53 protein-coding genes and 2 pseudogenes (2 of these 55 cut by a window edge) are annotated in these 56,225 nt (G+C 63.3%); 32 read left to right on the forward strand and 23 right to left on the reverse strand.

Annotated features, from left to right (window positions below; translation table 11 throughout):
- From paaF to paaZ, 15 genes are all read left to right on the forward strand, one after another.
- Window positions 1–121, forward strand: partial view of a 2,3-dehydroadipyl-CoA hydratase PaaF gene (paaF, locus tag GIB19_RS09690; protein WP_027593250.1) — the final stretch only. 653 nt of this gene lie to the left of the window's left edge; 121 of the gene's 774 nt are visible here — the last part of the coding sequence; its start codon lies off the left edge, out of view; it ends in the stop codon at window positions 119–121.
- A gap of 35 nt (window positions 122–156) precedes the next feature.
- Window positions 157–948: a 2-(1,2-epoxy-1,2-dihydrophenyl)acetyl-CoA isomerase PaaG gene (gene paaG / locus GIB19_RS09695; RefSeq protein WP_274885332.1), complete on the forward strand. Its 792-nt coding sequence runs from the start codon at window positions 157–159 to the stop codon at window positions 946–948.
- Between the two features lie 2 nt (window positions 949–950).
- Complete coding sequence (gene paaH / locus GIB19_RS09700; RefSeq protein ID WP_099429338.1) at window positions 951–2,468, forward strand: 3-hydroxyacyl-CoA dehydrogenase PaaH; 1,518 nt, start codon at window positions 951–953, stop codon at window positions 2,466–2,468.
- The gene (gene paaI, locus GIB19_RS09705; protein ID WP_027593247.1) at window positions 2,461–2,901 is read left to right on the forward strand and encodes a hydroxyphenylacetyl-CoA thioesterase PaaI; all 441 of its coding nucleotides are present in this window, start codon (window positions 2,461–2,463) and stop codon (window positions 2,899–2,901) included. Before paaH ends, paaI begins: the two co-directional genes overlap by 8 nt.
- Complete coding sequence (gene pcaF / locus GIB19_RS09710; RefSeq protein ID WP_099429339.1) at window positions 2,894–4,114, forward strand: 3-oxoadipyl-CoA thiolase; 1,221 nt, start codon at window positions 2,894–2,896, stop codon at window positions 4,112–4,114. Before paaI ends, pcaF begins: the two co-directional genes overlap by 8 nt.
- A 111-nt stretch (window positions 4,115–4,225) precedes the next feature.
- Window positions 4,226–5,545, forward strand: coding sequence for a phenylacetate--CoA ligase PaaK (paaK, locus tag GIB19_RS09715; RefSeq protein ID WP_099429340.1), 1,320 nt, complete (start codon window positions 4,226–4,228; stop codon window positions 5,543–5,545).
- 235 nt (window positions 5,546–5,780) lie between these two features.
- On the forward strand, window positions 5,781–6,770 hold the full coding sequence (paaA, locus tag GIB19_RS09720; RefSeq protein ID WP_099429341.1) for a 1,2-phenylacetyl-CoA epoxidase subunit PaaA: 990 nt from the start codon (window positions 5,781–5,783) through the stop codon (window positions 6,768–6,770).
- A gap of 25 nt (window positions 6,771–6,795) precedes the next feature.
- A complete protein-coding gene (paaB, locus tag GIB19_RS09725) occupies window positions 6,796–7,077 on the forward strand; it encodes a 1,2-phenylacetyl-CoA epoxidase subunit PaaB (protein ID WP_004374528.1) in 282 nt (93 codons plus the stop codon).
- 8 nt (window positions 7,078–7,085) lie between these two features.
- Window positions 7,086–7,844, forward strand: a complete 759-nt coding sequence (gene paaC / locus GIB19_RS09730) for a 1,2-phenylacetyl-CoA epoxidase subunit PaaC (RefSeq protein ID WP_027593243.1) — start codon at window positions 7,086–7,088, stop codon at window positions 7,842–7,844.
- Complete coding sequence (gene paaD, locus GIB19_RS09735) at window positions 7,831–8,364, forward strand: 1,2-phenylacetyl-CoA epoxidase subunit PaaD (RefSeq protein WP_085272846.1); 534 nt, start codon at window positions 7,831–7,833, stop codon at window positions 8,362–8,364. The genes paaC and paaD overlap by 14 nt, the downstream gene beginning before the upstream one ends.
- A 15-nt stretch (window positions 8,365–8,379) precedes the next feature.
- The gene (gene paaE, locus GIB19_RS09740) at window positions 8,380–9,456 is read left to right on the forward strand and encodes a 1,2-phenylacetyl-CoA epoxidase subunit PaaE (RefSeq protein ID WP_099429342.1); all 1,077 of its coding nucleotides are present in this window, start codon (window positions 8,380–8,382) and stop codon (window positions 9,454–9,456) included.
- A gap of 86 nt (window positions 9,457–9,542) precedes the next feature.
- Window positions 9,543–9,851, forward strand: coding sequence for a DUF485 domain-containing protein (locus GIB19_RS09745; protein WP_027593240.1), 309 nt, complete (start codon window positions 9,543–9,545; stop codon window positions 9,849–9,851).
- Window positions 9,848–11,410, forward strand: a complete 1,563-nt coding sequence (locus GIB19_RS09750; protein WP_099429343.1) for a cation acetate symporter — start codon at window positions 9,848–9,850, stop codon at window positions 11,408–11,410. The genes GIB19_RS09745 and GIB19_RS09750 overlap by 4 nt, the downstream gene beginning before the upstream one ends.
- A 32-nt stretch (window positions 11,411–11,442) precedes the next feature.
- Window positions 11,443–12,675: an OprD family porin gene (locus tag GIB19_RS09755; RefSeq protein WP_274885339.1), complete on the forward strand. Its 1,233-nt coding sequence runs from the start codon at window positions 11,443–11,445 to the stop codon at window positions 12,673–12,675.
- Between the two features lie 38 nt (window positions 12,676–12,713).
- Window positions 12,714–14,768 carry a phenylacetic acid degradation bifunctional protein PaaZ gene (paaZ, locus tag GIB19_RS09760; protein WP_274885340.1) on the forward strand — a complete coding sequence of 685 codons (2,055 nt, stop codon included), beginning with the start codon at window positions 12,714–12,716 and terminating at the stop codon, window positions 14,766–14,768.
- A gap of 54 nt (window positions 14,769–14,822) precedes the next feature.
- Here the strand turns inward: paaZ and GIB19_RS09765 are convergent, their stop codons facing one another.
- The 3 genes and pseudogenes from GIB19_RS09765 to GIB19_RS09775 all read right to left on the reverse strand — a co-directional run bounded on the left by GIB19_RS09765 (window position 14,823) and on the right by GIB19_RS09775 (window position 16,083).
- Window positions 14,823–15,092 carry a DUF6555 family protein gene (locus tag GIB19_RS09765; protein ID WP_027593236.1) on the reverse strand — a complete coding sequence of 90 codons (270 nt, stop codon included), beginning with the start codon at window positions 15,090–15,092 and terminating at the stop codon, window positions 14,823–14,825.
- A gap of 90 nt (window positions 15,093–15,182) precedes the next feature.
- A pseudogene (locus GIB19_RS09770) lies at window positions 15,183–15,338 on the reverse strand (general stress protein); the annotation flags it as partial.
- Window positions 15,339–15,531: 193 nt separating this feature from the next.
- Window positions 15,532–16,083: an ATP-dependent Clp protease proteolytic subunit gene (locus GIB19_RS09775; protein ID WP_099429346.1), complete on the reverse strand. Its 552-nt coding sequence runs from the start codon at window positions 16,081–16,083 to the stop codon at window positions 15,532–15,534.
- Between the two features lie 215 nt (window positions 16,084–16,298).
- Here GIB19_RS09775 and GIB19_RS09780 point away from each other — a divergent pair, with 215 nt between their 5' ends.
- From GIB19_RS09780 to GIB19_RS09795, 4 genes are read left to right on the forward strand one after another with little or no spacing between them, the layout of a single operon-like run.
- A complete protein-coding gene (locus tag GIB19_RS09780) occupies window positions 16,299–17,216 on the forward strand; it encodes a DUF72 domain-containing protein (protein WP_274885342.1) in 918 nt (305 codons plus the stop codon).
- A complete protein-coding gene (locus GIB19_RS09785) occupies window positions 17,213–17,998 on the forward strand; it encodes an endonuclease/exonuclease/phosphatase family protein (protein WP_027593232.1) in 786 nt (261 codons plus the stop codon). The genes GIB19_RS09780 and GIB19_RS09785 overlap by 4 nt, the downstream gene beginning before the upstream one ends.
- Window positions 17,995–19,197 (forward strand): cardiolipin synthase ClsB, encoded by a 1,203-nt coding sequence (clsB, locus tag GIB19_RS09790; RefSeq protein WP_027593231.1) that lies wholly within the window; start codon window positions 17,995–17,997, stop codon window positions 19,195–19,197. Before GIB19_RS09785 ends, clsB begins: the two co-directional genes overlap by 4 nt.
- Window positions 19,197–20,144, forward strand: coding sequence for a lysylphosphatidylglycerol synthase domain-containing protein (locus GIB19_RS09795; protein WP_274885344.1), 948 nt, complete (start codon window positions 19,197–19,199; stop codon window positions 20,142–20,144). The genes clsB and GIB19_RS09795 overlap by 1 nt, the downstream gene beginning before the upstream one ends.
- Before the next feature lie 135 nt (window positions 20,145–20,279).
- On the opposite strand, the gene GIB19_RS09800 is transcribed toward GIB19_RS09795, so the two are convergent.
- A complete protein-coding gene (locus tag GIB19_RS09800; RefSeq protein WP_099429350.1) occupies window positions 20,280–20,741 on the reverse strand; it encodes a phosphotransferase system, HPr-related protein in 462 nt (153 codons plus the stop codon).
- Window positions 20,742–20,805: 64 nt separating this feature from the next.
- A complete protein-coding gene (locus GIB19_RS09805; protein ID WP_274885345.1) occupies window positions 20,806–21,507 on the reverse strand; it encodes a FadR/GntR family transcriptional regulator in 702 nt (233 codons plus the stop codon).
- 97 nt (window positions 21,508–21,604) lie between these two features.
- On the opposite strand from GIB19_RS09805, the gene GIB19_RS09810 reads away from it, so the two are divergent.
- Window positions 21,605–22,348, forward strand: a complete 744-nt coding sequence (locus GIB19_RS09810; protein WP_099429352.1) for a FadR/GntR family transcriptional regulator — start codon at window positions 21,605–21,607, stop codon at window positions 22,346–22,348.
- Here GIB19_RS09810 and GIB19_RS09815 read toward each other — a convergent pair.
- The 8 genes from GIB19_RS09815 to GIB19_RS09850 form a co-directional block, all read right to left on the reverse strand.
- Window positions 22,336–24,147, reverse strand: a complete 1,812-nt coding sequence (locus tag GIB19_RS09815; RefSeq protein ID WP_099429353.1) for a glycosyl hydrolase family 28 protein — start codon at window positions 24,145–24,147, stop codon at window positions 22,336–22,338. The two genes, GIB19_RS09810 and GIB19_RS09815, sit on opposite strands and share 13 nt — an antisense overlap.
- A gap of 142 nt (window positions 24,148–24,289) precedes the next feature.
- Window positions 24,290–25,063 (reverse strand): ABC transporter ATP-binding protein, encoded by a 774-nt coding sequence (locus tag GIB19_RS09820; RefSeq protein WP_027593225.1) that lies wholly within the window; start codon window positions 25,061–25,063, stop codon window positions 24,290–24,292.
- A gap of 10 nt (window positions 25,064–25,073) precedes the next feature.
- Window positions 25,074–25,913, reverse strand: a complete 840-nt coding sequence (locus GIB19_RS09825; RefSeq protein ID WP_099429354.1) for an ABC transporter ATP-binding protein — start codon at window positions 25,911–25,913, stop codon at window positions 25,074–25,076.
- A gap of 11 nt (window positions 25,914–25,924) precedes the next feature.
- Window positions 25,925–26,842: an ABC transporter permease gene (locus GIB19_RS09830; protein WP_274885346.1), complete on the reverse strand. Its 918-nt coding sequence runs from the start codon at window positions 26,840–26,842 to the stop codon at window positions 25,925–25,927.
- 62 nt (window positions 26,843–26,904) lie between these two features.
- A complete protein-coding gene (locus tag GIB19_RS09835; protein ID WP_099429355.1) occupies window positions 26,905–28,515 on the reverse strand; it encodes an ABC transporter substrate-binding protein in 1,611 nt (536 codons plus the stop codon).
- 54 nt (window positions 28,516–28,569) lie between these two features.
- Window positions 28,570–29,607 carry an ABC transporter permease gene (locus tag GIB19_RS09840; RefSeq protein ID WP_027593221.1) on the reverse strand — a complete coding sequence of 346 codons (1,038 nt, stop codon included), beginning with the start codon at window positions 29,605–29,607 and terminating at the stop codon, window positions 28,570–28,572.
- 66 nt (window positions 29,608–29,673) lie between these two features.
- A complete protein-coding gene (locus tag GIB19_RS09845; protein ID WP_274885347.1) occupies window positions 29,674–31,284 on the reverse strand; it encodes an ABC transporter substrate-binding protein in 1,611 nt (536 codons plus the stop codon).
- Window positions 31,285–31,353: 69 nt separating this feature from the next.
- On the reverse strand, window positions 31,354–32,508 hold the full coding sequence (locus GIB19_RS09850; protein ID WP_085272840.1) for a mandelate racemase family protein: 1,155 nt from the start codon (window positions 32,506–32,508) through the stop codon (window positions 31,354–31,356).
- A gap of 359 nt (window positions 32,509–32,867) precedes the next feature.
- On the opposite strand from GIB19_RS09850, the gene GIB19_RS09855 reads away from it, so the two are divergent.
- Together GIB19_RS09855 and GIB19_RS09860 are read left to right on the forward strand one after the other, a co-directional pair.
- Window positions 32,868–33,593: an oligogalacturonate-specific porin KdgM family protein gene (locus GIB19_RS09855; protein WP_099454123.1), complete on the forward strand. Its 726-nt coding sequence runs from the start codon at window positions 32,868–32,870 to the stop codon at window positions 33,591–33,593.
- An 83-nt stretch (window positions 33,594–33,676) separates the two neighbouring features.
- Window positions 33,677–34,507, forward strand: coding sequence for an NAD-dependent epimerase/dehydratase family protein (locus GIB19_RS09860; RefSeq protein WP_274885348.1), 831 nt, complete (start codon window positions 33,677–33,679; stop codon window positions 34,505–34,507).
- A gap of 53 nt (window positions 34,508–34,560) precedes the next feature.
- Here GIB19_RS09860 and GIB19_RS09865 read toward each other — a convergent pair whose 3' ends face one another.
- A complete protein-coding gene (locus GIB19_RS09865) occupies window positions 34,561–35,478 on the reverse strand; it encodes a LysR family transcriptional regulator (RefSeq protein WP_099429358.1) in 918 nt (305 codons plus the stop codon).
- Window positions 35,479–35,585: 107 nt separating this feature from the next.
- On the opposite strand from GIB19_RS09865, the gene araD1 reads away from it, so the two are divergent.
- The 9 genes from araD1 to GIB19_RS09910 all read left to right on the forward strand — a co-directional run bounded on the left by araD1 (window position 35,586) and on the right by GIB19_RS09910 (window position 46,836).
- Window positions 35,586–36,584 (forward strand): AraD1 family protein, encoded by a 999-nt coding sequence (araD1, locus tag GIB19_RS09870; protein WP_274885349.1) that lies wholly within the window; start codon window positions 35,586–35,588, stop codon window positions 36,582–36,584.
- A gap of 64 nt (window positions 36,585–36,648) precedes the next feature.
- Window positions 36,649–37,965 (forward strand): MFS transporter, encoded by a 1,317-nt coding sequence (locus GIB19_RS09875; protein WP_274885350.1) that lies wholly within the window; start codon window positions 36,649–36,651, stop codon window positions 37,963–37,965.
- A 27-nt stretch (window positions 37,966–37,992) separates the two neighbouring features.
- Window positions 37,993–39,546 carry a UxaA family hydrolase gene (locus tag GIB19_RS09880; RefSeq protein ID WP_274885351.1) on the forward strand — a complete coding sequence of 518 codons (1,554 nt, stop codon included), beginning with the start codon at window positions 37,993–37,995 and terminating at the stop codon, window positions 39,544–39,546.
- Between the two features lie 44 nt (window positions 39,547–39,590).
- Window positions 39,591–41,171, forward strand: coding sequence for an aldehyde dehydrogenase (NADP(+)) (locus GIB19_RS09885; RefSeq protein WP_274885352.1), 1,581 nt, complete (start codon window positions 39,591–39,593; stop codon window positions 41,169–41,171).
- A gap of 113 nt (window positions 41,172–41,284) precedes the next feature.
- Window positions 41,285–43,777, forward strand: coding sequence for a DNA ligase D (gene ligD, locus GIB19_RS09890; protein WP_274885353.1), 2,493 nt, complete (start codon window positions 41,285–41,287; stop codon window positions 43,775–43,777).
- Window positions 43,777–44,820, forward strand: a complete 1,044-nt coding sequence (locus tag GIB19_RS09895) for an acyl-CoA dehydrogenase family protein (RefSeq protein ID WP_027593210.1) — start codon at window positions 43,777–43,779, stop codon at window positions 44,818–44,820. The genes ligD and GIB19_RS09895 overlap by 1 nt, the downstream gene beginning before the upstream one ends.
- A complete protein-coding gene (locus GIB19_RS09900) occupies window positions 44,817–45,566 on the forward strand; it encodes a PIG-L deacetylase family protein (protein ID WP_265967546.1) in 750 nt (249 codons plus the stop codon). Before GIB19_RS09895 ends, GIB19_RS09900 begins: the two co-directional genes overlap by 4 nt.
- Before the next feature lie 11 nt (window positions 45,567–45,577).
- Window positions 45,578–46,177: a class I SAM-dependent methyltransferase gene (locus GIB19_RS09905; RefSeq protein ID WP_085272833.1), complete on the forward strand. Its 600-nt coding sequence runs from the start codon at window positions 45,578–45,580 to the stop codon at window positions 46,175–46,177.
- Window positions 46,174–46,836 carry a glycosyltransferase gene (locus GIB19_RS09910; protein ID WP_027593207.1) on the forward strand — a complete coding sequence of 221 codons (663 nt, stop codon included), beginning with the start codon at window positions 46,174–46,176 and terminating at the stop codon, window positions 46,834–46,836. The genes GIB19_RS09905 and GIB19_RS09910 overlap by 4 nt, the downstream gene beginning before the upstream one ends.
- A 56-nt stretch (window positions 46,837–46,892) precedes the next feature.
- Here the strand turns inward: GIB19_RS09910 and ku are convergent, their stop codons facing one another.
- The 9 genes and pseudogenes from ku to GIB19_RS09955 form a co-directional block, all read right to left on the reverse strand.
- Window positions 46,893–47,735 (reverse strand): non-homologous end joining protein Ku, encoded by an 843-nt coding sequence (ku, locus tag GIB19_RS09915; protein ID WP_274885354.1) that lies wholly within the window; start codon window positions 47,733–47,735, stop codon window positions 46,893–46,895.
- 111 nt (window positions 47,736–47,846) lie between these two features.
- The gene (locus GIB19_RS09920) at window positions 47,847–48,428 is read right to left on the reverse strand and encodes a phosphorylase family protein (protein ID WP_027593205.1); all 582 of its coding nucleotides are present in this window, start codon (window positions 48,426–48,428) and stop codon (window positions 47,847–47,849) included.
- 46 nt (window positions 48,429–48,474) lie between these two features.
- Window positions 48,475–49,626: a carboxylate-amine ligase gene (locus GIB19_RS09925; RefSeq protein ID WP_274885355.1), complete on the reverse strand. Its 1,152-nt coding sequence runs from the start codon at window positions 49,624–49,626 to the stop codon at window positions 48,475–48,477.
- Between the two features lie 6 nt (window positions 49,627–49,632).
- Complete coding sequence (locus GIB19_RS09930) at window positions 49,633–50,586, reverse strand: N5-glutamine methyltransferase family protein (RefSeq protein ID WP_274885356.1); 954 nt, start codon at window positions 50,584–50,586, stop codon at window positions 49,633–49,635.
- A complete protein-coding gene (locus GIB19_RS09935; RefSeq protein ID WP_274885357.1) occupies window positions 50,586–51,920 on the reverse strand; it encodes an iron-containing redox enzyme family protein in 1,335 nt (444 codons plus the stop codon). Before GIB19_RS09935 ends, GIB19_RS09930 begins: the two co-directional genes overlap by 1 nt.
- 67 nt (window positions 51,921–51,987) lie before the next feature.
- Window positions 51,988–52,107: pseudogene (locus GIB19_RS09940) on the reverse strand (general stress protein); the annotation flags it as partial.
- A gap of 223 nt (window positions 52,108–52,330) precedes the next feature.
- Window positions 52,331–53,614, reverse strand: a complete 1,284-nt coding sequence (locus GIB19_RS09945; protein WP_274885359.1) for an NTP/NDP exchange transporter — start codon at window positions 53,612–53,614, stop codon at window positions 52,331–52,333.
- Window positions 53,615–53,618: 4 nt separating this feature from the next.
- Entirely contained in the window at window positions 53,619–54,527 is a 909-nt protein-coding gene (locus tag GIB19_RS09950) for an aldo/keto reductase (RefSeq protein WP_274885360.1), read from the reverse strand.
- Window positions 54,528–54,616: 89 nt separating this feature from the next.
- Window positions 54,617–55,498 carry a Dyp-type peroxidase gene (locus tag GIB19_RS09955; protein WP_274885361.1) on the reverse strand — a complete coding sequence of 294 codons (882 nt, stop codon included), beginning with the start codon at window positions 55,496–55,498 and terminating at the stop codon, window positions 54,617–54,619.
- A 197-nt stretch (window positions 55,499–55,695) separates the two neighbouring features.
- On the opposite strand from GIB19_RS09955, the gene GIB19_RS09960 reads away from it, so the two are divergent.
- Window positions 55,696–56,225 carry the 5' portion of a bile acid:sodium symporter family protein gene (locus GIB19_RS09960; RefSeq protein WP_027593198.1) on the forward strand. The gene runs 370 nt beyond the window's last position, so only the first 530 of its 900 coding nucleotides appear in the window; it begins with the start codon at window positions 55,696–55,698; its stop codon lies off the right edge, out of view.

A 56,225-nucleotide genomic window follows, 5' to 3' on the forward strand; every position in this document is an offset into this window, starting at 1 on the left:
CCTTGCCAGTGGCCTGCGCTTCGAGCGCCACGCGTTCACCCTGCTCGCCGGCACCGCCGACCGCAATGAGGGTATTCGCGCCTTCCAGGAAAAACGCCAGGCCCGGTTCAAAGGCTGCTGAGCACCTCCCCATTCGACTGACCAAGCGAGTCTGCCATGACGTTCGAACACATCCTGTTTTCCATCGAGGACGGCGTTGCCCTCCTGTCGCTGAACCGCCCGGAGCAACTGAACAGTTTCAACACGCCCATGCACCTGGAAGTGCGCGAAGCCTTGAAGCAAGTACGCCAGAGCAAAGATGCACGGGTGTTGCTGTTGACTGGCAAAGGCCGCGGCTTCTGTGCAGGCCAGGACCTGTCTGATCGCAATGTCGCGCCAGGCGCCGACATGCCGGACCTGGGTGAGTCCATCGATAAGTTCTACAACCCACTGGTGCGCACCCTGCGCGATTTGCCGCTGCCGGTCATCTGCGCCGTCAACGGCGTGGCTGCGGGCGCCGGGGCCAATATTCCGCTGGCCTGTGACCTGGTACTGGCCGCCCGTTCGGCCAGCTTCATCCAGGCCTTCTGCAAGATCGGCCTGGTGCCAGATTCTGGCGGCACCTGGCTGCTACCACGGCTAGTCGGCATGGCGCGGGCCAAGGCGTTGGCGATGCTGGGCGAACGCCTTACGGCCGAACAGGCCCAGCAATGGGGGTTGATCCATCGCGTGGTCGACGATGCCGCGTTGCGCGACGAGGCCCTCACCCTCGCCCGCCACCTCGCCACGCAGCCCACTTACGGCCTGGCCCTGATCAAACGCAGCCTGAATGCCAGTTTCGATAACGGGTTCGACCAGCAACTGGAACTGGAGCGCGACCTGCAGCGCCTGGCTGGCCGCAGCGAGGACTACCGCGAAGGCGTAAGCGCTTTCATGAACAAGCGCACGCCTGCGTTCAAGGGGCGTTGAGCATGAGCGCACTCGACCGCAACACCCAAGTGGCCGTGATCGGTGCAGGCGCCATGGGCGCAGGTATCGCCCAAGTGGCGGCGCAAGCCGGCCACCCGGTCAAGCTCTACGACAACCGCCCCGGCGCCGCCGCCCAGGCAGTGGCGGGTATCGATCGTCAGCTCGCCCGCTTGGTAGAAAAAGGCAAGTTGCCTGCGGGCGAGCGGGAAGCGATCGTCGCCCGCCTGTGCCCAGCCGACACCCTCGACACCCTGGCCGATGCCCGCCTGGTGATCGAAGCCATCGTTGAAAAACTGTCAGTGAAGCAGGCCTTGTTGCACGAGCTTGAAGCGCTGTGCGCAGACGACTGCATCCTGGCCAGCAACACCTCGTCACTCTCGATCACCAGCCTGGCCGCTGGCTTGAAGCGCCCACAGCAAGTGGTGGGCATGCATTTCTTCAACCCGGCACCGTTGATGGCTCTGGTCGAGGTCGTTTCGGGGTTGGCTACCGACCCAGCCGTGGCTGCCTGCCTTTACGACACCGCCAAAGCCTGGGGCAAACAGCCGGTGCATGCCCGCTCGACGCCGGGCTTTATTGTCAACCGTGTAGCCCGGCCGTTCTACGCCGAGAGCCTGCGCCTGTTGCAGGAAGGTGCAGCCGATTGCGCCAGCCTGGATGCGCTATTGCGTGACGCCGGCGGCTTTCGCATGGGGGCCTTCGAGCTCACCGACCTGATCGGCCATGACGTCAACTATGCCGTCACCTGTTCGGTGTTCGAGGCGTTTTATGGCGATTTCCGCTTCCAGCCTTCGCTCGTGCAAAAGGAGTTGGTGGATGCCGGGCGCCTTGGCCGCAAAACTGGCCAAGGTTTCTATAGCTACGCCGAAGGCGCCGAGCGCCCGCAACCTACAGCGCTGCAAAGCACGGCGCAGGTTGAGTCCTGCGTTATCGAGGGGCATCTGGGCGCCATGCAGCCCTTGGTCGAGCGTTTGCGCGACAGCGGCGTCGCCGTGACCGAGCGCGCCGGCAGTGGCGTGATCCAGGTCGGTGATGCCACGTTGGCGCTTTCCGACGGCCGCCTGGCCACGCAGCGTGCCCGCGAAGAAGGCTTGCGCAACCTGGTGCTGGTCGATCTGGCCCTGGACTACAGCACGGCTTCCCGCATTGCGATCAGTTGGTCTGCCGACACCACCCGTGAGGCCCGCGACCAGGCCGTTGGCTTGTTAACCCGCGCCGGCCTGAAAGTGACCGCAGTCGCCGACCTGCCTGGCCTGGTCGTGCTGCGTACGGTGGCGATGCTGGCCAACGAAGCCGCCGATGCCGTGTTGCAAGGTGTTGGCTCGGCAGCCGATATCGACCTGGCCATGCGCGCCGGCGTGAACTACCCCTGCGGCCCGCTGGCCTGGGCCTCGCGCATCGGCATAAGCCAGACCTTGCGTGTACTCGACAACCTGCAGCGCAGCTACGGCGAAAGCCGCTATCGCCCTTCCCTGCTATTGCGCCGCTGCGAAGCCCAAGGAGGCAATCTGCATGACTGAAATCGAGCTGGCACAAGCCTGTGCCGATGCCATGTTTTCCCGCGATCACGCCACCCAAGGGCTGGGCATCAGCCTGCTCGAGGCCGGCCCTGGCCAGGCGCGCCTGCGCATGCCGGTGCGCGCCGACATGATCCAGGGCCATGGCACCTGCCACGGTGGCTTCCTGTTCGCCCTGGCGGATTCGGCCTTCGCCTTCGCCTGCAACAGTTACGACCAGGCCACCGTGGCCCTGGGTTGCAGCATCGACTACCTGGCGCCGGCACTGCGCGACGACGTGCTGACCGCCACGGCCAGCGAAGTCAGCCGCAAAGGCCGTACCGGCCTGTATGACGTTCGCATCGAGAACCAGCGCGGTGAGCTGGTGGCGATGTTCCATGGCAAATCCTACAAAGTACGCGGCACGGTGCTCGCGCAGGAGACACAAGATGACTGAACACACCCTGGCCGATGCGCTGATCATCGACGCCGTGCGCACGCCGATCGGCCGCTACGCCGGCACGTTGAGCGGCGTGCGCCCCGACGACCTGGCCGCCATCCCGCTCAAGGCCCTGATCGCCCGCCACCCGGAGTTGGATTGGGCAGCAGTGGACGACGTAATCCTCGGTTGCGCCAACCAAGCCGGTGAGGACAACCGCAACGTTGCCCGCATGGCCAGCCTGCTGGCGGGCCTGCCGATCGAGGTGCCGGGCACCACCCTCAACCGCTTGTGCGGCTCTGGCATGGACGCCATTGGCAACGCGGCCCGTGCCCTGCGCTGCGGTGAAGCCGGGCTGATGGTGGCCGGCGGCGTGGAGTCGATGTCGCGCGCGCCGTTCGTCATGGGCAAATCGGAGCAAGCCTTTGGCCGCGCCGCCGAACTGTTCGATACCACCATCGGCTGGCGCTTCGTCAACCCGTTGATGAAGGCCGAACATGGCACCGACTCGATGCCTGAGACGGCAGAGAACGTCGCTGCCCGTTTCGGTATCTCCCGTGAAGACCAGGACGCCTTTGCCCTGCGCAGCCAGCACAAGGCTGCCGCCGCCCAGGCCCGAGGCCGCCTGGCCCAGGAGATCGTGCCGGTCGAAATCCCCCAGCGCAAAGGCCCGGCCAAGCGCGTCGAGCACGACGAACACCCGCGTGGCGACACCACGCTGGAGCAGCTGGCCAAGCTCGGCACGCCGTTCCGCGAGGGTGGCAGTGTCACCGCTGGCAACGCCTCTGGCGTCAACGACGGTGCCTGTGCACTGCTGCTGGCGAGCACCGCAGCGGCCCGGCGCCATGGCCTTAAAGCCCGCGGGCGCATTGTCGGCATGGCTGTGGCCGGGGTCGAGCCGCGCATCATGGGCATCGGCCCGGTGCCGGCTACCCGCAAGGTGCTCGAACTCACCGGGCTCTCGCTGGCCGACATGGATGTCATCGAGCTAAACGAGGCCTTCGCTGCCCAAGGCCTGGCGGTATTGCGCGAGCTGGGCCTGGCCGACGACGACAAGCGGGTCAACCCGAACGGCGGCGCCATTGCCCTGGGGCATCCGTTGGGCATGAGTGGCGCGCGCCTGGTCACCACCGCACTGCACGAACTGGAAGAAACTGCCGGACGCTACGCCCTGTGCACCATGTGCATCGGCGTTGGCCAAGGCATCGCCATGGTCATCGAGCGCCTCTGACCAACGGCTTGTTACCGAACACAACGCAGCCGGTTATGCTGCGCCCATGACACTCACCGCCCGGCTGCGAACCCGCGCCGGTCGGCGTACAAGAACAATTCGAGTGAAGCCATGAACATGTACCATGATGCCGATCGTGCCCTGCTTGACCCTATGGAAACCGCCAGCGTCGACGCCCTGCGCCAGCACCAATTGGAGCGCCTGCGCTGGAGCCTGAAACACGCCTACGACAACGTGCCGCTGTACCGCAAGCGCTTCGACGAATGCGGCGCGCACCCCGATGACCTCAAGTCGCTCGACGACCTGGCCAAGTTCCCCTTCACCGGCAAGAACGACCTGCGCGACAACTACCCGTACGGCATGTTTGCCGTGCCCCAGGAAGAGGTCGTTCGCCTGCATGCCTCCAGTGGCACAACGGGCAAGCCGACCGTTGTTGGTTATACCCAGAACGACATCGACACCTGGGCCAATGTGGTCGCCCGCTCGATCCGCGCCGGCGGCGGGCGCAAAGGCGACAAAGTGCACGTTTCGTACGGTTATGGCCTGTTTACCGGCGGGCTCGGCGCGCATTACGGTGCCGAACGGCTAGGGTGCACGGTCATCCCCATGTCCGGTGGCCAGACCGAGAAGCAGGTGCAACTGATCCGCGACTTCCAGCCCGACATCATCATGGTCACGCCCTCTTACATGCTCAACCTGGCCGACGAGATCGAGCGCCAGGGCATCGATCCGCACGACCTCAAGCTGCGCCTGGGCATCTTCGGTGCCGAGCCCTGGACCGACGAACTGCGGCGCTCCATTGAGCAGCGCCTGGGCATCCAGGCCCTCGACATCTATGGCCTGTCGGAGATCATGGGGCCCGGTGTGGCAATGGAGTGCATCGAAACCAAAGACGGCCCGACCATCTGGGAAGACCACTTCTACCCCGAAATCATCGACCCGGTTACCGGCGAGGTGGTGCCGGACGGGGAATTGGGCGAGCTGGTATTTACCTCGCTAAGCAAGGAGGCGCTGCCGATGGTGCGCTACCGTACCCGCGACCTGACCCGCCTGCTGCCAGGCACCGCGCGGCCGATGCGGCGGATCGGCAAGATCACCGGGCGCAGTGACGACATGCTGATCATTCGTGGGGTCAACGTGTTCCCGACCCAGATTGAGGAGCAAGTACTCAAAATAAAACAGCTTTCAGAGATGTACGAGATTCATCTGTATCGCAATGGCAACCTGGACAGCGTTGAGGTGCACGTGGAGCTGCGTGGCGAATGCCAGGCGATGGACGAGGGCCAGCGCAAGCTGCTGATCGGTGAACTGACTAAGCAGATCAAGACCTACATCGGCATCAGCACCCAGGTGCGACTGCAGCCCTGCGGCACGCTCAAGCGTTCTGAAGGCAAGGCATGCCACGTCTTCGACAAACGGTTGGCCAGCTGACATATCAGCTGCCTTTTACGGCCTCGGCTCAGTCCGGGGCTTTTTTTTGGGTTTTTGCCGGCCCTTTCGCAACACAAGGCGGTTCCTACAGGTGGTGCGCGCCCTTGTAGGAGCAGCCTTGTGCTGCGAAAGGGCCGCAAAGCGATACACAAATCTTATTCGATACATATAAAACTGTTTGACGTTATGTTTTGTATCGCTTACAAATGACTCATGCCTTAGCAGGAGTCGGAACATGTACGCACAGCTAGTCGAAACCGGCGTCAAACGCGTCAAGTCCCTGGACGAAATGTCGCCCGAAGAGCGCGACTTCCAGGAAAAGATCGATGCCGAGATCAAGATCGAAGCCAAGAACTGGATGCCCGAGGCCTACCGCCAAACGCTGATCCGGCAGATCTCCCAGCACGCCCACTCGGAAATCGTCGGCATGCTGCCCGAAGGCAACTGGGTCACCCGCGCCCCAAGCCTGAAACGCAAGCTGCAACTGATGGCCAAGATCCAGGACGAAGCCGGCCACGGCCTGTACCTGTACAGCGCCATGGAAACCCTCGGCGCCGACCGCGACGAAGAGATCGCCAAGCTGCACAGCGGCAAGGCCAAGTACTCGAGCATCTTCAACTACCCGACCCTGAGCTGGGCCGACATGGGCGCCGTAGGCTGGCTGGTCGATGGCGCTGCGATCGTCAACCAGGTGGTGCTGCAGCGCACCTCCTACGGCCCCTACTCCCGCGCCATGATCCGCATCTGCAAGGAAGAGAGCTTCCACCAGCGCCAGGGCTACGAGCTGCTGCTGACCATGATGCGCCACGGTACCCAGGCTCAGAAGGACATGGTTCAGGACGCCATCAACCGCCTGTGGTGGCCGTCGTTGATGATGTTTGGCCCCAGTGACGAGCACTCCCCCAACAGCGCCCAGTCAATGGCGTGGAAGATCAAGCGCCAGACCAACGATGAGCTGCGCCAGCGCTTCATCGACCAGACCGTGCCACAGCTCGAGCTGCTCGGCTGCACCGCGCCCGACCCGCACCTGAAGTGGAACGAAGCCCGCGGCCACTACGATTTTGGCGACATCCAGTGGGACGAGTTCTACGAAGTCATCAAGGGCAACGGCCCCTGCAACCTGGAACGTGTCGCCACCCGGCGCAAGGCCATCGAGGACGGTGCCTGGGTACGCGAGGCCGCCGTGGCCTATGCGCGCAAGCAACAGAACAAGAACGCCGCCTGAGCGGCGATTGATGCGGAGATCGAAAATGTCTGTCTGGACCCTCTACGAAGTGTTCGTGCGCAGCAAGCACGGCCTGAACCACAAGCATGTCGGCAGCGTGCATGCCGCCGACGCCGCCATGGCCATCGAGAATGCCCGTGAGCTGTACACCCGCCGCAGCGAAGGCGTGAGCCTGTGGGTGGTGCCATCAGCGCTGATCACCGCCTCCTCCCCTGACGAGAAAGACCCGCTGTTCGCCCCCTCGGACGACAAGGTCTACCGCCATGCCAGCTTTTACGAGCTGCCCGACGAAGTCGGACACATGTGAGGTTGGCCATGCATAAAGAAGCGCTTATCCCCTATTTACTGCTCCTGGGCGACAGTGCCCTGGTGCAGGGCCAGCGGCTCTGTGAATGGTGCGGCCACGCACCGGCCATCGAGGAAGAACTGGCCTTGATGAACGTCGGCCTCGACTTGGTCGGCCAAGCCCGCAACTGGCTGGACTACGCCGCCGAATTGCTCGACGACGGCCGTGACGCCGATGCCCTTGCCTACCGCCGTGACGAACGCGCCTACCGCAACCTGCTGCTGGTCGAACAACCCAATGGCGACTTCGCCGTGACCATGACCAAGCAGTTTTTATACGACGCCTGGCACTTCGCGGTGCTGCAGGGCCTGGCTGCGTCCCGCGATGAGCGTATCGCCGGCATTGCTGCCAAGGCACTCAAGGAGGTCACCTACCACCTGCGTCGCTCCGGTGAGTGGGTGCAACGCCTGGGCGGCGGCACCGACGAAAGCCGTCGGCGCATGCTAGACGCCATCCCGGCGCTGTGGCGCTTCACCGTTGAACTGACCGCGGGTAGCGACAGCGAAGTTCAGCTGGCCGAAGCCGGCATCGCAGCTGACCCGGCCGCCGTCGGCGCGGCCTGGCTCAAGCAGGTAAGCGCGATTTTTGACTCGGTCGAGCTGCCACTGCCCAAGGCCGCCAGTTATTTCTACCTGGACGGTCGCAAAGGCCTGCACACCGAGCACCTGGGGCTGTTGCTGGCCGAAATGCAGTTCCTGCCACGGGCCTACCCCGATGCGACCTGGTGAGCTGATCGCCAGCGACCTCGGCGCCCGTGCCGCCCGAGGCGACGACCTGGCCCGGGCCTGGGCGGTGCTGGAGCAGGTCATGGACCCGGAAGTGCCGGTGGTGAGCGTGGTTGACCTGGGCATTGTCCGCGACCTGGACTGGCGCGCCGGCCACCTGCACCTGGTCGTCACGCCAACCTATTCCGGTTGCCCGGCGACCGAGGTGATCGAGGCCGATATCCGTGACGCGCTGCAACAGGCCGGTTTTGCTGCCCCCGCGCTGGAGCGGCGCTTGACCCCGGCCTGGAGCACCGACTGGATCAGCGACCTGGGCCGCCAACGCTTGCGCACCTATGGCATAGCGCCGCCCGAAGGCAGCACCAGCAAGCGCAGCCTGCTCGGTGAGGCGCCCCAAGTGTGCTGCCCGCAGTGTGGCAGCGCGCATACCGAACTGCTCAGCCAGTTCGGCTCCACGGCTTGCAAGGCGCTGTACCGCTGCCGCGAGTGCCTGGAGCCGTTCGACTATTTCAAATGCATTTGAGCCGTGGAGAACACCATGAGCCAGTTTCACAGCCTGACCATCAAGCAAGTACGCAACGAGACCCGCGACGCCGTGTCCATCGTCTTTGACGTACCCGAGCACCTGCAGACGCAATTCCGCTTCACCCAGGGCCAGTACCTGGTCATGCGTACCCAGCTGGATGACGAAGAAGTGCGTCGTTCCTATTCGATCTGCAGCGCCGTGCAGGACGGCGAGCTGCGTGTGGCTGTCAAGCGCGTGCCAGGCGGGCGTTTTTCGGCCTTTGCCAATGAAGTGCTCAAGGCTGGCCAGCAACTGGAGGTGATGCCGCCGTCGGGCAGCTTCTTCGTGCCGCTCGACCCCGCCCGCGAAGGCCGCTACTTGGGCGTTGCCGCCGGCAGCGGCATTACGCCGATCCTGTCGATCATCGCCACCACCCTGGCCACTGAACCGCACAGCCGTTTCACCCTGCTCTACGGCAACCGCTCAAGCTCTGGTGCGCTGTTCCGCGACAAGCTCGAAGACCTGAAAAACCGTTACCTGGACCGCCTGAACCTGATTTTCGTGTTCAGCCGCGAGCAGCAGGACGTCGACCTGTACAACGGCCGGATCGATGCCGACAAGTGCGGCCAGCTGTTCTCCCGCTGGCTGGACGTCGCCACGCTGGACGCTGCGTTCATTTGCGGCCCCCAGGCCATGACTGAAACCGTGCGTGACAGCCTGCAGGCCAACGGCATGGCCAAGGACCGCATCCACTTCGAACTGTTCGCCGCCGCGGGCAGCGAAGCGCGCCGCGAAGCCCGTGAAGCTGCGCGCCAGGTGGATTCGGCGCTCAGCCATATCACCGTGATCAGCGATGGCCGGGCGCTGAGCTTCGACCTGCCGCGCAACAGCCAGAACGTGCTGGACGCCGGCAACGCCATCGGCGCCGAACTGCCGTACTCGTGCAAGGCCGGCGTGTGCTCGACCTGCAAGTGCCGGGTGATCGAAGGCGAGGTCGAGATGGACAGCAACCATGCGCTGGAAGACTACGAAGTGGCGGCGGGGTATGTGCTGTCGTGCCAGACCTACCCGGTGAGCGACAAAGTGGTGCTCGACTTCGACCAGCTCTGATACCTGGCCCGCGAAGAGGCCCTGAGCACCACCGCAACACCTGTGTGACCTCAAAAAACAACTACAACACCAAGAGATCGCTTGCCATGACCCCCGAACGCATAGAAAGCATCGCCAACCATCCCGACTTCCAGCACCTGGTCCGGCGCAAACGTCGCCTCAATGGCACCCTGACCCTGGCCATGCTGGTGATCTACTACGGCTTCGTCCTGTTGGTGGCGTTCTCCCCCAGCACCCTCGGCCAATCGCTCAGCGGTGGCGTGACCACCGTTGGCATGCTGGTGGGCGTGCTCATGGTGCTGCTGTCGTTCGCCCTCACCGGCATCTACGTGCACCGCGCCAACAACGTGCTCGACCCGCTCAACGACAAGGTCAAGCAGGAGTGCGCGCAATGAACTGGACTGCCATTTCGATGTTCATGGTGTTCGTCTGCTTCACCCTGCTGGTAACCCGCTGGGCCGCATTGCGGACCCGCTCGGCGAGTGACTTCTACACCGCGGGCGGCGGCCTGACCGGCATGCAGAACGGCTTGGCGATCGCCGGCGACATGATCAGCGCAGCGTCCTTCCTGGGCATCTCGGCCATGATGTTCATGAACGGCTACGACGGCTTGCTCTACGCCCTGGGTGTACTGGCCGGCTGGCCAATCATCCTGTTCCTGATCGCCGAACGCCTGCGCAACTTGGGCAAGTACACGTTTGCCGACGTCGTGTCCTACCGCCTGGCGCAAACCCCAGTCCGCCTGACCTCGGCATTCGGCACCTTGGTCGTCGCGCTGATGTACCTGGTGGCCCAGATGGTCGGGGCCGGCAAGCTGATCGAGCTGCTGTTCGGCATCAGCTACCTGTACGCGGTCATGCTAGTCGGGGTGTTGATGGTCGCCTACGTGACCTTCGGCGGCATGCTGGCAACCACCTGGGTGCAGATCATCAAGGCCGTGATGCTGCTGTCCGGCACCAGCTTCATGGCGTTCATGGTGCTCAAGCACTTTGGCTTCAGCACCGAAGCGATGTTTGCCAGCGCCGTGGCCGTGCATGCCAAGGGCCAGGCGATCATGGCGCCGGGTGGCTTGCTGTCGAACCCGATCGATGCGATTTCCCTGGGGCTGGGCATGATGTTCGGCACTGCCGGCCTGCCGCATATCCTGATGCGTTTCTTCACCGTCAGCGATGCCAAGGAGGCGCGCAAGAGTGTGTTCTACGCCACCGGTTTCATCGGCTACTTCTACCTGCTGCTGATCGTCATCGGCTTTGGCGCCATCGTCATGGTCGGCACCGAGCCGTCCTACCGCGATGCGGCAGGCGCGATCATCGGCGGCGGCAACATGGTCGCGGTGCACTTGGCCCAGGCAGTGGGTGGCAACCTGTTCCTGGGTTTCATCTCTGCCGTGGCCTTCGCCACCATTCTTGCGGTAGTGGCGGGCCTGGCCCTGTCCGGCGCTTCGGCGGTTTCCCACGACCTCTATGCCTGCGTGGTACGCAAAGGCCAGGCCACTGAACAGGAAGAAATGCGTGTCTCGCGTATCGCCACCCTGGTGATCGGCTTGCTGGCAGTGGTGCTGGGGCTGGTGTTCGAGTCGCAGAACATCGCCTTCCTCTCCGGCCTGGTACTGGCCGTGGCTGCATCGGTCAACTTCCCGGTGCTGCTGCTCTCGATGTTCTGGAAGGGCCTGACCACCCGTGGTGCAGTGTGCGGCAGCATGGCCGGTTTGCTCTCGGCCGTGGTGCTGGTGGTACTCGGCCCGGCAGTGTGGGTCAACGTGCTGCACAACGAACAGGCGCTGTTCCCTTACAGCAACCCGGCGCTGTTCTCGATGAGCCTGGCGTTTTTCGGCGCCTGGGTGTTCTCGGTCACCGACACCTCCGCGCGTGCCAGCGAGGAGCGTGGTCGCTACCTGGCGCAGTTCATTCGCTCCATGACCGGTATCGGCGCTGCCGGCGCCAGCAAGCACTGACTTCGAGAACAACCATGTCGGGTATAACAACAATGAACCGCACTCGCTTCTCTACTGCCGCTTGGCTTGCCACGCTCGCCCTGCCCTTGCCGGCCATGGCCGACTTCGTCAGCGACAGCCATGCACGCCTGGAACTGCGCAACCACTACATCAACCGCGATTTCCGCCAGAGCAATGCCCCGCAGGCCAAGGCCGAGGAATGGGGCCAAGGCTTTACCGCCCGCGTGGAGTCCGGCTTCACCGAAGGCCCGGTGGGCTTCGGCGTGGACGCCATGGGCCAGCTGGGTCTCAAGCTCGATTCCAGCCGCGAGCGCCGCAACACCGGCTTGCTGCCCTTTGGCCCGAACAGCCACGAGCCTGTCGATGACTACAGCGAGCTGGGCCTGACCGGTAAAGCACGGGTTTCCAAGAGCACCCTGCGCCTGGGCACCCTGCAGCCGATCCTGCCGGTGGTGGTGTACAACGACACCCGTCTGTTGTCTTCCACGTTCCAGGGCGGCCTGCTGACCAGCCAGGAGCTCAATGGCCTCACCGTCAACGCCGGGCGCCTCACCAAGGCCAACCTGCGCGATTCGTCCGGCCGCGATGACATGGGCTACGGCGCAGCCAGCAGCGACCACCTGGATTTCGGCGGCGGCAGCTACGCCATCACCCCGCAGACCAGCGTCAGCTATTACTACGCCAAGCTCGAAGACATCTACCGCCAGCAGTTCGTCGGCCTGGTCGATACCCGCCCACTGGGCGAAGGCCTGAGCCTGCGCAGCGACCTGCGCTATTTCGACAGCCGTAACGACGGCGCCGAACGCGCCGGCAACATCGACAACCGTAACTTCAACGCCATGTTCACCCTCGGCGTCAGGGCGCACAAGTTCACCGCCACCTGGCAACAGATGTCCGGCGACAGCGCCTTCCCCTTCGTCAACGGCGGCGACCCGTTCACGGTCAACCTGGTGACCTACAACACCTTCACCCGCGCCGGGCTCGATTCCTGGCAGGTGCGCTACGACTACGACTTCGTCGCCATGGGCATCCCGGGCCTGAGTTTCATGACCCGCTACACCGACGGCCGCCACGCCGAGACCGCCACGGTCAGCAACGGCCGTGAGCGCGAACGCGACACCGACCTCACCTACGTCATCCAGAGCGGCCCGTTCAAAGACGTCAGCCTGCGCTGGCGCAACGTCACCTTCCGTTCCGGCAATGGCCTGACCAATGCCGTGGACGAGAACCGCCTGATCATCGGCTACACCTTGGCGCTGTGGTAACAGCGCCCTTCCCCCATTAGAACAGCATGGAGAACAGCATGTCTGACGCCCCAACCCTGCAAAGCTTCATTGCCGGTCGCTGGATCGGCCAGCACGGCGCCCAGGCCCTGCGCAGCGCCTTGAACGGTCACGTTCTGGCCTACAGCCATGAAGAGCGCCCGGATTTCGCCGAAGCCGTGGACTTCGCCCGCGCCCGTGGCCTGGCCGCCCTCATGGCCATGGACTTCCAACAGCGCGCCGCCCGCCTCAAGGCCCTGGCCTTGTACCTGGCCGAGCGCAAAGAGCAGCTGTACGCCTTGTCCCACCACAGTGGCGCCACCCGCGCCGACAGCTGGATCGACATCGAAGGCGGTAACGCCACACTGTTCGCCTATGCCGGCATCGGCAGCCGCGAACTGCCCTCCGGCAACCTGGTGCACGAAGGCCCGGCCATACCGCTGGGCAAGCAAGGCCACTTTGCCGGCAGCCATATCCTGGTGCCGCGTGCCGGGGTCGCCGTGCACATCAACGCGTTCAACTTCCCAATCTGGGGCATGCTCGAGAAGTTCGCCCCGACCTTCCTGGCCGGCATGCCGTGCATCGTCAAGCCCGCTACCTCGACCAGCTACCTGACTGAAGCCGTGGTGCGCCTGATGAACGCGTCGGGCCTGCTGCCCGACGGCAGCTTGCAGTTGGTGATCGGCAGCACCGGCGACTTGCTCGACCGCTTGCAGGGCCAGGATGTAGTGACCTTTACCGGCTCCGCCGATACCGCCGCCAAACTGCGCGTGACGCCAAACCTGATCCGCAACTCGGTACCGTTCACCGCCGAAGCGGATTCGCTGAACTGCGCGATTCTCGGCCCGGACGTGACCCCGGACAGCGAAGAGTTTGACCTGTACATCAAGGAGGTGGTCCGCGAAATGACCACCAAGGCCGGGCAGAAATGCACCGCCATCCGCCGCGCCATCGTCCCTGCCAAGCATATCGATGCCGTCGCTACCCGCCTGCGCGAGCGCCTGAGCAAGGTGGTGGTGGGCGATCCTTCAGTGGAAGGCGTGCGCATGGGCGCCTTGGCCTCGCATGATCAGCAGCGCGACGTCGGCGAGCGTGTACGCAGCCTGCTGCAGAGCTGCGACCAGTTGTTCGGCGCCAGCGACGGTTTCGCGCCGCGTGGTGAGGGTGTTGCCGAAGGCGCGTTCTTTGCGCCGACCCTGCTGCAGGCCCGCGACCCACACGCTGAAGGCGGTGCGCACGATATCGAAGCGTTCGGCCCGGTCAGCACGCTGATGGCCTACGATGACCTTGACGAAGCCCTGGCCCTGGCTGCCCGCGGCAAGGGCAGCCTGGTGGCGACCCTGGTCACTGCCGACCGCGCCGTTGCCGCCAAAGCCATCCCGGTGGCGGCTGCCTGGCACGGCCGCCTGCTGGTGCTGGACCGCGAAGCCGCGCTGGAATCCACCGGGCATGGCTCGCCGCTGCCACAACTCAAGCACGGCGGCCCCGGCCGCGCGGGTGGCGGTGAAGAGCTGGGCGGCCTGCGCGCAGTCAAGCACTATCTGCAGCGTGCGGCCGTACAAGGCTCACCGAGCATGCTCACGGCAGTAACGGGCGAGTACGTGCGCGGCGCAGAAGTGATCGAGAGCGAAGTGCACCCGTTCCGTCGCTACTTCCAGGACTTGCGTATCGGCGAGTCACTGTTAACCCACCGCCGTACGGTAACCGAGGCAGACCTGGTCAACTTCGGCTGCTTGTCGGGTGACCACTTCTACATGCACTTCGACGAGATCGCCGCCAAGGAATCGCAGTTTGGCAAGCGTATCGCCCATGGCTACTTCGTGCTGTCGGCAGCGGCAGGCCTGTTTGTATCCCCTGGCGCCGGCCCGGTGCTGGCCAACTACGGCCTGGATACCCTGCGCTTCATCAACCCTGTAGGCATTGGCGACACGATCCAGGCGCGCCTGACCTGCAAGCGCAAGATCGACCAGGGCAAGGCCAGCCCGTTGGGGCAGCCGCAAGGCGTGGTGGCGTGGGACGTTGAGGTTACCAACCAGCTGGGTGAGCTGGTGGCCAGCTATGACATTCTGACCTTGGTACTGAAGAAGGTTGACTGAGTAGCCTACCTGCCAAACGATGGGCTGCCTCGCAGCCCATCGCTCATTCATTCATCAACCCACCACGGCTGGGTCACCCACCGATTGATTGGGCTTGCTCCCGGAAATACGCCAGCTCACGGCGGTAATCCCATACCGTTCGGCCATTGGCCTGCTGACTTTCTTGATCTTTTCCCGCCCGAATTTCGGAATGATGCCGATGCCCGCATCACAGCTGGCCCAATGCCAGGCCTCGGCATTGTCCAACCGTTCCAGGCGGATGATGAAACTGCGCGGTTGGCCATGCAGTTGGTAGTCGATGATGTACAGCTGTGGACCAGGCATCGCAGGGGCCTCCTCTTCTCCATGGATGACCTTTTGATTGATCTGGGCAGTGCCAGAAAATTCAAAAAATTTGCCAACCTAGGTCAATCGCTACGGTCGCCGTCCGCCGCCATGGCTGTTCTGGCCACCCTTGCGGCCGGCTTCAGCGGCGCGTTCACGGTCATTGGCGAAGTTGCCACCCGACACCTTGCCGCCTTTGTGCCCTGCGCGGGAGGCTTTTTCCCGGTCGTTGGCGAAATTGCCCGAGTTGGTTTCCTTGGTGCCGCCGCGCTGGCTGGTACGTTCTTGATCACGCGCCATGTGATATCTCCTTGCGATGGAAAGGTTGCTGGGCCGTACCTTGATTCCGAGCCAGCAAATACGGGCAATGCTCAATCGAATTGCACACGGCTGACGGGTGGTGCCAAACGCCCCCAGGCCAAATGCTTGCGTGGTGGCATTAGGCATGCACGCTCCACTGGGTGGAATCGGACTCGATCGGCAGTTCGTCGATGGCATGGATCAGCCCGCTCTCCAGTGCCTCCTCGGGCCCCAGTATCCGCGGGTAGGCCATCAGGTAACGTGGCACGTCCAGCACTTCGGCACTGCCTTGGGTTCGCTCTGCCACGATTTGAGCGTACAGCCGCAGGTCGTAATCCAGGCTCATGGCGTATTCGGCCATCCTGGCGTGGTCGACCGACCCGTGAAGCGTCCAATGGAAAGGGTGAAACAAGAACTTGCTGAACGCGCAGGCGGTGCGATGCTCGCCCGCCAGAAACAGGATGTTGCCCATCGATTCCACCGTCCCCAGGTTGTGGGTATGCAGCGGAATCGGCAGCGCCCGCAGGAAGTTGTACAAGGTAAACCCATAGCTGCACTCCCCGCCCATGGTCGCGATGTTCAGTTGCAGCAGCTGTGCGCCTTGCTGCATGGCGCGCGAACAGGTGTTGATCAGGTTGCCGCAGGTGGATGAGTTGATCGGCCCGGTGAAATGGATGATGTGTCTGGCCATGTTTGCCTCCAGGGTTGGCGGTTCATGCCGGTGAATGGCCAATCCGTCATGGGGTGTAGTCGTCTTTTGCACCCGCTATGCGGTGGAGACGCCAACTGCGGCAAAGTTCAACTCTGCGTGTATTCCCCGTTGGTCAACCGTGCTGAACCTCACAGCCGCGCATCAGTCGCACCTTCAGAGCGACCTCTCAAAAAGCTGGCAATGAGGAAGGCAGCGTGAGCGAGATCCGTATTGGTATATCAGGTTGGCGCTATGGCCCTTGGCGCAAGGATTTCTACCCCAAAGGGCTGCGCCAGGACAGTGAACTCGCGTTCGCCTCGCGGGCAGTCAACAGCATCGAGATCAATGGCTCGTTCTATAGCCTGCAGACGCCCGAACGGTATCGGGGGTGGCGTGAGGAGACGCCAGACGGCTTTGTATTCTCGGTAAAGGCACCGCGCTACATCACCCATGTACGGCGGCTCAAGGACATCGAAGCGCCGGTGGCCAATTTCTTTGCTTCCGGGCCTTTGTTGCTGGGCGACAAGCTGGGCCCGTTTCTGTGGCAGTTCCCACCCAACATGAAGTTCGACGAAGCACGCTTTGCGCGGTTTCTGGCGCTGCTGCCGCGTAACCGAAAAGCGGCGCGCGAATGCGCACAAGGGTGTGACGAGCGGCTCAAGGGCAATGGCGGAACTGACATCAAAGGCAACGCACGCTTGCGCCACGCCGTGGAAATCCGCCACGAGAGCTTTCTTTGCGAAGCCTTCGTGAAGCTGTTGCGCAAACACCGTGTGGCGCTGGTCGTGGCCGACAGTGCAGGGAAATGGCCCTATGTCGAAGATGTCACGGCCGATTTCGTCTACATGCGCCTGCACGGTGATGTGGAGCTCTACAGCAGTGGCTACACGGCGCAGGCCTTGCGCCGCTGGAAACAGCGCATTCTGCGCTGGAGCCAAGGCAGCCAGGCAGACGACGCACACACCGTGCTACCGGGGGCACCGCCCAAACGGGCCACGCGTGATATCTACTGCTACTTCGACAACGACCAGAAGGTCCATGCGCCCTACGATGCCCGGCGCCTTCTGGAGAAGTTGAAGCTGGACTATGACCTGCTCACCGAACCCGGTGTCGACCCGGAGGTTGAGCTGTGAACAAGACCTTGCCCACACCGCGCTGCATCATCGACAACGTCACCACGGTGCAAAGGCTGACCGTGCTGACTCTCAACGTGCACAAGGGCTTCACCGCTTTCAACCGGCGTTTCATCCTGCCTGAGCTGCGCGATGCCGTGCGCGCCACCGGCGCCGACCTGGTGTTTCTTCAGGAGGTGCACGGCAGCCACCAGCAGCATGCCGAGCGCCACGCAGCCTGGCCGGAAACGCCGCAGTACGAGTTTCTGGCCGACAGCATGTGGCCGCAGTTCGCCTATGGCCGTAACGCTGTGTACCCCCATGGCGACCACGGCAATGCCTTGCTGTCGAAATTCCCCATCAGCCAGTTCGACAACCGGGATGTTTCCATCGACGGCAATGAGCAGCGTGGCCTGCTCCATTGCCGCCTGGAGGTGCCTGGGCATAAAGAGGTGCATGCAGTGTGCGTGCACCTGGGCCTGCGGGAATCACACCGCCAGCGCCAGGTGCGCCTGTTGCTGGAGCTGCTCGACAGCTTGCCGCCCGATGCGCCGGTGATCATTGCCGGCGATTTCAATGACTGGCGCCTGAAAGCGGATGTGGCGCTGTCCGAACACCTGGTCGAAGCCTTTGGCGAGCGTTTCGGCACCCCGGCGCGCAGTTTTCCGGCGCGCCTGCCGCTGCTGCGGCTTGACCGCATCTACCTGCGCAATGCTATGCCGAGCAAGGCGCAGGTGCTGTCGAAGTACCCATGGTCGCACCTTTCCGACCATGCCCCCCTCACTGCGGAGATCAGCCTATGAACCGACCTTGGCTAGAGGGCAACAGCGTGCAGCTGTTGATCAATGGCGAACAGTATTACCCGCGCGTGTTTGAAGCGATGGCCCAGGCGCGGGAGGAAATTTTGCTGGAGACGTTCATCATCTTTGATGACAAGGTCGGCCAGCAGTTGCAGCAGGTGCTGATAGACGCCGCGCAGCGCGGCGTGCGCGTCGAAGTGGCGGTCGATGGTTACGGCACTGCCGACCTGCCCGACACGTTCATCTCGGCCATGACCGAAGCCGGCGTCAACTTTCATGCCTTCGACCCACAGCCCAGGCTGGTGGGCATGCGCACCAACCTGTTCCGCCGCCTGCACCGCAAGATCGTGGTCATCGATGGGCAGCGCGCGTTCATCGGCGGTATCAACTACAGTGCCGATCACCTGGGCGACTACGGCCCCATGGCCAAGCAGGACTATGCCGTGGAGGTTACCGGCCCGGTGGTTGCGCAGGTGCATGCCACCAGCCGTCGCCTGATGTCCCCTGTGCTGCAGCCACCCAGTGAGGTGCGGCCTGTCACCGAGCCCACCGGGGCTATCACTGCCCTGCTGGTCGAGCGCGACAATGGCCAGCGCAGAACGGCCATCGAAGCCCAGTACCTGCAAGCCTTCCGCGCTGCCAGGCAGCGTATCGTGGTGGCCAATGCCTATTTCTTTCCGGGTTACCGGTTGCTGCGGGAGCTGCGCAATGCGGCGCGGCGTGGGGTGGACGTGACCTTGATCTTGCAAGGCCAGCCAGACATGCGCTGGGTGCGGGCCTTGTCGCGGCTGCTGTACAACTACCTGCTGCGTGACGGTGTGCACATTCATGAATACTGCCGCCGGCCTTTGCATGGCAAGGTCGCGCTGGTCGATGACCAGTGGGCCACTGTCGGCTCGAGCAATCTCGACCCCTTGAGCCTGTCGTTGAACCTTGAAGCCAACCTGTTCATCCGCGATCACGGCTTCAACCAACAATTGCATCAGCACCTGCAGTCGCTGGCCAGCGAACAGTGCAAGGCCGTCACCCTGGAGCGCATGGTCCGCGGTTACTGGTGGCGGGCGCCGCTGATTTTTCTGTGCTTCCACGCCATACGTCACTTTCCGCGCATTGCCGGCTGGTTCCCGGCGCACCGCCAGCGCCTGCGCTCGGTGCAGCCGGAGGTGGAAGCCCACGGCGATATGCATGAGGGCCAGACGTGATGGCGGGTAAACGTTGGCAAATCTGGGCCAAGCGCCTGTTCACCTTGCTCTTCCTTTTGTTGATTCCAGCCTTGCTGTTCATGCTTGCGCGCAACCTGGACTGGAACGAGGTGCGCCAGTCGCTGCTGGCCTACAAGCCTGGCACTTTAGCGATCGGGTTGGCGGTTGCGCTGTTCAGCTACCTGACGTTTGCCAGCTACGACCTGCTGGCGCGTGCCTATACAGGCCACAACCTGCCTGCCAGGCAGGTGTTGCCTGTGGCTTTCGTCTGTTATGCGTTCAACCTCAACTTCACCACCTGGGTGGGCGGCGTCGCGTTGCGTTATCGGCTGTACGGCCGGCTAGGTCTGGATACCGCGACCATTACCCGCATCCTGACCCTTGGCTTACTCACCAACTGGATGGGCTACATGGTGCTGGCCGGTACAGTGTTTGCCCTGCGCCTAGTAGACCTGCCGGACAGCTGGGCAGTCGGGGCAACGGGGTTGCAACTGATCGGGTTTGGCTTGCTGGCAATCGCCATCGGCTACTTGCTGGCCTGCGGCTTTGCGAAAAAACGCACCTGGCAATGGCGTGAGCACGAAGTCACCTTGCCTGGCTGGCGTCTGGCGCTGGCCCAGGTTGCCCTTGGCGCCAGCAACTGGGCGTTGATGGCCCTGTTGATCTTCTGGCTGCTGCCTGGCGAAGCCTTCTACCCGTCGATCCTCGGGATACTGCTCATCAGTTGCGTGGCGGGCGTGGTTGCGCACATCCCGGCTGGGCTTGGCGTGCTTGAGACGGTGTTTCTGGCGTTGCTGCATGGCCAGATGCAACAGGGCACGCTGGTAGCGGCGTTGCTGGGGTATCGCACGCTGTATTACCTGCTTCCGCTACTGTTGGCAGTGATCACGTACCTGATTCTGGAGAAACGCGCCAAGGCGATGCGCCAGCGTGATAATCCGGCCTAGCGCTCTACAGGGCATCGGCGCGGGGAATTGGGGCTGCTGCGCAGCCCATCGCCGGCAAGCCAGCTCCTACAAGGAATCTCGTTCTCCTGTAGGAGCTGGCTTGCCGGCGATGGGCCGCGCAGCGGCCCCAATCAATTAGGACTTATCTTCCTCATCAACCACATCATCGGTCCACGGCTCACCGTCCAATGGCGCCGAACGCGCCAGTTCAGCCTCATCCAGCCCAAAACCACCGCCAATCTCATTAGCATTGACCTGCCGCAACGACTGGTCTGCCGGCCCTTCGCCGTCACCCTCTTCAAACGGGTCGCGAGCACCGGTCTCGTCCAGCAAGGTATCCGGGCTCATGTCGTCATAAGTGACGTTGTCTTCGTGCAGGCTGTCGCTCAACGCTTCGCCACCCGTCATGCCGCTTTCGGCGACGCGCTGTGGCGGAAACTCCTGCTCATCTTCACGGGCAGGTCGTTCGTCGCCCACCCGCCCTTCGCGTTCGTCGTGACGGTCACTGAAGTCCAGCTCATGGACACTGCCCATGCGGTCTTCGGTGTCGTCGATTTCGGTAGGTGTGTAAAGCTTGGGTTCATCGGGGCGAGACATGTGCGTACTCCGTCAGTGGGCTATACACGGTCGACTGCGCTCACCACGGGAAAATTCAGAGTTTTTACGCCGGGGGCTGGGCCGCTTGTTGCGCACGGTGCAGTTCATTGGTCAGGTGCAGCCGCATCGCTGCCCGGGCGGCATCGGCGTCCTGGTGCGCGAGTGCAGCATGAATCTGCTCGCGCTCACGCACCTGTTGTGCGCGTTGCTGTTGGGTAACGTTGCTCTGCGGGCCACGCATCAGGGTATCGGCCAGGTGGCGCATGGCATCGATAAAGAAGCTGTTGCCGGTGCACAGGGCAATTTGCAGGTGAAACTCGAATACGATGCGCGTGCTGTCCTGGTGCAACGGCCCCACGGCATTGGCTTCGCCCAAGGCGTCGGCAATGGCCTGCAACTGGCTTGACGTAGCACGCTGCGCAGCAAGCGCGGCGCACTCCACCTCCAGGCTCAGGCGCAATTCGATGAGCGCCACCGCATCGAGGGCGCTGCCCTTCTCATGCGGGCTGTCCTGAAAGTCGCCTGGCCGGGTGGTGTCGACCACGAACGTGCCGATGCCTCGGCGGGTCTCGACCAGGCCCTCTGCCTGCAGCCGCGACATCGCTTCGCGAACCACGGTACGGCTGACCTTGCGCGCCTCGGTAAAGGCTTGTTCGGTCGGCAACTTGGTGCCCGCCGGTAGCTCGCCGGCCAGTATGCTACGCGACAGTTCAAGCACCAGTTGCTGGGCCAGGCTGACACGTCGTTCAGGGTTGACACGCTCCATCAGAGGATCCATTCAAAAACCAGACGATGAACGATTGTAACCGCAGTTTTACGTCAAAACGCACTATAATGCCCGCTGATCTCACAAGAGCACGATGATGTCTGACCTCACGGCTATTGCCCGAATCAAACCTCGCCGCCTGGCCGAATCGTTGGTCGAACGCTTTGCCCAACGCATGCGTGATGGCACCCTCAAACGCGGCGACAAACTGCCCACCGAAACGCAGATCATGGCCGCCGAAAGCGTCAGTCGCTCGGTAGTGCGTGATGCCTTGTCGCGCATGCAGGCGGCAGGCCTGGTCGAGACCCAGCATGGCGTCGGCACCTTCGTCCTCGACATGCCGGCCCCCGAAGGCTTCAACGTCGGGCCCGCTACCATTGTGCTGTTGTCCGACGTCCTCGACCTGCTGGAGTTCCGCCTAAGCCTGGAAGTCCAGGCTGCAGGCATGGCCGCCGAACGGGCCACGCCACAGGCCATCGACGAGCTGGAGCAAGCGTTGCACGCGTTGCTGCAAGGCCCGGAAAAGTCGGGCAGTACCACCAACGCCGACTTCCAGTTCCACCTGAAGATCGCCAAAGCGGCCGGCAACCCGTACCTCATCGACATCATGAAACACCTGGGCACCAAGCTGATCCCGCGCACCCGCATGAACTCCGCCTATACCGGGCAGAGCAACCGCAGCACCTACCTGGCGGGGATCAACGCCGAACACCAGCAAATCTTCGACGCCATCGTCAGCAAGCAGGTCGATGCGGCGCGTGCAGCCATGTTCCTGCATTTGAGCAATAGCCGCATGCGCCTGCGCGAGGCGCAGAAACACCAGGCGGTCTACAGCGAGTGAGCCGCTTCAGGCGCCGGTTGCACATCCTCGAAGACCAACCCGTCGCTGGCACTGACCTGCCACGGGTTGGCACTGCCGGTTTCGCTGAAGTGGACCGTGTCGAACCGTGAGCCCTTCAAACCATCGATCTTGGCTTTGGCCGGCCCGCTGAAACGCACCCGCTCGAAGGACAGGCCTTGGTGGTAAGCGCCGTGCAGGCTGTCGCCCTTGACCTCGATCGCCGCCAGTTGGGCATTCTCGACCGTGACATTGCTAACCCGCACATCGCGGAACTGGCCGGCGATGGTCGACTTCTTGTAGTCCAGCTTGGCGTTCGGGTCGTTGTAGTCGAGGGTGAAGATGAACGCCTGCTTGACCGTATTGCGCATCGCCGAATCACGGAACACCACATTACGCGCGCCACCGCCCATGAAATTGGTGCTCTTCATGCGTAAGCCGGTATCGGTGCCGTCAGACACGTTATCTTCGGCCAGGATGTTCTGGATCCACGCCCCCGTGTGGCTGCCGGCCACGACCATGCCGTGGCCCTTGCGGAAGTAGTTGTTGAAGATCCACGCGTCTTCTTGGGGCTTTTGCTTGACCGCATCGGCGCCGGTGCCGGCTGCGAAGTTGACGCAGTCATCGCCGGTGTCGAAGAAGTTGTTGAACACCAATGCGCCGCGGCTGTTGGCGAATTCGATGCCATCGCCGTTGTTGGCGTCGTAGGTCTTGTGCGTGGTGTTGGCCAGCACCACGTTTTCGGTCTCCAGGTTCATGATGCCGTGATAAGCCGGGTTGAGGACCGTGAAGCCGCCGTAGAACACGTTCTTGACGTTGCGCAAGGTGACCAGCGACGAGCGCATTTGGCCATAGGCGTCCTTGACGTTCATGCCTTCGGCCACGGCGCGAGCGACCTGGGCCTTGGCCAGCACGCCGTCCTGCAGGTAGCGGGTGTTGTCGCTCGGCAGGTAGAACGGCAGCGGTTGGCCACGTTCATCAACGATGTCGGCGTTGCGCCTCCAGCCATTACCATCAATGACCCCCTTGCCGACGATGCGTATGTTCTCGAATGCCTGGTGCGCACGCGGGTCACGCGGCAAGGCGTTGATCAGCGAGGCCGGGCGTACGGTGGTGGAGTACGGGTACTGGATATAGCCATCGCGGGGGTAGTCTTCGGCGCGCTCGGACCCGAGCAGGGTCGCGCCCTCGGCGATTTCCAGGGTCATGTTGCTTTTGAGGTACAGCGAGCCGCTTTTGTAGGTACCTGCTGGCAGCAGCACTTTGCAGCCGACGGTACAGGCGTCGATGGCCTTCTGGATGGCGGCGGTATCGAGGGTCTGGCCGTCGCCCTTGGCGCCATAGTGGCGCACGTCGAACAGTGCCGGCACGGCGGTGGTACGTTGGACGATTACCGGGCTGTCGGCCGATTCCTTGCCGGCGTGGTCCACCGAACGCACGGTGAAGCGGTATTCGGTGTCGGGCGCCAGGCCAACTGCGGTGTAGCTGTGGATGGCGATACGGTGGTGGAAATTGCGCGTGTCCTGCTCGTAGAAGCGGTCGATATAGGGTTTGGCCGGGGACACGAGCCCGTTGTTGGCGTTGCTGCCACCGAGCAGCTTGCCATTGGCGTAGACGTGGTAATCGGCGATGTCGGCAAGGTCGGCGGGTTTCTCCCAGACCAGGATTATCTGCTGGTCGTCGTAGGCCAGCGTCGGGACCAGGATTTTGCTCGGCGCTTCGAGTGCCCAAAGGGGTGAACTGAAGCCGAGTGCGAGGACAGTCAGCAGTGATCGGGTGGTCGCGGTGTTTGCATGCGGCATGGGGTTATCTTCCTTGTTATAGCGCTATGCACAGTCGTTGTAGGAGCAGCCTTGTGCTGCGAAGAGGCCATCCCAGCCAAAGAAAACGGTGGGTAATACCGGCCTCTTCGCAGCGCAAGGCTGCTCCTACACAAAGCGTGTGTCAGCTGACGTTACGTACTGATTCAGCACTGAAATCGCGGCTGGCCTGCACCAGCATGCGGGTGTAGTCGTGGCTGGCCAGGTCCTGGCTCAAGGCTTGGCTGTCCAGGCGCTCGACAATCCGCCCCTGTTGCATCACCGCGACCTTGTCGCACAAATGGCTGACCACACCCAGGTCGTGGGTCACCATCAGGTAGGTGAGTTTCTCGCGCTGACGCAGGTCCGCCAGCAGGTTGAGAATCTCTGCCTGCACCGATACATCGAGCGCCGACGTCGGCTCGTCCAGCAGCAACACCCGGGGTTCGAGAATCAGCGCCCGGGCGATCGCCACGCGCTGGCGTTGCCCGCCTGACAGCTGGTGCGGGTAGCGGTAACGGAAGCTGTCGTTCAAGCCGACCTTGACCAGGATGTCGTTGATGCGGTCATCGCGCTCGCCCAGGCCATGAATGGTCAATGGCTCGCGCAACGCGGTGTCGATGGTGTGCCGCGGGTGCAGCGAACCGTAAGGGTCCTGGAACACCATCTGCACCTTGCGAAAGTGCTCCTTGGGCAACTTGTGCTGCAGCGGGACGCCGGCAATGCTCAGCGCCCCGCTCCAGTGCCGGTACTGCCCTGCCAGGCAGCGCAAGACCGTGGTCTTGCCCGAGCCCGACTCGCCTACCAGGCCGAACGACTCGCCGTCTTCGACCGTCAGGTCGACATCGTGCAGCACCTGGTTGCAGGCGGCGCCCACACCAAAACTCAGGTTCAGCGATTGTGCTTGGATCATGCTCATGTCAGTTCCCTCAGCAGGTGAGCCACAGCGGGTCGCGTTGCAGGACCGGCAGGCGTGGGCGGCGGTTGTCCATGCTCGGCAGGGCCGCCAGCAGGCCACGGGTATAGGGGTGTTCGGCATATTGCAGGTCGCAGGCGGCCAGCGACTCGACCACCCGCCCGGCGTACATCACCAGCACCCGGTCGCAGTAATTGCGAACCAGGTTGAGGTCGTGGCTGACGAAAATCAGCCCCATCTGCTGTTCCACCACCAGTTCTTCGAGCACATTGAGCACCTGCTGGCGTACCGACACATCCAGTGCCGAGGTCGGCTCATCCGCGATGATCACCTCCGGGTTGGTGATGACCATCATGGCGATCATGATGCGCTGGCCCATGCCGCCGCTGACTTCATGCGGGTACAGGTTGTAGACCCGCTTGGGGTCACGGATATGGACCTTTTCCAGCATCAGCAAGACCCGTTCGCGGGCCTCGCTGCGGCTGGCCTTGTGGTGCGCCAGGTAGGCTTCGGCAATCTGATCGCCCACCTTGACCACCGGGTTGAGCGAGTACTTGGGGTCTTGCATGATCATCGAAATGCGCTGGCCGCGAATCTTCTGCATGGCCTTTTCGCTGGCACTGAGCAAGTCGACATCGCCGAACTGCAGGGCCTTGGCAGTGATCTGCGTGCTATTGGGGTGCAGCTTGAGCAGGCTGCGCCCGACGGTGGACTTGCCCGAACCGGACTCGCCGACAATGGCGAGCTTCTCGCGGCCCAAGGTGAACGACACATCGCGTACCGCGTGCATTTCTTTCTTGCCATTGACGAAGCGCACATTGAGCGAATCGACAGTGAGTTTGAGCGTCGACATAAAGCCTCCAGTTACTCGCTACGCGGGTCGAGAATGTCCCGCAGGCCATCGCCCAACAGGTTGAACGCCAGGCTCACCAGCATGATCGCGGCCCCCGGTACGGCCACCAGCCACCAGCATTCGAGCATGTAGCGTCGGCCGGTGGAGATCATCGCGCCCCACTCCGGCAACGGCGCCTGCGCGCCCAGGCCAAGAAAGCCCAATGCAGCTGCGGTAAGGATGATGCCGGCCATGTTCATGGTCAGGCGGATGATCACCGACGACAGGCACATCGGCACGATGTGGCGCAGGATGATCCGCGTCGACGACCCGCCTTGCAGCTCGACCGCAACGACGAAGTCAGCCTTGCGCAGCGACAGCGTTTCGGCCCGCGCCAGGCGAGCGATCGGCGGCCATGAGGTCAGCGCGATGGCGACCACGGCATGCTCCAGGCCAGGGCCGAGCGCGGCGATGAACGCCAGCGCCAGCACCAGGCTTGGGAACGAGATGAAAATATCGGTGATACGCATGAACACGGTGTCGACGACGCCACCGAAATACCCCGACACCGTGCCGATGAACAACCCGATCGGGCCGACGATCACGGTCACCAGGGTGATGATGTAAAGGGTGATACGTGAGCCATACACCAGCCGGCTGAAGATGTCGCGGCCGTACTCGTCGGTGCCGAACCAGTGCGCGGCACCGGGTGCCTGCAGGGCGTTGGCGAGGTTTTGCACGACCGGGTCATGGGTGGCGATCCACGGCGCGAAGGCGGCGACCACCACCAGCAGCAAGGCCACCAGCAGGCCAGCCAGGGTCATCGGGTTGCGCAGCAGGTGGCGCAGCACCCGCAGGCTGCTTTTGTACAGCGCATCGACACTGGACGCAGGTGTGTTGTCGGCCTGCGGCTTGTCGCTTGAAACGGTAGAAGACAGGTTGGCAATCATCGGCATGTTCTCGATGTGAAATCATGGCCACCTGGGGCGCCCGCAGACGCCCTCGGCAGTGTTCAGCGTTGCTTGTAGACGCCCAGGTAACGGGTCGCCTCGGCGTCATCGCCGGTGAAGCCCTTGACGTCCACTGCACTGACGGCGGTGTCGGTCATCTGCGAGATCATCATGATCGGGCCGACCTGTTGGTCGTAACGCTGCTGTGCCTGGTGGTACAGGTTCAGGCGCTTGCCGGCGTCACGCTCGACCCCAGCCTGGTCGATCAGCGCATTCAGCTGTTGGTCGAAGAACGATGCGCGCCAGCCCTGGAAGTTGGGCAGCCCGGCGGCATCGCTGTTGTCGGGGTTGTAGACGAAGGTGCGCAGGCTGAAGTACGGGTGCGGGTAGCGCTCGGCCCCACGGGCCACGATCATTTCGAAGTTGCGCGCACGCATGGCGCCGTACACCTGGTTGCCGGTGCCGGTGACAATGCTGGCCTTGATGCCGCCTTCGGCCAGGGTCGATTGCATGCGCGCGGCAATGTCGATGAAGGGCGGTTCGGACAGCGTCCGCAGGGTGGTGCTGAAGCCTTGCGGGTAGCCGGCTTCGCTCAGCAACGCCTTGGCTTTGGCCACATCGAGCCGGTAGCCAGGGTCTGGCAGGCGCGCGTCCAGGCCCAGTTGCATCGGCTGCTGGTTGAGCATGCCGTAATGCGGCATGACCTGTTCGTCGATGCCTTTGTAATCAATCAGGTAACGCACAGCTTCGCGCACCTTCGGGTTGGCGAACTCGGGCTGCTTCATGCTCATCGCCACGTAGTACATGGTGCCGCGCTGCAACGGCTGCACCTGCAACTGGTCAGAGCGCTCGACGGCTTTGATATCCGGTGCGGCCATGCCGTAGGCGAGGTCCAGGTCACCGCGTTCGAGCATCAGGCGCAGCGATTGCGACTCGGTCATGTGCCGCACCAGCACCCGCTTCATTTTCGCCGGGCCAGCCCAGTAGCCGTCGAAACGGTTCATCACCAACGCATCGTTGGCACTCCACTTGGCCAGCGTGAACGGGCCGCTACCCGCTTCATGGGTGACTAGCCAGGCGGCGCCGAGGTCGCCGTTTTTCTCGTGCTTCAGCACTTCTAGGCGGTCGACGATGACCGCACTGGGCGAGGTCGCCAGCGAGTCGATCAGCAGCAGCGGGTCGGTCGGTTGTGGCAAGTCGACCACCAGGGTCTGTGCATCGGTGGCGCGGATCAGCGCCTGGATGTTGTCGACGTTGTAGCCGTAGGCCTTCCAGGTGGTGGCCAGGCCGAAGTTGAGCTTCATCACCCGGTACAACGACCAGGCCACGTCCTCGGCGGTCAGCGGGTTGCCGGAATGGAATTTGACGTCGGTGCGCAAATGGAAGGTGATCTGCTTGCCGTCTTCGCTGATGTCCCAGCGTTCGGCCAGCTGTGGCAGGTGTTTTTCCGGGTTGCCCTGGTCGCGCTTGACCAAGGTGTCGTACAGGTTGGCGTTGACCCCGGAGGCATCCAGGCCCGGCGCATTGGCCGGGTCGATGGAAAACAGGTTGACCATGCTCATGCCGACGATCAACTGGTCGGCAGGGGTCTTGGCCTGCACGGCGGCCATCGGCGCCAAGGCCAGGATTGCACCCAGCAGGCTCATATGCAGCGGGGGAAGTGCAGTCTTCATGTGGGCGTCCTTCTTTTTATAGTTATGCAATGTGTTCACGCAGCCCCTGGGGGCTTAGCGGGTCCTTGGGTCGAACACCTTGTACAGGGCATCGCTGATCAGGTTGAGGGCGACGAAGATCAGGCCGATCACCAGCACGCAGCCCATCACCGCGTTCATGTCACCGAGCATCAGGCTGCTGGTGAGGTATTGGCCAAAGCCCGGCCAGGCGAACACCGTCTCGATCAGCACCGCGCCTTCGAGCAGCGAGCCGTAGGCCAGCGCCACCACGGTCAGCAGTTGCACGAGGATGTTGCGAAACGCATGGCCCCACACCACCTGGCGCCGCGAAAGGCCCTTGACCCGCGCCGTGATGATGTATTCCTGCGACAACTGCTCGAGCATGAAGCTGCGCGTCATGCGGCTGATATAGGCCACCGAGTTCAAGCCCAGGATCAGCCCCGGCAAAATGATGTGGCGCAAGGCACTGCTGAACGCCTCCCAGTCACGCGCCAGGGCGGTGTCGATCAGCAGCAGGCCGGTCACGTCCGGTACCATGCCGTCGTAGGCGAGGTCGATACGCCCTGCCCCGCCAGCCCAGCCGAGCCAGGCGTAGAACACCAGCAGGCCCATCATGCCCACCCAGAAAATCGGCGTGGAGTAACCGAACAAAGTGATCACCCGGGCCACATGGTCGCCCAGCTTGCCCTGGTTGCTGGCGGCAACCACACCCAGCGGCAGGCCGATGAGGATGCCGAACAGGATCGCTAGCGTGGCCAGCTCGATGGTCGCCGGGAACACCCGCTTGATGTCCTCCAGCACCGGGTGGCCGGTGAGCAGCGCATTGCCGAAATCACCGTGCAGCAAATCGTTGAGGTACAGCCCGAACTGGGTCCAGATCGGCTTGTCCAGGCCCATCGCCTGGTAGACCTGATCATAGGTGGAGCTGTCGGCGTCCGGCCCGACCACGGCCAGCACCGGGTCCAGCGGCATCACCCGACCAATGAAAAACGTCAGCGCCAACAGGCCGAGCAAGGTCACCAGGACCGTGCTGGCGCGTCGGGCAGTGGCAGACACGCGCGTGCCCAGCACAGAGGCAGTCGAAAGCAACATAACAGGCTCCTGAAAAAACGTTCAGCAAACACCGAGGCGTAAGGGGCGCGGGCGCCCCCGTCCCGCTCATCGCGACTTGTAGACGTCTTTGTAACGGGTGGTGGCCGCGCTGTGGGCCTGATAGTTCTGCACGTCGTGGTACAGCACCACGGTGTCGGTCATCTGCGACACCGGCAGAATTGCGCCCACCTGGGCGTCCAGGGACGTCTGGATCTGCTGGTACTGGGCCAACTGCCGCGCCTTGTCCGGTTCCACTTCGGCCTGCTCGATGAGGGTGTTCAACTCAGGGCTGTAGAACGACGTGCGCCAGCCCTGGAAGTTGCTCAGCTTGGCTTCGTCACGGTTGTCCGGGTTGTACACCAGGGTGCGCAAGCTGGAATGCGGATGCCGCTCGGCACCGCCGCCGCCGCGGCCCACCAGGATGTCGAAACTGCGTTCGCGCATGGCGCCGTAGATCTGGTTGCCGGTACCGGTGACGATGGTGGCCTGGATGCCGGCCTGGGCCAGGGTGGCCTGCAGGCTGGAGGCAATGTTGATGAACGGGGGTTCGGTGAGCACGCGGATGGTGGTCTTGAAACCATTGGGGTAACCGGCTTCTGCCAGCAGTTTTTTCGCTTCGGCCACGTTCAGGCTATAGCCAGGGTCGTCCAGGCGTGCCGGCAGGCCCAGCGGCAGCGGGCGCTGATTGAGCTGGCCGTAATGCGGCATGACGGTCTGGTTGATGCCCTGGTAGTCGATCAGCGAACGCACGGCTTTGCGCACGCGGGCGTCGTCGTAGGGTTTTTGTTTGACGCTCAGCGCCACGTAGTAGAGCGTGCCGCGCTGCACGGTCTCCGTGCGCACCTTGTCGGACTTCTCCAGCGCCTCGATGTCCGGGGCGGACATGCCCTTGGCCAGGTCCAGGTCGCCGCGTTCCACCATCAGCCGCAACGACTGCGATTCGGTCATGTTGCGCATGACGATGCGCTTGAGCTTGGCCGGGCCACCCCAATAGCCGTCGAAACGGCTCATCAGGATCACGTCGTTGGCACGCCAGTCGTTGAGGATGAATGGGCCGCTGCCAGCGGCATGGGTGGTCAGCCAGGCGGCGCCCATGTCGTCGCCCTTCTGGTGCTGCTGGACGACCTTGCGATCGAGGATGAACGCGCTGGGCGAGGTCGCCAGGGTGTTCAGCACCAACAGCGGGTCGGTCGGCCGCGGCAGTTCGAGGACAAAGGTGTGTTCATCGCTGGCGCGCATGTACTGGGCGACGTTACCCGCCGTGAAGCCGTAGGCCTTCCAGGTCGAGGCCAGGGCCAGGTTGAGCTTGAGGATGCGCTGCAGTGACCAGGCGACGTCCTCGGCGCTGAACGCGTTGCCGGACTGGAACTTCACGCCTTCGCGCAACTTGAAGGTGAGGGTCTTGCGGTCATCGCTGACCTGCCAGCTTTGGGCCAGCGCCGGCACCAGTTGGTCCGGTTGCTGCGCGTCCTGCACCAGCAGCATGTCGTACAGGTTGGCGTTGACCTCGGAAACGTCCAGCCCGGTGGCACCGGCTGGGTCGAGGGACAACAGGTTGATCATGCTCATGCCGACGATCAACTGGTCGGCCGGCGTCTTGGCGTAAGCAGCAGGTACCGAGGTCATTGCCAGCGATGCAGCAAGGACCCCTGCCCAGAATGTGGGGAGAACGCTCATGTGAGATTGCCTTTTTATAGTTATTGGACTCTCGGGCGGCACGCGAGGGCGCGTGCCGCCATGCACGAATCAGAAGCGTTGCAGCGTGTGGGTCTCGACGTAGTCGAAATCGATCTCTTCACCCAGGCCCGGCAGGTCCGACAGGTGCACGAAGCCATCCTTGTCCATCGGGTCGACCAGGCGCTTGAGGTAGGCCGGTACTTCGTCGTAGTCGAGGAACGGGTGCAGCAGACCGCGCTCGTACCAGGTGCAGTTCTTGATCGCCCCGACCACGGCCAGGTTGGCTGCGCCGTTGCCGTGGATCTCGCAATCCATGCCAAATGACTCGGCCATGTGCGCCACCTTCAGGCATGGGGCGATGCCACCGACCCCGGCAACCCCAGCACGCAGGATGTCACACACATCGTTCTTGACCCAGCTGGCCCGGCTCAGGTGCTTGCCACCCAGGCTTTCCGGGCCCAGTACCGGGATGTCCAACTGGCTGGACAGCCAGGCATAGGATTCGGCGGAGTCTTCCATCATCGGCTCTTCGAACCAGGCGAAGTCGAGCTTTTCCAGGGCACGGCCGATGGTCAGGGCGTCGGTGCGGCTGTACCAGTGGTAGCCGTCGATCATCAGGGCGATGTCCGGGCCGACTGCCTCGCGCACCGCGGCGCAGGCCTTGATATCCATGCTCACGCTGGGCGCGAACGACACAGGCGGCATCCAGGTGTGCAGCTTGATCGCTTTATAGCCGCGCTTGACCAGGGTTTCGGCAAAGCGCCCGTATTCCTCAGGGGTCGACAGGCCACCTTCAAGCTCGTCGCCACACATGGTCGAGCCATACGCAGGCACTTTGTCGCGGTAGCCACCAATCAACTTGTGCACCGGCACATTGAGCTTGCGCCCGGCCCAGTCCCACAAGGCCTGCTCGACCAACGCCAGGGCGCGATCGGTCAACTGGCTGGCACTGCCGCGCTGCCAGTGGGCGAGGTCGTGCCAGATCTTCTCGCGATCGAAGGCGTTTGCGCCGACCAGCACCTTGCGCACGAAACCGTCGAGCACGTAGGGGCGGATCAGTTCAGGGGCACCCAGTGCATAGCCTTCGTTACCGCATTCGGTGGTGATGCGCAGCAGCGCCATCTTGGCCTGGGTTACGTCACCGGGGTGGGCATGGCCGGCGCTGTCGACAGCACGGCGCGTGGGGTAGGAAAAAACCTGGACGTTTACAGCAGTGATGATCATGGACGTCTGAGCCTTCTTATTGGATTTGTGGCGGGTGAGTCACGCTCTGGAGGTCATCCTACGTCATCATACAACTTTTGAAAAGCACCCCTTAAAAACTTTCAAAAATGGCTTTTACGTATGCTTTTTTACCTCTTTTGGGATGCCGATCGCATTCCAATGGTTGCACTAAAGCCTCTATATCAGGCATTTCAAAGGCAATCCGAAAGGTCATCCGACAACCACTGAAGAAATCGTAGACAACCGAAATGTTGTACGATAACTTTGCCGCATCTGATCGCGGCGCCCTGCCCCTACCGCATCCGATCGTGACCACCCGCTTCAAAACGACCTCAACAAAAACAAGAAAAGAAGATCGAATGAACACCACACTCCGCACTCTCATTGCTGTCAGTACACTCGGCCTGTCGTTTTATGCCTGCGCAGACTCGGCCAGCATCAACTACCGCCACGGCTACACCGAAGACGACAGCATCCATTCCGACCGGATCAAGCTGAACTACCGGATGGACACTGGCCTGGGCTTCGCCGCCGAGATCAAGTACAAGACCGCCGGCGACCGCGAGGACGTGGCGTACGACAACATGGTCAACAACGGCCATGAGTTCACCGTGGACTACAACTACAAGCTGAGTCCCAAGTCGACCCTCACCCCCGCGTTCCAGATGGACAGTTCCAAGGACGCCACCACCTACAAGTTCGGTTTGAAGTACAACTACAAGATCAGCGACACCTGGTACGTCGCCACCCGTGTGCGGCACGACGCGCGCAACCTCGACCGCGACCAGATCGACCACTCCAAGGCAGACCGCGCCAAGGACAACCAGAACACCACTCGGCTCGAAGGCTGGCTCGGCTACACCCCGAAAGGGCCGTGGGCCTTCGAGTACCAGTACATTTATTTCGACACCGACTACATCCGCTACGACAACAAGAAGAGCGACTACGAGCAGAACCTGATCGTCAAGTACAAGCTCAACAAGCAGTGGGCGCCGTTCATGGAAGTGGGTGACATCAAGGTCAACGCCTACACCGACGACCGCCAGGCCCGCTGGCGCCTGGGCATCCAGTACAACTTCATGTAATGCCGCGCTGCCGGGTGCCTGCCAGGTGGCCCGGCGTTGTCGCCCAACTACCCCCAACCACCCCTCACGCCAAGGCGCTCGCCATGACCACACCCTCCTCGCCCACCCAGGGCAAACCGTTCAACCGCCTGCTGCTGACCGGCGCCGCCGGCGGGCTCGGGCAGATCCTGCGCGAAGCCCTGCAGGCGCACGCCAACGTCGTACGGGCTTCCGACATCAGTGCGATGGTGCCCGCAGCGGGCGCCCATGAAGAAGTGATCAGTTGCAACCTTGCGGACAAGGCCGGTGTACTGGCGCTTGCCCAAGGCGTGGATGCCATCGTCCACTTGGGTGGGATTTCCACGGAGCGTGCGTTCGAAGAGATTCTCGACGCCAATATCCGCGGCACTTTTCATATCTATGAAGCCGCACGCAAGCACGGGATCCCACGGGTGGTGTTCGCCAGCTCCAACCACGTCACTGGGTTTTATCCGCAAGACGAGCAGGTGGATGCACAGTCTGTGCGTCGCCCAGACTGTTATTACGGGTTGTCGAAATCGTATGGCGAAGACCTCGCCACCTTCTATTTCCACCGTTACGGCATCGAGACCGTGAGCTTGCGCATCGGCTCGTCATTCCCAGAACCGCGCAACATGCGCATGCTCTCGACCTGGCTGAGCTACGCAGACCTTTCACACCTGGTAGAACGGGCCTTGCTCGCTGAAAACGTTGGCCACACCGTGGTGTATGGCGTGTCGGCCAACCGCGAGCTGTGGTGGGACAACCGCTACGCGGCGCACCTGGGCTTCAATCCGCAGGACAGCTCGGAGCGCTTTCGCGCAAAACTCGAGCAACAGCCAAAACCTGCTACTGACGATGCCAGCGCGCACCTGCAAGGTGGCGCCTTCACCGTCGCCGGCCCATTCGGCGACTGACCCCGCGCTCTGCAACTCTTTAAAGCCCCTTGCACCCGAGCGGTGCAGCGGGCTCATGCCATCAGAATGCTCACCAGCATCTGCGCAGGCCGGCTCAACTCAACGCCCTTGCGCGTGACCACTTCGTACGGCTCGCTGCGCGACTTCAGCTGCAGCGGCAGGCGCACCAGCATGCCATGGTCCAGTGCGACCTTGGCCACATCCCACGGCATCACAGCGAGCAAGCCCGGGTCCTGCAGCAGCATCGACAACGTGGTGAAGGTCGAGGACGTTTCAATCGGGTATTGCGGAAAGCTCAGGCCCGCTTCGCGGAATTCGCGCTCCAACGTCAAGCGCATGGGCATGTTGACTGGGAATACCACCCAGCGTGAACTGGCCAACTGCGCAAGGTTCAAGGTCTCGCTGCCGGCCAGGGCGTGTGCAGGGTTGGCCACCAGCACCAATTGCTCCTGGTGTTTCGGCACACTGTCGTAGGCGGCGGGCCGCGGGCTGACACTGGTCCGGCAGATCACCACGTCCAGGCGGCCCTGGTCGAGCAGGTTGAGCAGGCGGTCGCTGGTGTCTTCAACTACCGACACCGACAGGTCTGGCTGGCTTTCACGCAAGCGCGCCAACCCCTCCACCAATATCGGCACCGCCCCCATGATCGTGCCGACCGACAAACGACCCCCATGGCCCTGCAGAATGCCCAGCATCTCTTCACGCAGGTGTGCCAGGTCGTTGCTGATCAGGCGCGCGTAGCGCAGCACGCAACGGCCCAGGTCATTGGCCTCGAGGCCCTTGCTGGTGCGCTCGAACAGTACCGCACCCAGGGTCGATTCAATCTCGTTGAGGGCTTTTGTCGCCCCCGGTTGGGTGATCGACATGGCCTCGGCCGCTTTATGAATCGAGCCCAGCTCATCCAGGCTGATCAATAACCGCAACTGGCGCAGGCGAAGGCGCGAGGCCATGGAACTCAGGGGTGGCAGCATAGGGGATCACTTAAAGTTATCATGGGGTCAGCAGGTCTCATTAGGCAGCAACGGCGGGGAAAATTAAAGTGAACTGCATCTTCAACAAGAACAACACAGGAACCCGCATGCGCCTGATCCAATTTGAAACCGCACCCGGCCAACGCCACGTCGGCGTGGTCGAAGGCGACCTGATCCAGGTCGTGCGTGATACCCACTCCATGCGTGAGCTGGCCTTGGCCGCGATCCGCAACCACACCAGCCTGGCCGCAGAAGTGCTCGAACGCGGCCTGGACAGCACGCAACACAGTTACAGCCAGGCCCTGAGCGACTGCCGCGTACTGCCCCCGCTGGACCACGAAGACCCAGCCCATTGCCTGATCAGCGGCACCGGCCTGACCCACCTAGGCAGTGCTGCCACCCGCGACAAGATGCACCAGCAAAAAATCGACGATGCGGCGGCGTTGACCGACACCGCGCGGGTCTTCCAGTGGGGCATCGAAGGTGGCCGCCCGGCACCGGGCACCGCAGGTGTACAACCGGAGTGGTTCTACAAGGGCGACGGCTCCATTGTGGTCCGCCCTGGCCAGGCCTTGCAGCGCCCGGCCTTTGCCGAAGATGCCGGTGAAGAGCCCGAGCTGGCCGGCCTGTATGTGATCGGCGATGATGGCCAGCCCTACCGCCTGGGTTTTGCCATCGGTAACGAGTTTTCCGACCATGTGATGGAACGACGCAACTACCTGTACCTGGCTCACTCCAAATTGCGCAGTTGCGCCTTTGGCCCCGAACTGCGGGTCGGTGAGCTGCCGCGCCACCTCGATGGCATCAGCCGGATTCGTCGCGGCGACCAGGTGATCTGGGAAAAGGCCTTCCTCAGCGGTGAGGACAACATGTGCCACTCGCTGGACAACCTGGAGTATCACCACTTCAAGTACGCCCAGTTCCTGCGCCCAGGCGATGTGCACGTGCACTTCTTCGGCACGGCGACCTTGTCGTTCGCCGACCAGATCAAGCCCGCCGAGGGCGATGTGTTCGAGATCAGCCTGCCTGATTTCGGCGCCCCTTTGTGCAATGGCATTGCCGGGACGCCTTCGGCCATCTCACCTGGCGAGGTGAAGACGCTCTGAACCGACGGCGGCGCAGGGCCGCGCCGCCGCGGCATTTCATAACAATCACAACAGTGAGATGAGCATGAAACACACCCCTTACCCGGCGGCCACAGCCGCCACGGCCAGCACAGACACCGCCAAGCCGACCACCGTGCGCTGGCGGATCTTCTTGATCCTGCTGTTGCTGGCAGCGATCAACTACATCGACCGGGCGTCGCTGTCGGTGGCCCTGCCCTTGATTTCTGCCGAGTTCGAACTCACCCCAGCACTTGAAGGGTTGATCCTCAGCGCGTTCTTCTGGTCCTATGCCCTGATGCAGATCCCGGCCGGTGTGCTGCTCGACCGCTTCCAGGTGCGCAACATCATTGGTGTCGCCACCATCGGCTGGGGCGCCTTCCAGGCGCTGGGCGGCTTTGCCCACAATTGGATCACCCTGCTGGTCACCCGCATTGGCCTGGGCGTGGCCGAGTCGCCGATCATGCCGGCGGGCGCCAAACTCAACGGCGCTTGGTTGACCCCCAACGAACGTGGCCGCGGCGCCACCCTGGTCGACGGCGGCGCGCCGCTGGGCACAGCGTTTGGCGCGATCATCATCGCCGGGCTGATCACCTGGTTCGACTCCTGGCGCATCGCCTTCATCATCGCCGGTGTCGGCACTGTGGCGGCAGGCATCTGGGCCTGGTGGTACATCCGCAACCACCCCAGCGAACACCCGCAGGTCAACGCCGCCGAACTGGTTTACATCACCCAAGCCAACGACGCCGCGACCCAGGCCAACGGCAACCGCAAGGCGGTACTCAAAGAGCTGCTCAAAAGCCGTTCGGTGCTGTGCATGTTCGCCGGCTACGCCTGCTACAACAGCGTGTTCTATGGCCTGCTGACCTGGATGCCAAGCTACCTGCACCAAGCCCACAACCTGGACATCAAGGCCATGGGTGGCGCGACCTTCCTGATCTTCATGTGCGGTTTTGTCGGCGAGCTGGTGGGCGGCTGGATCTCGGACAAGTGGAAAGCCAATGGCGGCCAGCCGAACACGGTCATGCGCAGCATGTTCGCAGGCTCCGCTGCCGTCGCCGCGCTGTGCATCCTGCTGGTGGCCTACACCCCCGATGCTGCACGGGTGATCGCCCTGCTGTGCGTGGCGCTGTTCTTCATCCGCTGGTGCGGCATGTACTGGTGCCTGCCGGCCATTCTCGGCGGTAAATCCAAAGCCGGCGTTCTGGGCGGCAGCATGAACTTCTGCGGCAACATGGTCGGCGTGCTGGTACCGATCCTGATCGGCCTGATCGTGCAGTTCACCGGTTCGTACTTCTTGGCCCTGATCTTCTTCGTGGTAATGGCCTTCGGCCTGATGCTGTTCTCTGGCCTGATCGACTATCGCGAGCGCGGGCTGGCCTGAGCCACGCGCCCTATTGAGGTAACTGTCATGCAACTCATTACAACAACAGGCAGTGAACGCGCTGCCCACGCCGTGATCCGACTCAACTCGCTCGACGACGTGCTGATCGCCCGCCAGGCCTTGCCCGAAGGGTTGCTGCTGGACGAAGGCATCACCGTTCGCCAGCCAATCCCTGCCGGGCACAAGGTGGCGGCGCGCGACATTGCGGCCGGCCAGCCGCTGCGCCGCTACGGGCAGATCATCGGCTTCGCCAGCCAGGCCATCACCGCAGGCGAGCATGTGCACGTGCATAACCTGGCAATGGGTGACTTTGCCCGTGACTACGCCTTTGGCGTCGATGCCCGTGGCGCGCAGGCGCCCAACGACGACACCTTCAGGGGGATCGTCCGGGCCGATGGCCGGGTCGCCACGCGCAACTATGTCGGCATCCTCACTTCGGTGAACTGCTCGGCCACCGTGGCCCGGGCAATCGCCGACCATTTTCGCCGTGACATTCACCCCGAAGCGTTGGCGCCGTACCCGAACGTCGACGGCGTGGTGGCCCTGACCCACGGCGTCGGTTGCGCCGTCGACCCCTCTGGCGAGGCTTTGGCCATGCTGCGCCGGACCTTGGGCGGCTATGCCGTGCATGCCAACTTCGCCTCGGTGCTGCTAATCGGCCTGGGTTGCGAAACCAACCAGATCCCTGAGCTGCTCGCCGCCCAAGGGTTGCAAAGCAGCCATACCCTGCGCACTTTCACCATCCAGGGCTCCGGTGGCACCAGCAAAACCATCGCCAGCGGCATTGCCCAGGTCAAGGCGTTGCTCGCCGAAGCCAACCAGGTCGAGCGCCAGCCAGTCAGCGTGCGCCACCTCACCGTGGGCCTTCAATGCGGGGGCTCGGACGGCTACTCGGGCATCACCGCCAACCCTGCGCTGGGCAATGCCGTGGACCGGCTGGTAGCTGCAGGCGGTACCGCGATTCTGTCGGAAACCCCCGAAATCTACGGTGCCGAGCACTTGCTGACGCGCCGCGCCGTAAGCCAGCAGGTTGGTGAAAAGCTGATCGCCCGCATCCAGTGGTGGGAAGCCTATTGCCAGCGCATGGGCGCCGAGCTGAACAACAACCCCTCTGCCGGGAACAAGGCCGGAGGCTTGACCACCATCCTGGAAAAATCACTGGGTGCGGTCGCCAAGGCCGGCTCCAGTGACCTGGTGGATGTGTACGAATACGCAGAGCCGGTGCGCGCCCATGGCCTGGTGTTCATGGACACCCCCGGTTATGACCCGATCTCGGCCACTGGCCAAGTCGCCGGGGGTGCCAACTTGATCGCCTTCACCACCGGCCGCGGTTCCGCCTACGGCTGTGCGCCCTCGCCGTCCATCAAGCTGGCGACCAATACGCGGCTGTGGGAAACCCAGGAAGACGACATGGACGTCAACTGCGGCGGCATTGCCGACGGCAGCATGACCATCGAAGAGCGCGGCGAGCACATCTACCAGATGATGCTGCGCATCGCCTCGGGCGAGCGCAGCAAGAGCGAACAGCATGGCTACGGGCAGAACGAGTTCGTGCCGTGGCAGATCGGCGCCATTACCTGACTGCTTGCCTTGATGTACCTGCCTCAACGTTTATCGGAGCCCTCATGACCCAGATCCTTGGTCACAATTACATCGGCGGCCAGCGCTCGGCGCAAGGCAATACGCTGCTCAAGAGCCTAGATGCCAGCACTGGCGAAGCGCTGCCCGGCGCATTCAGCCAAGCCACCGAAGCTGAAGTGGATGCGGCCGCAACGGCTGCTGCCGCGGCCTTCCCGGCCTACCGCAACCTGCCGGCCGAGCAACGCGCAGTGTTTCTGGAGGCGATTGCCGACGAACTCGATGCACTGGGTGACGCCTTCATCGCCACGGTATGCCGGGAAACGGCCCTGCCCGCCGGCCGAATCCAGGGGGAACGTGCCCGCACCAGCGGCCAGATGCGCCTGTTCGCCACGGTGCTGCGCCGGGGTGATTTTTACGGCGCCCGCATTGACCGCGCGCAGGCGCAGCGCCAGCCGCTGCCGCGCCCGGACATACGCCAGTACCGTATCGGGGTGGGCCCGGTTGCCGTGTTCGGGGCCAGCAACTTCCCGCTGGCGTTCTCGACCGCAGGCGGCGATACCGCATCGGCCCTGGCCGCCGGCTGCCCGGTGGTGTTCAAGGCGCACAGCGGCCACATGGCCACCGCTGAAGGTGTAGCGGATGCCATCTTGCGCGCTGCGACGCGCAGTGGCATGCCGGCGGGCGTCTTCAACATGGTCTACGGTGCGGGCGTCGGCGAGTGGCTGGTCAAGCACCCGGCCATCCAGGCCGTCGGTTTCACCGGCTCGCTCAAGGGCGGTAACGCGCTGATGCGCATGGCTGCGGAGCGGGCACAACCGATCCCGGTGTTTGCCGAGATGTCCAGCATCAACCCGGTGATCCTGCTGCCTGAAGCGCTGGCTCAGCGAGGCGCTGCACTGGCCCGCGAGCTCGCCGCGTCCGTGACCCTGGGCTGTGGCCAGTTCTGCACCAACCCAGGCTTGGTGCTGGGCATGCGCTCTGCTGCATTCAGCCATTTTGTCGAGCACCTGCAAGCACATATGGCCGAGCAAGGCGCCCAGACCATGCTCAACGCCGGCACCCTGGCCAGCTACCGCCAGGGCCTACAACACTTGCACGCGCACCCCGGCATCACCCACCTGGCCGGCGCCGAGCAAGGCGAGCGGCAGGCGCAGCCGCAACTGTTCAAGGCCGATGTCAGCCTGCTGCTGAACGGCGACCCGCTGCTGCAGGAAGAAGTGTTCGGGCCCGCGACCCTGGTCATTGAAGTTGAAGATCAGGCGCAACTGAGCGCCGCCGTGCAAGCCCTGCGCGGGCAACTGACCGCCACGGTCATTGGCGAAGCAGCAGAACTGACAGGCTTCAGCTGGTTGAGTGAATTGCTCCAGGACAAGGTCGGCCGTGTGTTGTTCAACGGCTACCCCACCGGCGTCGAGGTGTGCGATGCGATGGTCCACGGCGGCCCATACCCTGCCACCTCGGACGCCCGCGGGACCTCGGTGGGGTCGCTGGCGATCGATCGCTTCCTGCGGCCGGTGTGCTTCCAGAACTACCCTGATGCGATGCTGCCCCCTGCGTTGCAGAACGCCAATCCACTGGGTATCTGGCGCTTGATCGATGGTGAGGGTAGCCGCTCAAGCTGCTAGAGGGCCTTGTGCCCCCGTCGAGCCGTCAGGCGCTCGACGGGGGGAAATTTTGAACTCCCCTCACCGCACTCTCTCCCACCTGAAGAGCCCCCGCGATTCTTCAGGACCCCGCCATGGCCAAGCCTCTGCAGGAATACCAGCGCAAGCGTGACTTCAATGCCACGCCCGAGCCGAGCGGTAAACGTGGCCGGGGCCGGAAGCCCCATGCCCTGCAGTTCTGCATCCAGAAGCACGACGCCAGCCACCTGCACTACGACTTCCGGCTGGAGCTCGACGGCACGCTCAAGAGCTGGGCCATCCCCAAGGGCCCGTCGCTGGACCCGAAGGTGCGGCGCTTGGCCGTGCACGTCGAAGATCACCCGCTGGACTACGCCGATTTCGAGGGCAATATCCCCGAAGGCCATTACGGCGCGGGCGATGTGATCGTCTGGGACCGTGGCATCTGGGAGCCTGAAGGTGATGCGCAGCAGGCCTACGCCAAGGGCAAGCTGCGCTTTCGCCTGCAAGGCGAGAAGCTCAACGGCGTCTGGAACCTGTTCCGCACCCACCTGGCTGGCAAGAAAGAGCAATGGATGCTGGTCAAATCGCACGATGGCGAAGCCCGTAGCGAGGCCGATTACAGCATCGTCGAGGCCCAGCCCGACAGCGTGCTCAGCGAGCGCACCCTGGTCCCCAGGCGTAGCAAGCCTGCCGAAAAAGCGGCGCCGCGTACCCGCAAACGCAAGGCAGGCGCACAGAAGGCCCCGTTACCCGACACACTGCAACCGCAACTTGCGACCCTGGTCGACTCGCCACCCGCCGGCGACTGGTTGTACGAGGTCAAGTTCGATGGCTACCGGATTCTCGCGCGCATCGACGGCGATGACGTGCGTCTTTTTACCCGCAATGGCCACGATTGGACCGCCAAGCTGCCCCATCAGCGAGATGCACTACGCACGCTGGGCCTCGACTCGGCCTGGTTGGACGGCGAAATGGTGGTCAATGACGAACACGGCGTGGCCGACTTCCAGGCCCTGCAGAACGCCTTTGACGTGGAGGACGACCAGCACATCCTCTATTACCTGTTCGACCTGCCCTTCCTGGGCGGCGAGGACCTACGCCAGTTACCGCTGCAAGCGCGGCGCAAAACCCTGCAACAGCTGCTTGAACGGGCCGACTCAGAGTGGCTGAGGTTTTCCGAAGGTTTCGATCAGCCGGTCGACTCCCTGCTCGACAGCGCCTGCCGCATGAACCTGGAAGGCTTGATCGGCAAGCGCGCCGACAGCCCTTACACCGGGCGCCGCAGCGCCGACTGGGTCAAGCTCAAGTGCCAGCAACGCCAGGAGTTCGTGATTGTCGGCTACACCGACCCCAAGGGCAGCCGCAGCGCTTTTGGCGCCTTGCTGCTGGCCGTGCACGACGACAGCGGCGCGCTACGCTATGCCGGCAAAGTCGGTACAGGGTTCAGTGCTGCCACCCTGGAAACCATTCATGCGCGACTCAAACCGTTGGAAACCCCCAAGCCGATGCTGAGCAAGCCGCCGACCGGCGCCGAAGCCCGGGGTGTGCACTGGCTCAAGCCGACGTTGCTGGCCGAAGTCGCCTACGCACAGATGACCCGAGACGGCGTGGTGCGCCATGCGGTGTTCCACGGCCTGCGTGATGACAAACCCGCGACCGCGATCGACCTGGAGCACGCCATGCCTGGCAAGTCCGTGGCTAAAACCAAGGCTCAGCACAAGCCCGAGGCGTTGGGCGAACTGCGCCTGACTCACCCTGACCGCGTCATCGACGCCACCCGCGCCACCACCAAACGCCAAGTCGCCGAATACTATGCGCAGGTGAGCCAATGGATCCTGCCCCAGCTTAAAAACCGCCCCGTGGCGCTGGTACGCGCGCCCGATGGCCTCGGTGGCGAGTTGTTCTTCCAGAAAAACGCTGGCCAACTGCACATCCCCAACGTGGTCAGCTACGACAAAAAACAGGCCGGCCAGGCTGCCATGGTCATCAACCGCGCCGATACCCTGCTGGGCGCGGTGCAGATGAACATGCTCGAACTGCACACCTGGAACGCCACCGACAAGGACTTCGACAAACCGGACCGCTTCGTGCTCGACCTGGACCCGGACCCGGCGCTGCCCTGGAAGGCCATGCTGGAGGCCACGCAGCTGACCTTGACCCTGCTCGACGAACTTGGCCTGAAGGTGTTTCTGAAGACCAGTGGTGGCAAGGGCATTCACATTGTCGTGCCGCTGACCCGAAAAGCGGGCTGGGACGAGGTGAAGGACTTCAGCCATGCGATCGTCGACTACCTGGCCAACCTGTTCCCCGATCGCCTCAGCGCCGTGTCGGGGCCGAAAAACCGGGTCGGGCGGATTTTCATCGACTATCTGCGCAATGGCAAAGGCGCCACCACCGCCTGTGCCTACTCCTTGCGTGCGCGGGAGGGCCTGCCGGTGTCCGTGCCGATCTGGCGTGAAGAGCTGGCCGGGCTCAAGGGTGCCAATCAATGGCACATCGGCAACCTGCACGAGCGCCTGGCCGAGGTGGACGACCCCTGGGCCGACATGGGCAAGACCCGTCAATCGATCACTGCGCGCATGCGCAAACAGCTAGGGCTGGGCTGATGAGCATCATTCAGGACTTTGATTTGAACACCCTCGACCGCCTGTTGCGCACCTTCACCGAAAGGCCGCAGGCGCTGAACCTCGATACCCAACTGCCAGCGCTGATGCAGGCGCTGCAGGCCGACCACCTTGACCTGCTGCCCCTGCCCGGCCAGGGCAACACGCTGCGCCGCTGGCAGAGCCTGGCCCGCATTGCTGGCTGTGACATGGCCTTGGCCAAGCTCTACGAAGGCCATACCGATGCCTTGGCGATCCTGGCCGAATGTGGCGCCGCGCACCATGCGCAGGATGGCATTTGGGGTGTATGGGCGGCGGAACCGCCAGATGCCCGCGCACGTATCGTCGAGCGCCAGGGCGAGCAGGTGCGGCTTTCGGGCCGCAAGGCGTGGTGCTCGGGCGCCTTGCAAATTGACCGCGCACTGATCACGGCATGGGGCGAAGACGACCAACCGCAGCTGGTGGCCATAGAGCTGTCCCACCCCAGCCAAGGCTTGCGTATCGAACAGTGGCAGGCGGTCGGCATGGCCATTACCGCGAGCGTCGAGGTCGAGTTCAACCATACGCCTGGTATCGCCATCGGCCGGCCCGGGCAGTACCTCTCCAGACCCGGCTTTTGGCACGGTGGCGGGGGTATCGCGGCGTGCTGGTACGGCGGCGCCGAGGCCCTGGCGGACTACCTGCGCGAACACTGTCGCAACCCGCGGCCAGACCCGCACGCCGACGCGCACTTGGGGGCTGTGGACGCCGCCTTGTGCGGAGCCAGGGCGGCGTTGCGCGAGTGTGCGGGCTGGATCGACCGCCAGCCGGGCGCAGACGCCTGTTTCGAAGTGCGGCGTACCCGCGCACAGGTCGAGCAGGCCGTCGAGCACGTGATCCATCACGTGGGGCGCGCCTTGGGCGCCTCGCCGTTTTGCCGCAGCAGCCACTTTGCCCGGTTGAGTGCCGACTTGCCGGTATTCCTGCGCCAGAGCCACGCCGAGCGTGACCTGGCCGCCCTCGGACAGCAGCTGGCTACCCTGCCGGCAGGAGCCTGGCAACTATGAATTTGATCGAGTCGAGTAGCGGTACCCCCTGGTCGGCCTGGCAGCACGCCGCGCACCTGGCCAGGGCCACCTGGATCGACCCAGAGCAACTGTGCCCGCCTGGCCGCCGGCTTGTACTGATCGCCCCGCACCCGGATGACGAAATTCTCATGGCGGGTGGTTTGCTGGCAGGCTTTCATGGGCGCGAGGACGACCTGGTGTTGGTCTCTGCTACCGATGGCGAAGGCAGCCACCCAGGCTCCAGCCACTGGACCGAGCACCGCTTGCGCAGGCAGCGGCCGCTGGAGAGCCGCCACGCCCTGCAACAGCTCGAACTTGACCTCAACCGGCTGGACTGGCGCAGGCTGCACCTGAAGGACGGCGCGCTGCCGCGGGACGAGGCCTTTCTAGTCAACCACCTGAGCCAGTTGCTCAAGCCTGATGACGTGCTGATGGCGACCTGGCGCAACGACGGTCACTGCGACCACGAGGCGGTGGGCAGGGCCGCCGCGCAAGCGGCAATGGCGCGCAAGGTGCAATTGGTGGAGGTGCCGGTCTGGGCCTGGCACTGGGCGCAACCTGACGACCCTCGCCTGCCCTGGCCACGGGCTCATCGCGTGCAGCTGGATGAAACCCGCCTGGCCCGCAAGCGCAAGGCCTTGGCCGCGCACATCAGCCAACTCGAACCAGATGAAGGCCAACCGCCCGTGCTGCCAGCGAACTTGCAGGAGTGCCTGCTACAGCCTTTCGAATTGGTGTTCTTGTAAAGGGAGTTGTCATGAGCCTCGACGCACAGTATTTCGCCGACCTGTACGCCAGCAGCGAAGACCCTTGGGCCTTTCGCACCCGCTGGTACGAAAAGCGCAAACGCGAGCTGGTCATGGCCAGCCTGCCACGCCAATGCTATGAGCGCGTGTTCGAGCCTGCGTGCGCCAATGGCGAGCTGAGTGCCTTGCTGGCCGAGCGGTGTGCAGACTTGTTGTGCCAGGACTTGAACCCAACTGCCGTAGGCCTCGCGCGGGAACGCTTGGCCGGGGTCAGCCACGCCTCGGTCGAACTCGGCAGGCTTCCGGGTGATTGGCCCGGTGGGCGCTTTGACCTGATCGTGCTGAGTGAGCTGGGTTACTACCTTGATCCCACCGATTGGTTGCAAGTAATCGAACAGTCAGCCGCCAGCCTCAGCGACGACGGCGGCCTGCTGGCCTGCCACTGGAAACACCCGATCGCGGGCTGCCCCCAGGACGGGCGTGAAGTGCATCGCATGCTGGGCAAGCATCTGCCGCTGTACCCCGTCTATCGCCATGAAGAAGCGGACTTTCTGCTCGAGTACTGGTCTTGCCAGCCCAGCGTGGTCGACCTTGACGAGACCTGCCCATGATTGCCGTGGTCATACCCGCCCACAACGAAGCGCGCCGCCTAGGTCGTTGCCTCAAGTCCGTGCGGGCGGCTGCAGACCAGGCTGAGTTGGCGGGCTATCGGGTCGAAATACTGGTGGTGCTGGACCGCTGCAGCGATGGTAGTGCGGCGGTTGCCAGGCGGCACCAGGTACAGACACTGGAAGTGCACGCAGGCAATGTTGGCATGGCGCGCAGTGCCGGCGCGGCACAGATGATCGAACAGGGCGCCAGCTGGCTGGCCTGTACCGATGCCGACAGCCAGGTGCCGCCGCATTGGTTGCTGTCGCAACTGGCGTGTGGTGCGGACGTGGTCTGTGGCACTGTGCATGTGGAGCGCTGGCAGCCCTGGCAAAAAGCCGCGTTGCGCCGGTTGTACCTGAGCCATTACCAGGCGCGAGAGGGGCACCGGCATATCCACGGCGCCAACCTTGGGGTCAGTGCACAGGCGTATTTGCGTATCGGGGGGTTCCAGCCGTTGCCGGCGCATGAAGACGTACAACTGGTGCGCGACCTGGAGGCGCACGGTGCGCAGATCTCCTGGACGGCACGGCACAGCGTGGCGACCAGCAGCCGACGCGACAGCCGCGCCCGGGAAGGGTTTGGGGATTTTCTGGCAGGCCTTGAAGCCTCCCCCTCCTGAGTCGCAGGCTTCTAGCGCTCCCACAGGAGCGGGCTGCCGATACATAGATGGAAAGATCAAGAAGCCTTCCGGGTCCGCTTGGCAGGCTTCTTTTTGCCAGTAGCACCACCCTTGCCCCCCAGGCTGCGTTTGAGCAACTCGGTAAGGTCGATGATGTCGGCACTTTTCTCCGCACTGCCGCCCTCGCCCTTTTCGACCACGCTGATCTTGCCTTTACTGGCCTTCTCTTCCACCAGGTCCATGATCGTCTGGCGAAACGCATCGTGGTATTCATCCGGCTGCCACGGCCCGCTCATGTCCTCCACCAGCCGCTTGGCCATGTCCAGCTCACGCTTGTCCACTTTGGTGTCTGTCACGCTCTTGTCCAGCTCCAGCGTGTCCAGCCCTCGCACTTCCTCTGGCCAGCGCAAGGTGATCATCACCAGTGCATCGTCCAGCGGGCGCAGCAGCGTCAGGTGCTGACGGGTATGCAACACCACCGTGGCCAAGGCCACCTTGCCGGTACTCGCCAGGGTTTCGCGCAGCAGCGCGTAAACCTTGCCGCCACGGCGGTCGGGGGCCAGGTAATACGGGGTATCGAAATGCTGAAGGGGGATTTCGCCAGCATCGACGAACGAGAAAATATCAATGGTCTGGGTGGCTTCAGGCCGGGCCGTGCGGATCTCCTCCTCGCTGATCACCACATAGCGGCCTTTTTCATACTCCACACCTTTGACGATGTGCTCCTTGTCGATTTCCTTGCCTGTGACCTTGTTGACCCGCTTGTACCCGACCGGCTCCATGCTGCGTTTGTCGAGCCAGTCGAAGTCCACCCGCTCGGTGCGCACAGCGGTATTGAGCGAGACAGGGATGTGCACCAGCCCAAAGCTGATCGCGCCTTTCCAGATTGCCCTAGCCATCGTTAATCACCTCCCGCCAGGCCCCGCGTCTATCGGGGCTTCTACTGGAAGTGACTGCGGCGCGACGGGAAGGTTTAGTCAGGCTGCCCTGCGGCGGGCAGCGCCGTTGGATTAGCTGAACAGCACACGCTTGAAGGCTTCGGCGGCCAGATGCACCTGCACCGACCAGTCGTCTGCCGCGTCGCTGCCGGCATCGTCTGAAATGTACTTGAGGCAGACGAACGGAATGCCTTCGTCACGAGCGATCAGGGCCAGCACATAGGCTTCCATGTCGACGATGTCGTAAGGTGCCTCGCCGTGGCTGACCTCGAAACTGTCACCACTGCCGCAGGTGCCCAGGGCAAGCCCGGGGATTTCCTCGCCGTGTTCCAGCAGCACTGGGATGTCAGACAGCGGCGTCTCGTAGCGGGCGAAGCCCAATGGCGTGACGTCCATATCGCGCTGCACGAAACGGGTACAGCACACCACCTCGCCCTTGCCATAGCGCTGGCTGCCGGCAGAGCCCAGGTTGACGATCAACTTGGGCTTGCGCTGGGCAATGGCCTTGGTCAGTGCGATGGCGGCATTGACCTTGCCGATGCCGGTGAACACGGTGTTCACATCGGCAAACACAGTGCCCGCCTCTGCCTCGAGGGCGAAGACAAAAAGCGTGTCGGTCGGGGTGATCTGGGGAAATTGCTTGATCAGCATCATGGCGCAGGACGTTCCGAGTGGCTGCAAAGGGCGCGGCCATTTTCGGTCAACCCTGTCTAATTGCAACCCCAGCCGTTGGCAATGCGGCGTTTCCTTGCATCACCACCTGCTCGACCACGGCCTGTAAAGCGTGTGCTGCGCTTTGCCCATCGTCGTGGGCGCGCTCCAGGCAGTGCAATTGCCGGTCCGCGCTGGTGCCCTCGCGCAGAATGCCGTGGGCATGCTGGAAGGCGCGTTCGGCGTCGACAGTGTCGACCGGAAACTGGCCCTGCAACTGCCCAAGCCAGCCTTGCGCCGTGACCGGCTGCTGCGCATCGGCACCGATGAATTGACCATGGCGCCCATAGCGCATGGCTCGCCAGTAGTTTTCCTGTGCGACCCAGCGCAGTTCGCGATTGAAGGGGCTACGTTCATGCCTTGGCTGCAGGTTGTGCTCGACCAAGTGGCGAAAGACGCCGGCAATGCTCAATGCGTCCTCAAGGCAAGGGCAACCATCGCAGATACGCAACTCGACTGTCGGAAAGCGCTGCGAAGGCCTGATCGCCCACCAGAAATCACCCTTTTCTGCCAGTGAGCCGGTCCTTTGCAGCAAGGCTCGGTAGCGCTCGTAGGCGGGCCAATCAGCTAATGGCTCTGGCAGCCCCATGTGCGGCCACTCGCCACAAATGACCCGCCGGTAGCTCATGTAGCCGGTCGCCTGGCCCAGCCATAAGGGTGACGATGTGCTGAGCACTAGTAGCAACGGCAACCAGGGCACCAGGCGATTGATCAGTTGCATGCGATCGCAGTCAGCCGGTACGCCTACGTGCACGTGCAACCCGTTGAGCAGGCTGCGCCGTGCCACATGCCGGTAGTCGTCGAACAGCTGGCGGTAGTGTGCCGAGGCTGCCGGCTTATGCCGTAACCAAGGTGCATTGGGGTGGCTGGCTGCGCCATACAGGCCCATACCCTGCGCCGCCAGCACGTCGGTCAGCCGCTGCCGCGCATGCACGAAGAATTCCCGTGCCTGGTACAGGTTCGAAAACACCGGCGAGGCGACTTCTATCTGGCTGCGGAACATCTCTTGCACAAAGTACGGCCCCACTGCCTCTCGGCAGTGCCTTGCCAGGCTGGGCGCCGGCATCGCTGGGACTTTGCCGGTGGCAAGGTCCACCAACAAATACTCCTCTTCGATGCCGAACGTGCAAGGCCGCGGCATAGGCCTTCAGCCGTTGCGAGTGACAGTGAGCGCTACGGCGGCAATGCGCTCCACGTGTTCATACCCGGGCTCAGCCAGTTGCTCGCCGAACACATCGGGGTCGATTTCCCGGTAGCCCCAAGACCACTCCGGGCCCGCCAGGCGTAAACGAACAGCTTCAAGCAAGCCATCGCGGCCTTCGACGATCGCAACACCGGTGTAGAGCAACAAGGTGCCCCGCGCACTCAAGCGCTCCAGCGCCTGCTCGACGATACGCAGCGACAACGCTTCGCCCAGCGCCCCACCGCCGTGGCGGTAGGTGCGCGCGCTGAGGTCGAGCATGTAGGGGGGATTGGCGACAATCAGGTCGAAAGGCCCGGTTATGCCATCGAGCAGGTCACCGGCGGCCACCGACACGTTGTTGATACCTGCCAATGCGGCATTGATGGCGGTATAGCGTAGCGCAAGCGGATTGATGTCCACCGCGCTGACCTGCGCATGCTGGGCGGCGCGCGCGATGATCAAGGCGCCCACGCCGGTACCGCAACCGATGTCGACCGCATGCTCCACCCGAGACAAGCGGTGTTGCAGGTGATCGTGGATGACCTGGGCAAAGCGGTAACTGTCGGGGCCGAAGAAAACTGCGTCACTGGCGTGGGTCGGGTAAGCCGAATGGACCAGCAGCAGGTCGTCCAGGCTTGACCAGCGCACCGTGCTGGCCATCAGCTCGCCGCATCGCGTCAGCACCTGCGCGCGCTCCAGCTGGTGTAGTAGGTCAGCAGGCATCAACGAAGGCGCGAAGGGGCGGCTCCAGCCGAACACGTCGCGCACGTTCGTCGCCTGCCTGGCGGCATCGCGGGCATTGTTGCGGGCATGGGTGGCTGGGCTGACACAGGTGAAGCGGTAGCCGTCGGCTCGCAGGCGCTTGCCTAGTTGCAGCAAGGCCTCATCTGCCTGGCCTTGAGCCGAGTCGAGCACCATCAATGGCATCCCTCTTGAATCAGGCCGGTTGCGCGGACGAAGGCTTGAGTAGCCTGCAAACCTTCCGGCAACGCGTGACGGTTACCGGACATCCGCTCCATAAGGGTAGCAAGCGCTTCTGGGGCAATGCTGGCGTTCGGTACTTCGCTCAAAGCTGAAGGTGTGTCCCAACTGCCAGGCACGACGCGGCGGGTTGTGGCCTGCCAGTCGTCGGCGATCCAGTCATGCCACAATTGTTTTTCGTACGCCGTGAACACCCCGAACATGGCCGCCGTTGGCCCTTCGATCAGCTTCCACCAGCGGCTGTTCGCCGGGTCCTCGCCGCGGCGAATCCAGCCCTGGGCCTGCAGGGCACTGACAAAGGCCGGGATGGCCCCAGGCTCGGCTAGCCATTGATTAATGGTGCGTTGCTGCAAGCGGCAATGATCGGAGTGCATGAACTGACCATACTGGCGCTTGCACTCCAAAGCCGCAAACAGCTGCGCTTGGAGGTCAAACTGGCTGACCAGGGTGGCAGCCGAGATGCCCAGGTCGTTCAGGCGGTAACCCCGCCGCACCCGCTGATAGAACGCCTGTGGGTCTTCTGCGGGGCACAGTTGGTGCAACGCCTGGATAGACAACTGCGCGTGACCACTGGCAGCGTTGTCGATGGTCACGTGCAACTGGAAGTAGTGGCCATCGATACCCAGCTCCGCCAGCTCGTAGGTGGTGATCAGCAAATGCAGCGGCGGTTGTTCGTAGCCAAGGTTGTAGCCCAGCACTTCGGGCAGAAATTCGTCGCAGTTCTGCCCCAAGGCCAGTTGCACGGCACCTTGCAGATAACGGTCGTGATCCAGTGGCGGCAGTTCCAGGCAGCCGAGGCGGCTGAGCAGCCGTTGGTAGATCAACACATGGTTACAGCGTGGGTCGCCATTGCCCAGCTCTTCCAGGTAGGTGCGGATCAGCCCGTGGTAACGCGGGTCTTGCCAATGCTGCAGCGTGCCGTGCAACCAGGCCCCGTCCACGGCCTTGGTCGGCGCAATTTGCTGGAGGAACCACAACGCATGGGCGCGGTTGCTGAAAAACTGGCGTGGCCCACCTTGATGGCGCTGCTGGAGGTATTCGGCATAGGCCTTGGCCACCTCAGCGGCATGCTGGGCGCTCCAGGCAGGCAGCTGTGAAGGGTTGGCCGGCAGGTCGTCGGGGGACTGCTCGACGCGGGCGATAAGTTCATTAAGCCACGCAGCGCTGGTGGCGTCGTGGCCTTGCAATAGGGTCTGGTACCGGTGCTGCAGGCTATGGCTTGCGGTCATAGACCTTTCATGAGTAACGGTCTTGCAGGTCATCACCGTCATGCCGTGCGCCTCTGAATGCAGTGCCAGGTCGCCCTGGCACTGCGGATCCCTCGGTTACAAACGACGGTTACGAACGACCGCCTTTGCGGCTGGTGTCGTGAGGCATGTTGCCCCCCGAAGACTGGCCGCCTTTACGCCCGGCTTCGGACGCTTTTTCACGGTCGTTGGCGAAGTTGCCTGGGTTCTTGCTGCCGCCTTGGCTGCCTTCCTTGCCTTGGGTGCCGGTGCGGCTGTTCTCTTTGTTAGCCATGGTCTTCAAGCCTCGTATGACTTCAGGATGCACGGCGCTGGGCCGTACATAGCTTCGGAGTTCGGCGATATCGAGGGATTCGTTTTATTGCCGCACGTTCGGACCGGTGGCGTTAAATAAGGGAAGGTTACGTATTTGGTGCGCCAAGCGACCGCCCGCCTCACTCGGCATCGGGTGCATCGAGCCGCGCCTGGCGGCGACCCAGCCAGGCGCCGGTGCCGGCCCAGCCCAACGCAATCGCCGCGCCAATCAGCATCGCCAACTGCGGGTGCTCCGCGATCACATCCAGTGCCCGCTTGAGCCAGCCGCTGAGGGCGTCACCGCCGCGGTAGACCACGGTGTCGATGAAGTTCTTGGCTTTGTACTTGTCTTCTGCCGACAAAACGGTGAAGAGCATCTCCCGCCCCGGCCGGACCAGCGCATATTCACCGGCCCGGCGCACCACCATCACCACCACGAAGGCGGCGAACACCGGGGCCACTGCCAGCCAGACAAAGCCTGCGGTCATGATCAACGGCACCGCCACCAGCAATATGCCCACGCCCATCCTTCGCGCCAGGCGCCCGGTCAGAAACACCTGCGTGAGTATCGCCAAGGCCTGGACCACGGTGTCGATCAGGCCGAACACCTGGGTTTGCCGGGTGCGGTCGGTGAAGGTCACGCTGACGATACGCGCCTGTTCGAAGTACAGGAACGTGCTGACACTGGCCAGCAGCACCACGAACAGCGCGATGCCCAACAGGTAAGGAGCGCGCAGCACGGCAGTAGCCCCCGCGAACGGGTTGCCACCCAACGGCTTGGACGTCGAGCGCTGCAGATGAACTGGCAGCGGATGACGGTCTCGCCAGCGCTGCAAAAACAAGGCAGCGCCGGTGCTGCCTAGCAAACATAGCCCGGCCAGTACTAGCAGGCCTGCATGCCCCAGCGGGCCCACCAGCAAGGTACCCAGGATCGGCCCGCAGAGGCCGCCCAGGCTGGCACCCGCTGCCAGCAGGCCAAACAAGCGTTTGCCTTGTTCGGTGGCAAACAGGTCGGCAAGCACGCTCCAGGCCAGTGAAATGGTCAGCAAGTTGAACACCGACAGCCAGATATAGAACGCGCGCGCAGTCCATACATCGTCCGGGGCCCGGGCAAACAGCACCGCGAACAGCAACAGGTTGCTGGTGAAGAACCCGTAGGTCCAGGGCAGGATTTGCCGCCGCCGCACCTTGGATGCCAGCCAGCCGAACAGCGGCAGGCACGCCAGGGTGGCGACGAAGGTGCCGGTGAACAGCCACTGCAGGTTATCCACGCCACCGGCCACACCCATGGTCTCGCGCACCGGGCGCAGCATGAAGTAGCCGGTGAACAGCAAGTAGAACAACAACAGGCCGGCAACCACCGCCGGCCCTTCGCCCGGTTGTATGTTCAGCCCATGGTCCAGACGCCGCCGCCAGCCTTGCATGGTGTCAGCCGAACTGTTCGATCAGCGCCTGTTGCTGCGCCTGGCTGAGCAATGGCGTATGCCCGGCCTTGAGCTGATCGAGCTGGCGATCAGGGCGGCTGGTGGCGGGAATGACCGTGGTCACTGCCGGGTGGCTGATGGCGAACTTCAGAAACAGCTGTGCCCAGCTGCCGATACCTACTTCCGACGCCCAGCCTGGCAACGGTTGGTCTTTGACCCGGGCAAACAGCCGGCCGTCATCGAACGCCCGGTTGATCAGCACCGCGACGCCCTTGTCTTGGCACAATGGCAGCAGCTCACGCGCGGCCTGTGGGGCGTTGACCGAGTAGTTGATCTGAATGAAGTCGAGCGGTTCGCTACGTACGATCCTGGCCACTTCATCCTGGCCGCTGTTCAGGTAATGGGTGATGCCGACGTAGCGGGTCTTGCCCTGCTGCTTGAGTTCACGGGCGTAGGGCAGTTGGGTCTGCCAATCGCGCAGGTTGTGGATCTGCAGCAAGTCGACTTTGTCGGTGCGCAAGCTGCGCAGGCTGCCTTGCCACTGCGCTTGTGCGTCGGCCTGGCTGTCGGCGGCGATCTTGGTGGCTAGAAAGCACTGCTTGTGCCAGCCGCCCTCTTCCAGCAACTGGCCCAGAATGCTGTCGGCCCCCCCGTAGTTGGGCGAGGTGTCGATGACCCTGCCGCCACCTTCGAAGAAGGCCCTGAGCACCGCGCCGAGCTGTTGGTACTGAGGCGAGCCGGCCTCGACCTCGAAACTGCCAGAGGTACCGGCACCGATGACCGGCAAGGCCTCGCCGGTGGAAGGGATAGTGCGCGTCAGCAGGCCACTCGCCGCCCCTGCGTGCAGCCAAGGGCTTGCGGCCAGCAACCCCAAGGCTGCACTGGCGCGTAGGACATCACGACGTGCATACATGGAAAAGCCCCCCGTCATGAACCGGAAACTTTCAAGGCTAGCCGCTCTACCCCGCCTCGGCGAGTGATTCTGTATCTGGATGTTAGCGATCAGGCCTGCAACAGCAGGCGCAGGTCCAGGCCGGTTTCACCCATTGGCGGGAACCAGTAATAACCACCGGTCAGTGGCCGGCTGAAACGGTAGAGGCCGTCGATGATGCCGTCTTCCAGGCCGCTCATGCGCCGCAGTTGCACTTCGAAGGCATCGAAGCTGTGGCCCAGTGCCACGAAGGCAAGGCCAGCACCGCGGGCGTCAGCCCAGGCGACCGAGCGACGGACCATGAACGCCTCAGGTTCGAAGCTTTCCTGGGCGGTGCGTTTGACGTGCGCGGACGCCGGAGCGTCGTCAAGCTCTTCGTTGTCGCTGAGGCGGCGGCCGATGATGTTGTCCTGGTCCGCCTGGGGCAGCGACTTGAAGTACTCCAAGTCATGCTTCCACAGTTGGAACGCGGCAAAGCTGGAACCGTTGAGGCCAGGGTGTGCGTCGTCAACGATGGCGGCTTGCACGGCCTCTTCGTCCACCGGGTTCTCGGTGCCGTCTTCATAGCCGGTCAGGTCGTGGCCACCCCGGTGCAAAAAGCCATCGACGCTGTCTGCCAGGCGCAACGCCGGTGCCAGCGCGTGTTCCAGGGCCTGGGCCCGCAGCAGCAGGTCGCCACGCTCGTTACCGCGCAGCCACAGCCACAGGGCGTGCTGGGTGCTGGGGTTCTCCACGGCGGCGTCCAGCAGCGGGAAGGCACGCAAGCCCGGCACGTCACGGCCCAGGGCCTTGGCCAGGGTCGCGCCGACGCCCAGGATCAACTGTTGGCCGTCGACCTGCGGCAGCAAGGCGTCGAGTGCGGCGGGCAGCGCTTCGGGCGAGTGCAGCGTGAAGAACAGGTGGCGGGCATGGGCCGGCACCGGCGTGGCAAGCAGACCTTGCTGAAACGGCATGACAGGCTAATCCTCGGTAAAAGCGCGCATGCTACTGCGCCGGGACGCCCATCGCAACGCGGCATGCAGACGCTGCGCACGGTGCACTCGGTAACAAAAGGTTACCAAGAGGTGGCGCTTTGCAATTAGCTATCACTACAGTGCCACCTACACTCCTCGGAATCCTTTGTGCGACTCCCTGATCCGAGAGCCCCTTCATGACTGCCTCGCCCCTGCTCACTGCATTTCTGCCCCTGGCCCTGGGCATCATCATGCTCGGCCTTGGGCTGTCGCTGACCCTGGCCGATTTCGCCCGTGTGGTGAAATACCCCAAGCCTGTGGTGATTGGCCTGGTCTGCCAGATCCTGTTGCTGCCGCTGGTGTGCTTCCTGATCGCCAACGGCTTTGGCCTGGAGTCCGCCCTGGCGGTGGGGCTGATGCTGCTGGCGGCCTCGCCGGGGGGGACCACGGCCAATCTGTTCAGCCACCTGGCCCACGGCGATGTGGCATTGAACATCACCTTGACGGCGGTCAACTCGTTGATTGCGATCCTCACCATGCCGCTGCTGGTGAACTTGTCGCTGGGCTGGTTCATGGCCTCGGACCAGGCCATCCCGCTGCAGTTTGCCAAGGTGTTGCAGGTGTTCGCGATTGTCCTGTTGCCGGTGGCGCTGGGCATGTTGATCCGCCACTTTGCCCCGCGCTTTGCCGCACGCATGGAAAAGCCGATGAAGCTGGTGGCGGCGCT

It is taken from the genome of Pseudomonas sp. ITEM 17296, assembly GCF_028895205.1.
Taxonomy (GTDB): domain Bacteria; phylum Pseudomonadota; class Gammaproteobacteria; order Pseudomonadales; family Pseudomonadaceae; genus Aquipseudomonas; species Aquipseudomonas kermanshahensis.

Excerpts from the sequence above, each read along its gene's own strand:
- GIB19_RS09765 (WP_027593236.1), bottom strand. The coding sequence starts at position 15,092 with ATGCCTGGTCCACAGCTGTACATCATCGACTACCAACTGCATGGCCAA.
- paaD (WP_085272846.1), top strand. The coding sequence starts at position 7,831 with ATGCGACCTGGTGAGCTGATCGCCAGCGACCTCGGCGCCCGTGCCGCC.
- GIB19_RS09895 (WP_027593210.1), top strand. The coding sequence starts at position 43,777 with ATGAGCATCATTCAGGACTTTGATTTGAACACCCTCGACCGCCTGTTG.
- paaE (WP_099429342.1), top strand. The coding sequence starts at position 8,380 with ATGAGCCAGTTTCACAGCCTGACCATCAAGCAAGTACGCAACGAGACC.
- GIB19_RS09835 (WP_099429355.1), bottom strand. The coding sequence starts at position 28,515 with ATGAAGACTGCACTTCCCCCGCTGCATATGAGCCTGCTGGGTGCAATC.
- GIB19_RS09805 (WP_274885345.1), bottom strand. The coding sequence starts at position 21,507 with ATGGAGCGTGTCAACCCTGAACGACGTGTCAGCCTGGCCCAGCAACTG.
- GIB19_RS09815 (WP_099429353.1), bottom strand. The coding sequence starts at position 24,147 with ATGCCGCATGCAAACACCGCGACCACCCGATCACTGCTGACTGTCCTC.
- GIB19_RS09885 (WP_274885352.1), top strand. The coding sequence starts at position 39,591 with ATGACCCAGATCCTTGGTCACAATTACATCGGCGGCCAGCGCTCGGCG.
- GIB19_RS09820 (WP_027593225.1), bottom strand. The coding sequence starts at position 25,063 with ATGAGCATGATCCAAGCACAATCGCTGAACCTGAGTTTTGGTGTGGGC.
- GIB19_RS09855 (WP_099454123.1), top strand. The coding sequence starts at position 32,868 with ATGAACACCACACTCCGCACTCTCATTGCTGTCAGTACACTCGGCCTG.
- GIB19_RS09955 (WP_274885361.1), bottom strand. The coding sequence starts at position 55,498 with ATGCCGTTTCAGCAAGGTCTGCTTGCCACGCCGGTGCCGGCCCATGCC.
- paaZ (WP_274885340.1), top strand. The coding sequence starts at position 12,714 with ATGTCTGACGCCCCAACCCTGCAAAGCTTCATTGCCGGTCGCTGGATC.
- GIB19_RS09830 (WP_274885346.1), bottom strand. The coding sequence starts at position 26,842 with ATGATTGCCAACCTGTCTTCTACCGTTTCAAGCGACAAGCCGCAGGCC.
- GIB19_RS09795 (WP_274885344.1), top strand. The coding sequence starts at position 19,197 with ATGGCGGGTAAACGTTGGCAAATCTGGGCCAAGCGCCTGTTCACCTTG.
- GIB19_RS09880 (WP_274885351.1), top strand. The coding sequence starts at position 37,993 with ATGCAACTCATTACAACAACAGGCAGTGAACGCGCTGCCCACGCCGTG.
- GIB19_RS09950 (WP_274885360.1), bottom strand. The coding sequence starts at position 54,527 with ATGTATGCACGTCGTGATGTCCTACGCGCCAGTGCAGCCTTGGGGTTG.
- paaK (WP_099429340.1), top strand. The coding sequence starts at position 4,226 with ATGAACATGTACCATGATGCCGATCGTGCCCTGCTTGACCCTATGGAA.
- GIB19_RS09755 (WP_274885339.1), top strand. The coding sequence starts at position 11,443 with ATGAACCGCACTCGCTTCTCTACTGCCGCTTGGCTTGCCACGCTCGCC.
- GIB19_RS09935 (WP_274885357.1), bottom strand. The coding sequence starts at position 51,920 with ATGACGGTGATGACCTGCAAGACCGTTACTCATGAAAGGTCTATGACC.
- clsB (WP_027593231.1), top strand. The coding sequence starts at position 17,995 with ATGAACCGACCTTGGCTAGAGGGCAACAGCGTGCAGCTGTTGATCAAT.
- GIB19_RS09850 (WP_085272840.1), bottom strand. The coding sequence starts at position 32,508 with ATGATCATCACTGCTGTAAACGTCCAGGTTTTTTCCTACCCCACGCGC.
- GIB19_RS09865 (WP_099429358.1), bottom strand. The coding sequence starts at position 35,478 with ATGCTGCCACCCCTGAGTTCCATGGCCTCGCGCCTTCGCCTGCGCCAG.
- GIB19_RS09905 (WP_085272833.1), top strand. The coding sequence starts at position 45,578 with ATGAGCCTCGACGCACAGTATTTCGCCGACCTGTACGCCAGCAGCGAA.
- GIB19_RS09810 (WP_099429352.1), top strand. The coding sequence starts at position 21,605 with ATGTCTGACCTCACGGCTATTGCCCGAATCAAACCTCGCCGCCTGGCC.
- GIB19_RS09875 (WP_274885350.1), top strand. The coding sequence starts at position 36,649 with ATGAAACACACCCCTTACCCGGCGGCCACAGCCGCCACGGCCAGCACA.
- paaA (WP_099429341.1), top strand. The coding sequence starts at position 5,781 with ATGTACGCACAGCTAGTCGAAACCGGCGTCAAACGCGTCAAGTCCCTG.
- GIB19_RS09900 (WP_265967546.1), top strand. The coding sequence starts at position 44,817 with ATGAATTTGATCGAGTCGAGTAGCGGTACCCCCTGGTCGGCCTGGCAG.
- GIB19_RS09945 (WP_274885359.1), bottom strand. The coding sequence starts at position 53,614 with ATGCAAGGCTGGCGGCGGCGTCTGGACCATGGGCTGAACATACAACCG.
- GIB19_RS09910 (WP_027593207.1), top strand. The coding sequence starts at position 46,174 with ATGATTGCCGTGGTCATACCCGCCCACAACGAAGCGCGCCGCCTAGGT.
- GIB19_RS09925 (WP_274885355.1), bottom strand. The coding sequence starts at position 49,626 with ATGCCGCGGCCTTGCACGTTCGGCATCGAAGAGGAGTATTTGTTGGTG.
- GIB19_RS09920 (WP_027593205.1), bottom strand. The coding sequence starts at position 48,428 with ATGATGCTGATCAAGCAATTTCCCCAGATCACCCCGACCGACACGCTT.
- ligD (WP_274885353.1), top strand. The coding sequence starts at position 41,285 with ATGGCCAAGCCTCTGCAGGAATACCAGCGCAAGCGTGACTTCAATGCC.
- GIB19_RS09800 (WP_099429350.1), bottom strand. The coding sequence starts at position 20,741 with ATGTCTCGCCCCGATGAACCCAAGCTTTACACACCTACCGAAATCGAC.
- GIB19_RS09860 (WP_274885348.1), top strand. The coding sequence starts at position 33,677 with ATGACCACACCCTCCTCGCCCACCCAGGGCAAACCGTTCAACCGCCTG.
- GIB19_RS09840 (WP_027593221.1), bottom strand. The coding sequence starts at position 29,607 with ATGTTGCTTTCGACTGCCTCTGTGCTGGGCACGCGCGTGTCTGCCACT.
- araD1 (WP_274885349.1), top strand. The coding sequence starts at position 35,586 with ATGCGCCTGATCCAATTTGAAACCGCACCCGGCCAACGCCACGTCGGC.
- paaI (WP_027593247.1), top strand. The coding sequence starts at position 2,461 with ATGACTGAAATCGAGCTGGCACAAGCCTGTGCCGATGCCATGTTTTCC.
- paaH (WP_099429338.1), top strand. The coding sequence starts at position 951 with ATGAGCGCACTCGACCGCAACACCCAAGTGGCCGTGATCGGTGCAGGC.
- paaG (WP_274885332.1), top strand. The coding sequence starts at position 157 with ATGACGTTCGAACACATCCTGTTTTCCATCGAGGACGGCGTTGCCCTC.
- GIB19_RS09775 (WP_099429346.1), bottom strand. The coding sequence starts at position 16,083 with ATGGCCAGACACATCATCCATTTCACCGGGCCGATCAACTCATCCACC.
- GIB19_RS09845 (WP_274885347.1), bottom strand. The coding sequence starts at position 31,284 with ATGAGCGTTCTCCCCACATTCTGGGCAGGGGTCCTTGCTGCATCGCTG.
- GIB19_RS09745 (WP_027593240.1), top strand. The coding sequence starts at position 9,543 with ATGACCCCCGAACGCATAGAAAGCATCGCCAACCATCCCGACTTCCAG.
- GIB19_RS09930 (WP_274885356.1), bottom strand. The coding sequence starts at position 50,586 with ATGGTGCTCGACTCGGCTCAAGGCCAGGCAGATGAGGCCTTGCTGCAA.
- paaC (WP_027593243.1), top strand. The coding sequence starts at position 7,086 with ATGCATAAAGAAGCGCTTATCCCCTATTTACTGCTCCTGGGCGACAGT.
- GIB19_RS09750 (WP_099429343.1), top strand. The coding sequence starts at position 9,848 with ATGAACTGGACTGCCATTTCGATGTTCATGGTGTTCGTCTGCTTCACC.
- paaB (WP_004374528.1), top strand. The coding sequence starts at position 6,796 with ATGTCTGTCTGGACCCTCTACGAAGTGTTCGTGCGCAGCAAGCACGGC.
- GIB19_RS09825 (WP_099429354.1), bottom strand. The coding sequence starts at position 25,913 with ATGTCGACGCTCAAACTCACTGTCGATTCGCTCAATGTGCGCTTCGTC.
- ku (WP_274885354.1), bottom strand. The coding sequence starts at position 47,735 with ATGGCTAGGGCAATCTGGAAAGGCGCGATCAGCTTTGGGCTGGTGCAC.
- pcaF (WP_099429339.1), top strand. The coding sequence starts at position 2,894 with ATGACTGAACACACCCTGGCCGATGCGCTGATCATCGACGCCGTGCGC.